We start from the raw sequence: 57,671 nt of genomic DNA, 5'->3' as shown, positions 1-57,671 counted from the left end.
TTATGGCCAAACTATTCCAGTGGGCAGTTTTCCGGCAAATGCCTTCGGATTATACGATATGCATGGGCTAGTTTGGGAATGGTGCGCTGATCATTGGCATGAAAATTATAAAGGCGCACCTTGTGATAGTAGTGTGTGGTTGTCTAAAGATGACAGTCAGTCGCGTCTGATTCGAGGGGGTTCTTGGAAAAGTTCTGCAAGGTTGTGTCGGTCTTCATATCGCAGTTGGAACCCCCAGGATGGTCGAGGTAATATCCTCGGTTTTCGGGTTGCAGTTTCTTTTTAACCTAAAAATTTAGTTATTCTGGTAATCCCTTAACTTGTATCAAATCCAATCCCCGTTCAAAAATTTCATCAATTGGCAACATTTCACCATCAGTAGTCATAAATTTATGGTCTTTTGTTGCCCGAATTATTGAACCATCATCTAAACAATATTCAAAAACTTCTTGTTGACCACGATTATGCCACTGTGCGACAGGTTGCGTATAAACATTGCCATTACTATCAACACTGTACACCGTGCATTCAATATTTTTTTCTACAATTTTCCCAATAGGCATTAAGCCATATTCTACTGTCAATACTTCCGTGTCATAACTTAAGCAATATTCAGCAAATTTCAACATTTGCTCGAATAATTCATCAGCTACTTGTTTCTTAACCCCATTTTTGGCTGCTCCATCAACAAATTTTTCTCGCTGTTTTTGCATCTCCGAAACTTTCTTTTTACCCATTGCACGGCGTAGCAAATCAGCTTGCCCTAGAGTATATCCAGCCATATCTTGAGCAATTTTCATAATTTGCTCTTGATAGACCATAATTCCGTAGGTTTCATTCAATACTGGTTCGAGAATAGGGTTTTGATAATCAATTGCCTCCCGCCCATGCTTACGGTTAATAAATTTAGGAATTAAACCCGCATCTAATGGGCCTGGTCGGTAAAGTGCCAAAATCGAAGAAATATCTTCTATATTAGAAGGCTTCAAATCTCGTACTATTTGACGCATTCCAGAAGACTCTAATTGAAATATTCCTTCCAATTCACCTGCTTCTAAAAGTTCATAAGATTTTTGTACATCTTTTGGTAAAGTGCTATGTTCACCTTTCGCTAATATCTTCTGAGCTTTCCTTTCTTGACCTGTAATTTCATCAGGGTCAATACGATAGCCATTGGTTTCTTCAATTAAATCAATAGTTTTTTGAATCAATGTCAAGTTACGCAAGCCCAGAAAATCCATTTTCAACAAGCCCATCGATTCCAGATCTTCCATGAAATACTGGGTAATCACAGAACCATCATTATTTCTTTGTAGTGGCACAATTTCATCGAGTGGGTCAGCAGAAATTACGACACCTGCGGCATGAACACCAAAAGTTTTGTTAGTTCCTTCAATTCGCATTGCCATATCGAGCCAATGGCGAACATGAGGGTTATTGTCATATCTTTCTTTAAACTCTGGTTCAGGAGTTTCATTAGAAATCATCACCTTGAGTTTAGTAGGTTTACCCCGCACTACAGGAATTAATTTTGCCATTTTATCGGCTTCGCCATAAGGAATATTCAACACTCTGGCGACATCTTTTAAAACAGCTTTAGATGTTAAACGGTTAAAAGTAATAATTTGAGCAACTCTATCTTTACCGTATTTTTCAGTTACATATTCAATAACTTTATCTCTTTTTTCAATGCAGAAATCTGTATCAATATCAGGCATAGATTTTCGTTCTGGGTTCAAAAATCGCTCAAATAATAATCCATGATGTACTGGATCAATATTGGTAATTCGCATTGCATAAGCGACCAAAGACCCAGCCGCCGAACCACGGCCTGGCCCTACTGGTATATTATTATCTCTGGCAAATTTGATATAGTCCCACACAACTAAGAAATATGTGGAAAAACCCATCTGCTGAAGCATTTTAAGTTCGTATTCCAATCTTTCCTTGTAGACTGGATCAACTTCATTGCGGGATTTGCGATTTAATCGTTCTAAAAGTCCTTGCCAAGCTACTTCTTCGGCGTAAGTATCTGGAGTGTGGCCAGAGGGAATAGGAGGAGTAGGAATTTGAGGCTCACCCATAATATGGTAAGGCTCGACTTTATTGGCAACTTCTTCAGTAGTAGCTATAGCCTCAGTAATTACATCATCTGGCAAATGATCGCGGAATAACATCTGCATCTCTTCAGCAGATTTGAGATATTCGGTGCCGCTGTAACGCATCCGATTATCTTCAGCAATTAACTTACCAGTTTGAATACATAACAAAGCATCATGTGCTTCAACGTCAAAACAAGAGATAAAATGAGAATCGTTTGTAGCAACAAATTTAATTTCTAGTTCTCGCGCAATTTTAACAATTTCTACATTGACAATTCGGTCTTCTTGAGAGCCGTGGTCTTGAATCTCTAGATAAAAATCATCACCAAATATGTCTTTGTACCACTTAGCAACTTTACGCGCTGCATCTGGCCTACCGCTAAGAATTGCTTGGGGAATTTCACCACCTAAACAAGCACTAGTGACAATCAAACCTTCATGATATTGTTTGAGCAAATCTTTATTGATACAAGGGCGAGAAAAAATTCCTTTACCTTGCACACCCTGGAGATGAGAAATAGTAGTTAATTTAACTAAATTTTTGTAACCTTTAGTATTTTTAGCTAAAACGACTTGATGATATTTAGGACGGCGTTCTTGTTTTTCAATATCGCCGTTAATAATATACATTTCGTTGCCAATGATTGGCTTAATATTCTTACTACGACAAATCTTGATTAACTCAACAGCACCATACATGACACCATGATCCGTAAGGGCGATCGCTTTTATGCCTAGTGCGATCGCTCGATCTACCAACTCTGGCAGTTGACTTGCTCCATCGAGCAAACTGTAGTCACTGTGAATATGTAATGGCACAAAGGACATATACGTCTCCAAGCACAAGCCAAATATATCTCTGGGGGTATCCCTGGTGAGTACCCCTTTGAGTAGGATTTTGTAAAGCAACGGGATCTTAGATTAACTTGTTTGCGAAAATTTCACTTCCGAAATAGATGTTTTAATAGCTACAACAGTTAAATTACTTAGAATCTAGGAATAATCATGATACTGCCCCTTATAAAACAATGTCTGCGTTGTTTATTTCCCAAGTTCTGGGGATACATCTCAATCTGAGACAACAGTTAATTGTTATTCTTACATCCATTTTGACATCGGTAGGTGCAACAAGTATTCCAATTTTGCTTTTGTAGGCTTGGCCACGCAATTAGGAACTGTAGATTGGCTTTTGGATAGCTGCCGCAATGCAATTAAGTCGGTCGGCGTAAATAATTATTGCTGGGATAAAGCAGGGCAGGGAGCAGGGGGAGAAAGAGTTTGAGCCTTATTTACTTTTATTCACACAGTTTGGTTTTATTGCACTGACTTACTTAGTTTTATTGACAAAATGACCGTCAATATATTAATAGACGGCAAAAAGCCACGTTCTTGACGAGGCTTAGTTTAATGGCTGAAATTCAGTGCAGCTGGGTTTGTAAATCTAATGCTGTTGAGGCCCCTTCGCATCACATTCCCTAGTCCAACAACGTTTGAGAAGCTTAATTCGCCAGCCGTGGGCAAAGCGGCGGGGATTCAATTCTAATTGAGAATCGCCACTAAACAAGGGTTGATTAAGATACTGCCAAATAGGAAATTTAATTTTCTTGTGTTGTGCGGTCATAGGAAGAACAATTTAATATGAAAGCGTGGCAGCAGTAGTTGGCATTTTGTGTAAGAATTGCCAATTACTGATTTTCTAGTTCAAGATGACATGTTACTGATTCAGTTGTCTTGGTGGCAATTGCGGAATCTTACTTAAATATTTCTGCCACATTCGCTAGACTAACCGTTAAGTGGAAAGTTCCCAATCAAATTTTTGCTATCGAAAGTACGTAGATATACGGTAAATGGCATCAGGTTGATTTTATTCATCAGTTGATGGTCAAAACGGGAGTAGGAAGGGGCAAGCTAATGAGGATTAAAATTGCCTATAACTAGGCCTATAGCCGTTTACTAAAAGTGAATCATCCTGAAAAAAGGCATGATTATTTTAACGTGAGTTCGATGAGTATTGTTCTGACCTCTCCCCCAGCCCCTCTCCTCGTAGGAGCTACGGTGTACACACAAGTCTGATAACCTTATCCCGTATCGTTCCGATCCCCCCTAGCTTAAAAAAGGGGGAACTAGAATCAAAGTCCCTCTTTTGAAGGGGAGCTACTGCGCTCTTGCGGTTCCCCGACTTGTAGCAAGTGGCGTGGATTTAGGGGGAGCAAACCACATTTTGTACTCAGCATAGAGATGTGTGTACACCGTAGCCTCGTAGGAGAGGGAAGTAAAACCATGATTTTTTCGTTGCTCCTGCTTCTCCTGACGGAGACGCTACGCGTAGCTTGCTTCTCCAAAAGAGTACGCCTTTTAGGAGAGGGAGGCCGGGAGGGAGAGGTCTGTCGAACTCACGTTATTTTAGCAGGGGTGAGGTATGTAGATAAAATCGAACCCCCTTACCGATGTGGGAAGGGGGAAATTTTAAAACTGTAACTTACTTAACTGAGAACCGCTACAAGTTTCTAGTAATGAGTACCTGTTTTGCGGTGGTTAATGGCAGTAACTGCATCAGGTTGAATTAATTTACCGTTGTCAACTGTTGCATATACTACCCAGTGATCGCCACATTCCATGCGTTGGCTGACTGAACATTCCACATAAGCTAGAGCGTCAGTGATTACAGTACAGCCATTATCTGCAACTGTAGTACTAAAGTTAGCAAACCGATCTTCTCCTGGGGCAAAATTTTTGCGAAAATGCTTCATGTAATCTAAATGATTTCCATCAGCTAGGATGTTCAGGGTAAATTTACCTCCTGGATACATGAGAGATTCAACTGCCCTTTCTTTGGCGATCGCGACAGTAATACCAGGTGGGTTGAAGGTTGCTTGTGATACCCAAGCGCCTAGCATCCCGGTAGAAACATCTCCCTGTTTAGCTGTAATCACGCACACTGAGCCAACAATTCTACCCACGGCTTGTTCTAAAGGTGTAGCAGATTGTTGTGGTACGCGTACTTTTTTAGCTTTTTTCAGTGTTTGGGCAAAGTCTGTACCGACTTCTTCACAGAATTTGAGAGTAACATCGTCAGGCTTAAACTTCACCTTCAAAGTCTCAAATCCAAAGCGATATCCTGCATCCCGCAGTTTACCTTCAATCATGTCTAATGCTTCGCCACTCCAGCCGTAGGAACCAAACACCCCAGCTAGTTGGTTGTTGTCACCAATGGTTAACACGATACCCAAAGCAGTATGAATAGGAGTAGGTGCATGACCGCCTATGGTTGGAGAACCAATAACAAAGCCATCCGACTGTTCCACAGCAGTGCGAATTTCATCAGGTGAGGCAAATTCGCAGTTAATTGAATGTACTGCAACTCCGCCCTTGGTTAGCCCCAAAGCCATCGCCTGTGCCAGAGTTGCTGTATTGCCATAAGCTGAGGCATAAAGTAGAGCCACAGAAATTTCTCGATTTCTTTGAGAACGGCTCCATTCTCCATAAGCTTTAGTAAGTTCAATTAAGCCGGTGCGTACCAAAGGCCCGTGACCAACAGCGTACATTCTCACATGTAAATCTGATATTTTCTCCAAGACTGCTTCCACATGGGTCGCTTGGGGAGCCATCAGACAATTGTAGTAGTAGCGTTGGTCTTCTTTAAAGGATTCCCAGTTATCATCAAATACTTCATCACCACAGATATGAGTGCCGAAGAGTTTATCTGTGTAGAGAATTTGGGTTTGCTGATCATAAGTACAAAGTCCTTCTGGCCAACGAGGACTAGGAATAGGCAAGAATTTTAAAACATGACCCTTGCCTAAATCTAAAGTTTCTTTCCCACGCATCACTAAAATGTTTAGTGTGTTATCTGGGAAAGCATTATTTAAATATGCAGCGCTAGGTAAAGAACAGACAAAGGTTATTTGCGGTGCTAGTTCTAGAAGTAGCTTGAGGGTTGGTATGCGGTTGGGACTGAAATGACCAAGGATGACATAATCCAACTTTTTCAAGTTTAAGGTCTGCTGCAATGCTTCTAAATAAATTTCAGTGAAGGTTTCAGCAGGTGGGTCAATAATTGCGGTTTTATCACCTTCAATTAAATAGCAATTGGAGGTAGTACCTCTTTCTAGTGCATATTCAATTTCAAACCGCAGACGTGACCAACTACGCGCTCTGAGAATTTTGGTATTTGTAGCAATGGGGAGAACTTGTACGTCACGGGGTTTGGAATCGGTCATAGATTTTCGGTGAAGGGTAGAAAAAAAATGGAAAAACCGGGTAGACTTTGCCCAGTTTTTAGCCGATTGCATGAAGCCAGTCAGAGAATTTAAGAAGCTCATGGGAGTTGTGAAATGCTGGCGTGGAGTTGGAGGCAGCACTTCGGCTACGCTCAGTGACCGGGAAGCAGGGGAAGCAGGGGAAGCAGGGGCAGATGAAGAAGTAATTTTTCTATTCCCTATTCCCTCTTCCCTATTTCCTCTTTTTAGTAGTAGTTACCTACTTTGCGATGGCGAACTGCTGTCAGTGCATCGGGTTTAGAAACACGACCTTCTTGAACGGTGCAGTATACAATCCAGTGATCGCTGCACTCCATGCTGCTTTGCACTTCACATTCCATGTATGCTAAAGCATCTGTCAAAATTGGGGAACCATTTTTTGCGGTTCGGGTTTTGACACCAGCAAATCGGTCAGCACCAGGATGCAAGCGCTTGAGGAAATGCTTTTTCAGTTCTTGATAATTTCCTTCTTCCAAGACGTTGAGGACGAAGCGATCGCCTTCTTGCATCAAGGAATCGATGGCGCGGTCTTTGGCGACAGCAATTGTAAATCCTAAAGGTTGCAAACTTGCTTGCGATACCCAAGAGGCTAACATGGCACTTGACACATCACCTTTTTTGGTGGTGACAATGTACAGTCCGCTGCTAATCCGTCCCAACGCTTTTTCCATGTTCACATCAAGAGACTTGATCTGCTTGATGTTGCGTTCGCGCACTAGCAATTGTCCTAAGTCTGTACCCGCTTCTTGGCACAACTGAAATGTACTGGCGGTAGGAGCTTCTTTAATCCGAATCGCTGGAAAGGCTTCTTTGACACCCAAATCGATGAATTTTCTGCGAATTGTATCGACGGGTTCATCATCTCCGCCGTAACATTCAAATAGCCCCACCAGTTGCTTGTCTTTGGCAACTGATAACAGGGAACTGATACCAGCTTGAGCAGCTACGGCAGTACTGGGAGGCATCCCAATAATCAGGCCAGCTGCTCTACCTGCGAGTTCTTGAATTTCTTGCAGTCCAGCGGTGCTGAGATCGATAACTTCTATCGCAACTCCAGTTTTCTGGATGCCTTCTGCGATCGCCATACCCAGTTGATCGCTATGCCCATATTCGGAAACATAGAACAAGCCGACGGTGGTTTCTGCTTTAGCTTGTCTTTGACTCCAACTTTCGTAACACCCGGTCAGCACATCTAGATGATGATGCAACAAAGGCCCGTGACCATTGGCGATAATGTTAATCTTGCCAAGTTCACTCATTCTCTTCATGGCATTCAATAGAGAACGAGCATTAGGCCCCATCAGACAGTCATAGTAAAATCTAAAGTCAGCTTCGATCGCCTCTAAGTCTTCATCAAAGGTGCGATCATCACAGAAGTGCATCCCAAAAGCATCGCAGGTGAAGAGAGTTTGGGTTTTGCGGTCGTAGCTGAAGATGGTGTCAGGCCAGTGCAGGTTAGGCGCACTCACGAATTCAATTTCGTGTCCTTTGCCAATATCGATGCGATCGCCACTTTTTACAATCCGCTTAGAAAAGGGATCGTGTACCAAACCTTCCAAAAACTGGAGCGCAATTTTGGAAGCCAATACAGTCGCTCTAGGAGCTAACTGAAGGACATCTTCCACTAAGCCGCTATGGTCTGGCTCTGTGTGGCTGACAATAATGTAATCAATAGTCTTGGGGTTGACAATGCTTTTAAGTGTATCTAAATACAGCTGACGAAACTTCTGGTGGGAAGTATCAATCAAAACTGTTTGTTCACCCCTAATTAGATATGAATTGTAAGTCGTACCGTTTTGCAGTCCGAATTCGATATCGAAGCGATCGCGATCCCAATCAAGAGAGCGAATCGCCGTTGTGTTAGGGGCAATTTCTACAGTCTGTATAGTTAGCCGATGCTGAACATTTTCTGCGATCGCTACCATTATTCGTCTCCGAGCGCAAATAAACAGTATTGTTTCTCTGCCCCCATTGTGCCTATAAATAATTTTTAAAGTTGTAATGAAGATGATATTTCGGAAAAATCAAGTTGTATCAATTATTGCCATTTATTAGCATTATTTTTAACTCCAAAAATCTACTAAAAATTCATTTCGTTAAAAGTATTACGTTGAAAAAATTGATATTTATTAGCATAATTTAAAATCCTCAATTCATCATACACATCTTGTTTCTCTGACAAGATTTTCGTAATAAAAAATATAACTTCTCTATAAAAATTCGATTTTATTTCTGAATTTATTGGCGTGGTGCGCGAAGCACGATAGACAGGGAACACGGGTAATCGATGCATACCGAGTCTTGTTCAACAATCAAAAACTGCGATTATTCTTAACTAATTGATCTGTAATTTTAAGTATATTCACCCCTGCAAAATATTAGGGTGCATCGTTATGGTTGCCATACAGGTTAAACTCTTCATATAAAATTATGACTTCACTGAGATCTACCACAACTTATACCTACGATGCCAATGGTAAACTCATATCTGAGAACATTGACAATGATAGTAATGGCATAGCAGATTCAGTCATAACCTACCGTTATAACCGCATATCCGAAAGCTTTGACGACGATGGTGATGGCATTGCTGACCGTAGCACAATCTATAGCTATGATACCAATGGCAATGTAGCATCCGAAAGCTATGATACCAACGGCGATGGGGTAGCTGATAGTATCAATACTTATATTTATAATGCCAGCAGCAATCTCACATTCATAGCTTATGACAACAATGGTGATGGCAAAGCTGAGTCTATCAGCACTTTAAGTTACGATGTCAACGGTAACAAGTTATCCGAAAGTGTTGACAATAATAACGACGGCACGCCTGATTTTGTTTATAGCTATAGTTATGATGTCAAAGGCAACCTGATATCTGAAAAATACGACAATCATGGCGACGATATAACAGATTCAGTTACTACCTATACTTACGATGCCAATAGCAACCGGACATCTGAAAAATACGACAATAATGGTGACGCTATAATAGATTCAGTTAATACTTATACTTACGATCTTAATAATAATCGGATATCCGAAAGCTTTGATGACGATCGCAACGGCAGTATTGATCGCATCAACGCTTACACTTATGATACCAAGAGTAACAAAACTTCTGAAAGTTTTGATGACAATGGTGATGGCATTATTGATCGCATTAATGCTTACACTTACGATGCTAACGGTTACAAAACATCAGAAAGTTATGACTATGACGGTGATGGTATAGCTAATAATATCAACACTTATACCTATAATGCCAATGGCAATCTCATATCCGAAAGCTATGACAACAATGGGGATGGTATAGCCAATAATATCAACACTTATACCTATAATGCCAATGGCGATCGCATATCCGAAAGCTATGATTACAACGGCGATGGTACAGTTGATACAATCTATACCTACAATTACAACACTGATCGTAATTTAACTTATGTAGGTATTGACTATAATGCTGATGGTAAGGCTGATTATAGCAGCACTTATACATACAATACACAAGAAAAATTAACATCTATAACCATTGATAGCAATGGTGATGGCAAGATTGATAGTGTCACTAACTATATTTATGATGTCAAAGGTAACAAGACATCCGAAAGTTATGACAACAACGGCGATGATAAAGTTGATAGCGTCACTAGCTACACTTATGATGCCAGTGGCAACTTAACATCTGTAACCAATGACAATAATGGTGATGGTCAGGTTGATAAAGTCGTTACCTATACCTACGATGCCAAAGGTAACAAGATATCTGAAAGCTATGATAACAATGGTGATGGTCAAGCTGAGAGAATCACTAATTATACTTTTGATGCCTATAGTAATCTGACATCCATCAGCTATGATTACGACGGCAATGGCGAGGCTGAAAATATTACCAAATATAGCTACGGACGTATTAGCGCCAGCTATAGTGATGCTGGGGTTACAACTTACATTTACAATGGCAGTGGTCAGTTGATATCTGAGCGAATTGATCAAAATAATGATGGCAGCATAGATGCGATCGCAGATTACAGCTACAATCCTGATGGTCAGTTAACAACCAAAAATTTTGATAAGAATAATGACAGTATTGTTGATGAAGTTACCATCTACAGCTACAACACTAACGGTAAGCTGACATCCGAACAAATTGACCAAAATAATGACGGCATTATAGATGCGATCGCAAATTATAGCTATGATTCTGATGGAAAGTTAACAACCAAAAACTTTGACAAAAATAACGACAGTATCGTTGATGAAATCACCACATACATTTACGATGCTAGCGATCGCCTCATATCTGAATACATCGACAATAATAATGATGGAGTCAATGATACTCTCGTCAGCTACATCTATGGTGACAAAGGTCAACTCATATCTAAATCTATAAATGATGATTTATTACAAGGCTTAACTCTCTACGGTGGAGAAGGAAACGACAAACTCATTGGTGGTGCTGGTAATGACAAACTCTATGGTCATAATGGTAATGACACTCTAATTGGTGGTGCTGGCGCTGATATCTTGGTCGGTGGTCGTGGCGGTGGTCATGATAAATTTGTTTTTCAACATCTCACGGATTCCTTACTGTCCAATTTTGATGTGATTAGTGATTTCAATATTTGTTTAGATAAGATTGATGGGCCAAAAGCAGTTTCAGCTACTAAAGTTGCTAATCTCGGCAAAATCCACGCCTTAACTGAGTCTGAAATTCAAAACTTATTAAATAAATCTACTTTTGCTGCGAATAGGGCGGCGACGTTCAGCTTAGGTACGGGTAATGAGCAACGCACATTCTTGGCTTTAAATGATGCTGCCAAAGGATTTTCAGCCACCACAGATGCCATGATTGAAATTACTGGATTTAGTGGAAACTTAACTTCGCTGTCAATCTTTTAACATAAAACACAATACAGTACAGTTTAGTTAAGCTTAAAAACTAAAACTGGTGTAGGTTGGAGAACCACTTCGCTTTCTTCTGTTGAGCGAAGTGGCGGTTACTGATGGAGACAACAATATTGTTAGCTCGCAACTTAAAAATAATATCTGGTGGTCAGACAGGAGCAGACCGCGCAGCTCTTGATTGGGCTATGGCTCATCAAGTTGACCACGGAGGTTGGTGTCCCAAAGGACGTAAAGCAGAAGATGGTATTCTTAATGTACGTTATGACCTAACTGAAACACCATCTTCTGAATATTCTCAGCGGACTGAATGGAATGTCCGTGACTCTGATGGAACTGTTATATTTTCGATTTCTCCAACAATTTTTGCAGGCACTTTATTGACTGTTGAATTAGCTAAAAAATATGAAAAACCATATATACATATATGTAAAAAGTTAACTGATATAAATTCTGTCAGTCAATTTCAATTATTTATTTCAAACTTTGGAATAGTAAACCTTAATGTTGCTGGGCCAAGAGCTTCAAATGAGCCAGAAGTTTATCAGTTTGTGAGAGAAGTTCTTGACCGTGCTTTTTTACCTTAGATAATATAGTTATAAATTTTGGCATGGCGATTGTCATTGGTTTTAGGCAACAGCTGCGAGACTAAAATCTGGCTTTCTTAATTAACGTGAGTTCGACGGTTAGAAAAAGCCAAAAAAGCTTGCTCTGTATGTATTTGGGCAACTGGGCATCACAAAGGCGCTCGCTACCATTGATGGAGAATCGGTAAAAAAGTCACAAAAAAAGCTGAGACTAAGAATATCTAACAAAAATAAGTGTCTCAGCTGTCTTGGAAAGTTCTGATCGGAGGAAGCCTCCGCTCAGACTTTCCGCTATGTCTACCATTGTATCTCGGCTCGATATCACACAAATTTTCTGCGACGTAGATGATTTCTGTAAGCAATGGCATCATCTCTGGCAACAAGTACCACAATTACCATCGACAACAGGAGAACGGCGCAGCAAGTCAAGAATGCATTTATCAGAAATCATGACAATAGTCATTGCATTTCATGGCAGTGGATATGAGACTTTCAAGGAATTCTATACCCTGCACGTGCTGACAGGTTGGCATGAAGCATTCCCCAACTTGGTTAGTTACACTCGGTTTGTAGAACTGATGCCCTGGTGCTGAATGTTGTTATGTTGCTTTTTACATACACGTACAGGAGAAATTACTGGGATTAGCTTTATCGATTCTACACCGATAAATGTTTGTCACAACTGTCGGGCACATTCTCACAGGGTATTTAAAGGATTAGTGAAATGGGGCAAAAATTCTGTGGGCTGGCACTTTGGATTCAAACTTCATTTAATTATTAATGATTCTGGAGAATTACTAGCATTTTCACTAACTCCAGCCAACGTAGATGACCGAAAACCAGTCCCAGATATGACTAAGGACTTAATTGGCAAATTGTTTGGTGATAGAGGCTATATCTCTCAAAAATTATTTGAACAGTTATATGAGCGAGGGTTAGAAAATGAAAAATCGTTTGGTAAAACTGATTGATAAGATACTGTTACGTAAACGTGCTGTGATTGAGTCAGTCAATGACCATCTAAAAAATATATGTCAAATCGAACACTCTCGTCATCGCAGTCCGTTTAACTTTTTAGTTAATTTGATGGCTGGTTTAGCTGCTTATACTTATTTGCCTAAAAAACCTTCGATTGATATTTATCCAAAAGATTTACCTGCGCTACCTCCTACCATTTTTTAGCTCTGCCGAACTCACGTTTAATTACGAATTACGAATTACTATAAAACAAAGTCCACTTACATCTAAAAATGTCAAGTGGACTTGTTAACTATCTTTTAGTGGATCCGAGCAGAGTCGAACTGCTGTCCAAATTGGGTATTGACCCCCCGCTCATTCACAGGTTTAGCCTATCTGACCCTCAAGGCGGGAATCGTTCATTATCCCGAACGTAGGATGCTCTGATTTAATCTTAGCTAACAAGCCAACCAGAGAACGCTTGTTAGAGCATCCGTTGGGGGTTGGTCTCTAATCCTTAACGGAGTCAAACTAGAGACGCTCGAACCTGTAAGAGGTGTTTTAGGCAGCTACTAGAGCTTCCCGACGAGCAAATTTAACGATGTTATTCGCATTTACTTTTTTTTTGAGCCTTTGATTTGCGAGAGGAGACTCACTCTCGACCTGAATCACAGAGTAGCGTTCGCCAACCTGTCGAAACCGTTACGGACCCATGTACTTCAATACTTCAATTATAATACGTCGTTTTTCAAATGTGTTATTAAAATAGAAAATTTGAGACTTATAATTTTATATTGGCGTTTTCTGCTTTATGCCAGTACTGCTGAGAAACACAAGGTATCTTTGTAGGAAGTTGGCTGTAACCCATCGGTATAGTTGGCGCAGAGAGTGATGTCTTTATAGCCATTTTCCTGCAAACACATTATAAATTCATCGCGCCCAAACCAATGAAGGGGCAAATCTTGTAACTCTGTGGCGACGAGTTTACTGTGCTTCCATTTCTCGTAGCGAATCACTGTTGTATTGAGTTGATTGAGCCAGTCTATACGAGATGTAGATTGCAAAAGGATGATTGAACCATCGGGACAAGTAATCGGTGAGCGCAACCAAATTCTGATTCAACCAGAAGAAATTATCCATTTATCAGGTATTAGTTGGCATACCTATGAGAGTTTACTAAATGAACTAAGTATTAATCGTCGTCTTTGCTTAACTTATTATCGGGGTAATTTAGAAATTATGGTTCCTTCACTGGAACACGAACGTTATAAAGAAATTACTGGCAGATTTGTCGAAACTTTAGCTGAAGAACTAGAATTAGAAATCGAGCCGCTTGGTTCTACTACTTTCAAACAATTAGAACTAACTGGCGTAGAACCAGATAAATGTTTTTACATCCAAAATGTTAATTCTATTCAAGGTAAAACTAGAATTGATTTACAAGAAGACCCTCCACCCGATTTAATTGTAGAGATTGATATTACTAGCAGTTCAAAGGATCGTTTTGCGATTTATGCAGAAATGGGTGTCCCAGAAATTTGGCGATATGATGGTAAATTATTTACTATAAATATTTTAGAACATAGTAAATATATAGTCGTTAACGAAAGTTTAGCTTTTCCAAATCTGCCTTTAACAGAAATTTCAAATTTCTTGAAAAACGCTGGTAGTAAAAAATATTTTGAATTAGTTAGAGAATTTAGAGACTGGGTAAGAAATAAAATTGTTAGTAATGGATAATTGGTAATCATAACTTATTGATGAAAAGTAACCGAATACATCGTATACCTATTAAAAATCATTGTGTGCGCTAATCACCAATTACCCATTACCAATTTAAGTCAACGCTTCAGCACCACCTACAACCTCAAGAAGTTCTTGGGTAATTGCAGCTTGGCGAGCTTTATTGTAAGAAAGAGTGAGGGTGTTAATCAGTTCCCCAGCATTATCACTAGCATTGCTCATGGCTGTCATCCGCGCCGCTAGTTCACTCGCAGCTGATTCTTGTAATGCCCGTAGGAGTTGGTTACTCAAATATAGGGGTAACAGAGAATCGAGAATCTGCACTGGATCTTGCTCGAAAATCATGTCGCGGGGTAAAGGCCGGACTTGGTTAGTTACTTTCTGCCGTTCCACCTCAAATTGACCACCACGGGTTGTGAGGCGGAAGATTTCGTCATCTGCGGCTTCTAATCCTTGAGGATCGAGGGGAAGCAGAGTTTGTACCACAGGACGGGAGCTAACCAAGGAAACGAATCTGGTATAAACTAACTCGATGCGGTCTACTTTTTCCGATAGGAATAAAGAAAGTAGTTGGTCAGCAATCTGAGTAGCTTCGGCTGCGGTGGGAATTTGCTCTAAGCCGCTGTAGGTGGCATCAATAGGCTGATCGCGGCGTTGAAAGTATTGTGTAGCTTTCCGCCCGACAATCACAAACGTATAATCTACACCTTCTGCCTGGAGTTCTTTGGCGCGGTTTTCGGCACGACGGATAACGTTATTGTTGTAACCGCCACATAAGCCCCGATCGCCAGAAACAACCAACAGCCCTACGGATTTAACTTGGCGTTTTTTTAACAGTGGTAGGTTGGCTTCTTCAAACCGCAGACGAGTTTGCAAACCATATAATACTTGTGCCAAGCGATCGGCAAAGGGGCGGGTTGATAGAACTTGTTCTTGGGCCCGACGCACTCTAGCCGCAGCTACTAAGCGCATCGCTTCTGTGATTTTTTTAGTGTTTTTGACCGACTGAATGCGATCGCGTATTGCTTTAAGATTGGGCATATTCTTTATGGATTGTCAGTTGTGAGCCAGTGCGCCCTTGCGGTTCCCCGACTTAAAGCAACTGGCGTTAGCGTAGCGGTAGCGACGTTAGGAGCGTCACCCGTAGGGTCAGTTGTCAGTTGTCTATTACTACTGACCACTGACCACTGAACTAATGACTAAATTACGCTGTTGCTTTGAAGGTCTTCTTGTATTCGGTGAGCGCTTCTTTCAAGGCTGTTTCTTCTTCGTCACCTAGTACTTTCTTAGTTTGTACTGATTCGGTGTACTGAGGTTTGCCAGTCTTTAAGTACTCCCGCAGACCTTTGGTGAAATTGGTTACTTGGTTTACAGGGATATCATCCAAATAACCGTTAATACCAGCGTAGAGAATTGCCACTTGCTCATATACCGAGAGTGGAGCATTTTGTGGTTGTTTGAGCAGTTCCCGTAACCGTTGTCCCCGTGCCAACTGGTCTTGGGTAGCTTTATCCAAGTCAGAGGCAAATTGAGCGAAGGCTTGGAGGTCGTCAAATTGTGCTAGTTCCAACTTAATCTTACCGGCAACTTTCTTCATTGCCTTGGTTTGAGCCGCAGAACCTACGCGGGATACAGAAATACCGGGGTTCACTGCGGGACGGATACCAGCGTTAAATAAGTCAGAAGATAGGAAAATTTGACCGTCGGTGATCGAAATTACGTTTGTGGGGATGTAGGCGGAAACGTCACCTGCTTGGGTTTCGATGATTGGCAGGGCAGTCATGCTACCTTTACCCAATTCGTCGCTTAATTTAGCTGCTCTTTCTAACAAGCGAGAGTGGATGTAGAATACGTCTCCGGGGTAAGCTTCCCGTCCTGGTGGACGACGCAGCAGCAAGGACATTTGGCGATAAGCTTGGGCTTGCTTGGAAAGGTCATCGTAAATCACCAAGGTTGCTTTGCCTTTGTACATGAAGTACTCGGCAAGAGTTGCCCCAGTGTAAGGAGCGAGGTATTGTAGGGTTGCTGGTTCACTGGCACTGGCAGCGACAACAATGGTGTAGTCCATTGCGCCTTTTTCTTGTAGGGTTTGCACTACGTTAGCAACGGTGGAAGCCTTTTGACCAACGGCAACGTAGACACAGACTACATCTTCTGATTTTTGGTTGATGATTGTGTCAATAGCGATCGCGGTTTTTCCGGTTTGGCGATCGCCAATAATCAACTCCCGTTGACCACGACCGATGGGAATCATGGAGTCAATAGCTGTGATACCCGTTTGCATGGGTTCGTGTACAGACCGACGAGCGATGATACCTGGTGCTGGAGATTCAATCAAACGGCTTTCAGTAGTTTTGATGTCTCCCTTACCATCGATGGGACGACCCAAAGCATCGACAACCCGTCCAATCAAGGCTTCCCCTACTGGTACTTGGGCAATTCTACCAGTGGCGGTTACGGAGCTACCTTCTTGAATTTCTAGACCTTCACCCATTAACACTGCGCCCACGTTGTCTTCTTCTAAGTTCTGGGCGATGCCTACTGTGCCGTCTTCAAACTCTAACAGTTCCCCAGCCATAGCCTTTTCTAGACCATAAATCCGGGCAATACCGTCACCGACTTGCAGAACGGTGCCAACGTTAGCAACTTTGACTTCTTGGTCGTATTGCTCGATTTGCTGTTGAATGATGTTACTGATTTCGTCAGGTCTAATTGAAATGCTCATGTGTCTATTTTTTTGCTTTCGAGACGGAAGGGTGCAAGAGTTAATAGTTAAGAGTTAATAGTTAAGAGTTAAAAAAGCAAAAATTAAAAGTTCAAGTAAATTACTTTATTTCTAACTCCTAACTTCTAACCCCTAACTTCTTCTCGATTTTCTAGCTGCTTAAACGCAAAGAAAGGCGGCGTAATTGACCCCGCAAACTGGCATCAATTACCTGCGAACCTACTTTGATGATCACGCCACCAATCAACTCGCGGTCTACCTTGGTTTCTAGTTCTACCTGGCGAGCATTGGTGATCGCAATTACTTTCTGTTGAATTGCCTGTTGCTGCTCTTGTGACAAAGGAACAGCAGATGTAACTTCCGCTAACACGGTTTTATTTAACTGCCGCAATAACGCTAGATATTGCTGTAAAATCGGTTCTAAGAACGAAATGCGTCGTTTGTCTACCAACAGCAGCAAAAAATTACGTAAGTAGGCGTTAGCGCTTTCACCCATTATTTGGCTGATAACTCCTTTTTTGTTCTCAGGCTGAACAAAAGGGTTATCAATGAAGTTTTGCAGCTGTTCAGAATTTTGTAATAAATTCAGTAAAGAGCGTGCATCTTCGCCAAACTCTTCTGTCAGGTTTTTTGATTGCGCTATTGACATCAACGCCTGTGCATAAGGTTGGGCAACTTCAACGGTTTCTACATTACTTTTCATCAGCTTACTTCCACCTGCGCGATACTGCGGTCAATTATTGATTGTTGAACATCATCAGCAATCCCAGCCCGCAATTGTGATTCGACTTTTTGCAGTGCCATCGCCGCTACCCGCTGCCGCAACTCCGCAAATGCTCGGTCTCTTTCGGTGTTTAAGTCAGCTGCTGCTGTTTGTTTCAAACGTTCTACATCTTGGGCTGCCCGCGCCAACATAGCTTCTTTAGAAGCTTGGGCGTTTTCTTGTGCAGCTTTACGGATGCGTTGCGCCTCAGCCTGAGACTGGGTTAATTGCTCTTGTGCTTGGGAAAGGGCAGCTTGCGCCTCTTTTAAGCGCCCTTCCGCTTCTTGAATTGCAGTTGCAATATTGGAACGTCGCTCGTTCAAGATATTGCTTAAAACTTTACGTCCGAAGTAGAATAGTATGCCAACCAGAATCGCCAGGTTAACGAGATTGGTTTCAAACAAGTCTAAATTAAGACCGAAACCACCTTCTGCTGCGCCTTCTGCCAGTTCAGAGTGAACAGCGTTCGCTTCTGCGGCAAGTAATAAGAATGTGCCCATGATACTCATCTACAAGTGCGCTGCTCGCTTGCTAATACATTGTATTTTCCCAAGGGGAAATTATGGTGTCTTTTCCCGAAGGGAAAAAAGTGCCTTTTTTTGACACTTAATTAAGCGCTCTGGGACTAATGCCCAGTTGCGCGTATGCTTTCAAAGAACCAGTCTTGTTAGCTGAATCTAAACTAGACTTGGCCCCAATAATTTTTCTAGAATTTGCCGACTTAGAGCATCAACTCGTTGCTCTAAAGAGCGCATAGCTTCCTGCTTTTGTTGCTCTATTTCAACAGCAGCCTGTTCTCGTTGAGCTTGAGCTTCTTTTTGCGCCTCAGCGATTTTCTGGGCAGTAATTTCCTTAGCTTCGGTCTGAGCTGCTTCTATAGTAGCTTGCGACTGTCTACGAGCTTCTGCTAGTTGCTGCTCATATTCTTGAGCTAAACGCTCAGCCTTCGCCAAACGTTCTCGTGCCTCAAGGGTATTTGTTCGGATATAATTATCGCGATCGTCAAGTACCTTGGTCAGTGGCTTATAGAAAATTACATTCAACAAAGCTGCCAACAGCAGGAACTGCAATGCCATGAAGGGCAAGGTAGCATCGAAATCAAACATTTCTCTCCTCTTTGGCTGGAGTAGCAGTTTTCATGGCTAGCAACATCATCCAACCTTTCGTATTTTAGAGACCCATAGCCAACAAGGGTCAAGCAACATTACAAGAATAAATACCCAAAATATTTTGATTGTAGAGGCGTGATGATTCACGTCTCTACGTTAACAAAAACTTTCAGGTATTACGCGAAGGGGTTAGCAAACAGTAACACCAGGGCAATCACTAGACCATAGATAGTCAGGGATTCCATGAAAGCCAAGGTTAAGAGCAAAGTACCCCGAATTTTACCTTCTGCTTCGGGTTGACGAGCAATACCTTCTACTGCTTGACCTGCGGCATTTCCTTGACCAATACCAGGGCCAATTGCAGCTAGACCAATTGCTAGAGCAGCAGCCAGAACTGAAGCAGCAGAAACTAATGGATCCATGTTGATTTTCCTTGCTTTGATTACAGAACTTACAAAAGTACGTTAACTAGTAAAGACGTGTTTTTCACGCTGCACCGAGTTCTTTGTTTTGAGCCAAGATGCTCGTTGGAACTGTGCTATCTACTGAGGAACTCTAATGCTCCTCATGCTCTTCTCCACCGTGTCCCTCCATTGCCTCATGAATATAAGCTCCGGCTAGGGTTGCAAAAACCAAGGCTTGAATGGCACTGGTAAACAAACCCAAAGCCATTACAGGCAGAGGTATAAATAGAGGAACAAGTAGAACCAGCACCGCTACTACCAATTCATCCGCTAATATATTGCCAAATAAACGAAAGCTTAGGGAGAGGGGCTTGGTAAAATCTTCTAGAATAGCGATCGGCAAGAGAACGGGTGTTGGCTCTATATATTTCTTGAAGTAGCCTAAACCACGTTTGCTAAAACCTGCGTAAAAGTACGCTAAAGAGGTTAGCAATGCCAATGCTACGGTCGTATTGATGTCATTAGTGGGAGCCGCTAATTCACCCGATGGCAGCTTTATCAGCTTCCAGGGAATGAGCGCACCCGACCAATTCGATACGAAAATAAACAAGAACAGTGTGCCAATAAATGGCACCCAGGGACGGTATTCTTTCTCACCCAGTTGGTTTTTTGCCAAATCCCGAATAAATTCTAGGGCATATTCCATTAAATTTTGGATGCCGCTGGGAATTCTTTGTATGTTGCGAGTTGCAGCTAGTGAAGCTACTACTAGAATGCTAATCACAAACCACGAGGTGAGAAAAACCTGCCCATGAATTTTAAGATTGCCCAACTGCCAGTAGAAATGTTGACCTACTTCTAATTCGGCGAGGGGAAAAGAATTAAAGGCGTTTAAGACACTAAGCATTTGCATTCTTCAAGCATTTTCCCCAACTAGCGAGGATGGGAGTATTGTCTTTAGTGAGCCTGACTTGTTACGAATCAGGAATGAACGCAATTTGCAACATGTAGACGAGGAGTGTGGCTTTGTAAGTTAGAAATCCCAAGAATATGGGCAAAATCTGTAACTCATGCCATCGAGATGCTAATATAATCAACCCAATAAGCAGAGCAAAACGATTTTTGCTCAGACGGTTTTTCTCATTACTGAGTCGCTCAACGTCTTTAGCCAGCATTCTTAAGTAAACCACACCTGCACACGCCCCAATCAAATAATTCAGGGCAATGTTTAGAGAGTAATAAATCCACACAGAGATAAAAATAATCCCCGTTAAGACAAGTGTGATTTTCAGCAACTTTTGGTAGAGTTGATAAAACTCTTCCATAGAGTTTGCTGGTTCTGTATTTTCAGAGCCAGATTGATCATCTTGTCTTGTTGTCGGCGTGGAAGCAGAAATTGATTCGTCTGACAAGCTCACGGGACTTGAAACCAGTACAGCTAACTATAATGACTGCACATTCAGTCAGCTGAATCATATCACGATCCGGTAACAATACTTTAGAAAAAAACAATTAACTTCTTGCCAATGTTGAGACACCAAAGAAAGCTGGCGCTCTCAGAAGTGAGAGAGCGATTGAGGGGATGAATTAGATAAAAATAAATAATTTTCAGTAAATCAATACCCTCTAAGGTTGTTGTATAATCAGCCTCTTGGTGTTTTGGTAAAGTCGGCGCTAAAAAGATTAGCTGGTGCTTGAGGAGTATTTACACCATGACTGAATTCTCTAATACTCCAACTTGTAGTGTATGTAATACCAAAGTTCAAGAGCGATCGCTGATTACTCTCTTAATCTACATTAGATTTCTCTCAAGTTGCTATAGGCGATCGCCAATGATAATAAATCAGCAATTCAAAACTGTAAAAAATTAAACGTGTAATGGTTGAAAAATTACATTAATTAAAGTAGTAGGAAGACACCAATCCCGCAAGTCAATAAAAGTGTGTCAATAGCACCAACAGAAATAATTTTAAAGCCAGCGATCGCAACACTTCAATTAAGCGGGTGTCAACATTAACAGCTGTTGCTTGCACAGTGATCGCACTTCATTTAATCCCAATTGGACATCTGCCAATATTTCTGCCACTGTTAATTTACCATTACACGTTTGCAGAAACTCAAACTCCTCTGGCGATAATTTGACAATTTGGTAATCGTGGTTAAAAATGCATTGGCTGGGCCATCCATCCATACAAGGATTCAGTTCGGGAATTGCCATTAGTAAAACCTGATCGGCTGACCAGTCGGTTTGTAGTAGGGGAGGACGACCTAAGAAAAATTCGTAATGGGTGACTTCTGGATCTAGTAATTCTATCAAGCGATAACGTTGGCGATCGCTCAAATTTTGTGCCCGTTCTACTAATTCTGGTGCTTTGCTTAACAGTCTTTCCAAATCCCAAAAACCAGGATTGGAAAAGCCAATAAATTCCAAACCTGAAGCATCAATTAATTCAAACAATGTCTCAACGTTATAGTCAATTTCCTGAGGATGAACATACATATCCGCAAAGCATTCATCCCGTTGGTTTTCTAATGACCAACGTTGTTTTTCGTACTTGACAATACGATTGTTTTCTGGTAAGGATGCAAAAATTTGCCGACCAACTTGCACACCATCGCGGTAGTCGCCTTTTTTGTCACCTTGGAGAAGGGCGATCGCTTTTTGCATGAGTTGAATTTCCCAGCGCCCCAACTCTCCATAGACGAAAATATGCATCAAGCCACCTGGGGCTAACTTCTTCGCCAAGGCTTGAATACCACGAACTGGATCGGGGGTATGGTGCAAAACACCAACACAGTTAATTAAATCAAACTCACCCGGTAGCTGTTCTACGTCAAACAAACTGAGGTGATGAAACTCAACGCGATCGGCTCCAGAACGCTGACAACGCTCTTTTGCTACTGCTAAAGCACCAGCGCTGAGGTCAATCCCCACAACAGTAGCTTGAGGATTGAGGTGTACCAAATATTCTGTACCCACCCCGGTACCACAGCCAGCATCTAAAATGCGGATGTCTTGCTTTTGGGGTTTTTGACCAGTGCAAAAACTATGGGCGGCTAGCCAATTCCAGCGCCAATTGTAGCCTGGAGGTGGTTCATCTAGTAGGGGGTCTGGCGGAAAGGGATAGGTGTTGTAGAGTTTGGCAACAGCAGCACTAACAGTTTGGGAATCGGACATGATGAGGAAGAACGCAGCATTTCTGAGTTTAGCGGATAGTGGATGATTAGGGCAAAGATTACTATTGCTTATTTCCTACTATTTATCCAACAGCAAAGTCAGTAAATTGGCGTTTATAAGGAGCGTAAAATCCTAATACAATATCTTCTTTAGGTACTCCAGCAGCAATTAATTCATTAGCGATACCGACTTCTGTGCCATCTCTCTGTATCCAAATTTTTTCGTCTTTGATATCAACATGAATGATGATTCCATAAATTCTCCGTTGTTCTTTCCAGCCAATATTTAAGACTTGATAATGATGGCGTTCTGCATCAAATAACAATTGAACTTCTGTGCCATTCGCCACATCATTAACTGAATGATTAATTAAAATTTCTTGAATAACTTTAGAGTAATTTATTCCTTCCATAAAACAATGTCCTGACTTAAGGAATTAAATATTAAAAGTTTAATTTGATACTCTTTTAAAGAATCTTAAATAAATTGACGCGAGAAAAAGTCTTGGTATGTATCTTGGCTAATAGCTAGATATAAAATGCGTTCTGGTTCTTCTTTTTTTAATGCTAGCCGATAATTCAAGGTTTGACCTAAAGCGAGATGAAATTCCGTTACTTCCGATGCACCTACAAAGGATTTTATTTCTACGGCTATCTTTTGACCTTGTTTTTGCGCTGCTAATAGTCTTTCTGCTCCTAAATCTACAAAAAATTCAATGTCATCAATTTTCAGATGTAGTGGATCATGGGTAATCATCCAACCATCTTTTTCTAAAGCAGTACGGGTCGCTTGATGGAATATATCTTTAGATGGCATAGGTGTCGTAGAGTTTAGCAATAGCTGCACTAACAGTTTTGAGAACTGACATTTCAGGAGCAATATTGCAGCAATTCTGAGTTTAGCGAATGCTGAACACTTCAGGAAGATAATTGCGATCGCCATCAGCCCATATATTTTAAGCAGAAAAGTTGTTTCAGTAAAAACACTACTGTTTAAGTATTTATTAGCTAATAAGATTTAATTATATTTTTGTATAAAAATTTACTTGTCTAGGAGCATTAAATGGCTGTAGGAATGCCTGAATTCGTTGAAAATCCAGAAAATCGTTGCCCTGTAATTCTGTTGCTTGATACTTCTGGCTCTATGTCAGGTCAACCTATCCATGAGTTAAATCGAGGACTTGCTGCTTTCAAAGAAGATGTACTAAAAGATTCCCAAGCATCGCTGAGTGTGGAAGTGGCCATGATCACATTTGGCCCCATAGTTAAATTGATGCAAGACTTTGTGACGATTGACCAATTTACACCGCCTTTATTGGAAGTAGGTGGTGTTACTCCAATGGGTGTGGCGATTGAGTATGCTTTGGATTTTCTAGAACACCGCAAACAGACTTATAAAGACAACGGTGTTCTCTATTATCGCCCTTGGGTATTTTTGATTACAGACGGAGCGCCATCAGATTCTTGGGAGTCAGCCGCGCAAAGATTGAGAGAAGCAGAAGCACAACGCCGACTGTTATTTTTTGCGGTTGGTGTACAGGGTGCTGATACGAATATCCTCAGACAAATTTCTCCGCCTGAACGTCCACCAGTTACGCTAAATGGCTTAGATTTTCGTGAGTTGTTTGCCTGGCTTTCTACTTCGATGAAACGGGTTTCTAACAGTCAAGCCAACTCAATCCCAATTTCGGCAATCAAAAACTTTTAAAGTTATATCTTTTTTGATGGCCGTATTGTACTGTGTCATACCCGCCGGTGTTGTTCCATTATGTCTTGCTGCTCTTGTTTTTGGTAGGTTTGATTTGTTTTTGGCAGGGATTATGGGGATTGGCTATTGTTGTTTTTACCTATGGTTTTACTTCAAATGGCTCTAAAATCAAGCCCCGTTCAACAATATATGCACTGACCAATATGATTGCTGGATGGGAATCGTAATTGGGATTATTATCTTTAATCTGATACGAACCTTTGAGGACTTTACCATCTAAGCTAATGGTTTCTCCACTAGCTAGTTGTACGTCAAAGAACTTGGCAAGACATTCGGAATATTGCTGGTAGTCAATGTGTAATAACCTTCACAGTTTGGTAAACCTAGCAATGTAGCTTTAACTGTGCCATCTGATTGATTTTCAATCAGCACGTCATAAGTTGATTTAGGTGCTGTTTTACAAGGATAAGTTTTCACGGTTAAATTCATGATATTTTTATCCTTCAGTTTTAATTTTTATTATTGATTATAACTTTGCAGCAAAATAATTAATCAAAAGTCGCATTCATGAATTTGGCAATATTTTGCATTATTGATAAATTCTTGCAAATTCTTCAAGGGAATTATTTGTAATGCTGACCCACCTTGTACCTCAGCAGTAATGTAAGCAAACTTTTGCCCGCGATAAAACTGGTCGCGACCAACTTTGCTGATATAGCGAGACTTTTGGAAGTCATTGGCAATATTAGAATTATAAATATTTTGTAATAATTTGACTGCTTTGGCATTTTTTGTGGTGAATTTCATGCTTGAGTCACCACTAACCGTTATTCCTTCTTTAGTCACTGTCCCATTTTGAGAAGTGACATCAGCATAAAAATATAATTTTCCCTTTGTACCCTCATAGCCGTGGGCTTCGCTGTTATATCTCAGAGTTGGTAGTAGAGGTCTGGTCTTTGCCCACTTAACAACGGTGCTAATGTTTTGCCCTGGAAGCGCATTTGCAGGAGTGGCAGCTAGAATAACTGCGATCGCAGATAAAGTGGTATTGAATAAATAGTTAAATTTATAACTTTTATGCATCGTATTTTCCGGTTAGAGAATGCTGAAAGTTAATGCTTAAACCACCGCTGATTGAGAAGTATTCCCAGGTGTCGTTACCTAGAATTATTTTATTGTCAGTAGCATAAACAACTTAACCTTGACTAATGACTACTGTCCACTAAACATTGCTGAAGGCAATTTTGTTTCAACTAAGATTTTGTAACTATTGTAACTATTGTAATAATCGTAGGGTGGACACTGTTACAAACATGAAAATGGAAGTTTTCGGCATCAGTAGACCATGCTTACCCTGTTACTTAGTTACAAAACTTAGATTTTGTCTCAGCCAAACAAGAGTATGTACTCTTAAGACTAGATGCATCTAAGCTACAGGTTCTACACACTTCTTAATAAACCAGCCTTGAGAACGCAAAACGTTCTAATCTAAAAGCTAACTGGGTTAATTTACTGGCAGTTTTGCAGGCAGTACTCTCAAGCTCATAAAGCATAGACACACCAATGTGTCAAGCCTCAAAGCAACCCAGACTTAACACATAAATAATTATGATGGGAGTTTTACAAATCCGATGAGTGTTAAGGCGAGTGGAGGAAGCTCTGTTGCGCGTCCGCAACTATATCAAACCCTAGCTGTGGCAACGATTTCCCAAGCGGAGCAACAAGACCGTTTTTTGGGGAACGGTGAACTAAATGAATTGGCAAGCTATTTTGCCTCTGGTGCAAAGCGTCTAGAAATTGCCCAGACCCTCACAGAAAATTCCGAGATTATCGTGTCGAGGGCTGCTAACCGGATATTTGTCGGTGGTTCGCCAATGGCTTTTTTAGAAAAGCCTCAAGAAGCAGAATTGGCCATGGCCAGTGCTGGTGGCGGCGGGATGAATGTTCAAGAAGGAATGAAACTGGGAACCGTAACCTACGTTGAAAGCCGTGGTGGGTTCTTAGAAAATTTACGTTCAATCTTTAACTCATCTCCTAGCGGCCCGACACCTCCAGGCTTTAGACCAATTAATGTTGCCCGCTATGGCCCAAGTAACATGGCCAAGAGCTTACGGGATTTATCCTGGTTCTTGCGCTATGCAACTTATGCGATCGTTGCTGGGGACTCCAACATCATCGCAGTGAATACAAGAGGTCTGCGGGAAATCATTGAAAATGCTTGCTCTGGCGAAGCAACATTAGTCGCTTTGCAAGAAATTAAAGCAGCTTCACTTTCCTATTTCCGTAAGGATGCTGAGGCTACAGAGATTGTGTCTCAGTACATGGATGTGTTGCTGACCGAATTTCAAGCAGCTACACCTTCAAACAAACTACGCCAACGTCCTTCTAGTGACCAGCAAGGGTTACAACTGCCGCAGATTTACTTTAATGCGTCAGAACGGCGGCAGAAGTTTGTCATGAAGACTGGATTATCAACCAGCGAAAAAAATGAGGTCATCAAAGCAGCATATCGGCAAATATTTGAGCGCGATATTACCCGTGCTTATAGCTTATCGATATCTGACCTAGAATCCAAAGTGAAAAACGGCGACATCTCAATGAAAGAGTTTGTCCGTCGTCTAGCAAAATCTCCTCTTTACCAAAAACAGTTTTACCAGCCTTTTATTAACAGCCGAGTTATCGAATTAGCTTTCCGTCACATTTTGGGACGGGGGCCAAGTAGCCGAGAAGAAGTGCAAAAATACTTCTCGATTATTTCCAATGGTGGTCTGGCAGCCTTAGTCGATGCTTTGGTAAATTCTGACGAATACGCCGATTACTTTGGTGAAGAGACAGTCCCGTATCTCCGGGGTTTGGGTCAAGAAGCCCAAGAATGTCGCAATTGGGGCCCGCAGCAAGACCTGTTTAACTACAGTGCGCCTTTCCGTAAAATACCTCAGTTTATCACCACCTTTGCTGCTTACGAACAGCCACTCCCAGACCAACATCCCTATGGTTCTGGTAATGACCCCTTGGAAATTCAGTTTGGGGCAATTTTCCCGAAAGAAACCCGCAACCCCAGCAGCAATCCAGCTCCTTTTGGCAAGGATACCAAGCGTATCTTGATTCACCAAGGGCCGGGAATTAATAACCAAAATAGCAATCCCAAAGCACGGGGAGAGTTTCCTGGTTCTCTGGGACCAAAGGTGTTCCGGCTAGATCAACTTCCTGGCACTAGAGGTAAGAAGTCCCAAGCAGGAACCAATATTAAATTCTCGGAAAGCTCAACACAGGCTGTAATCCGGGCGACTTATTTGCAAGTTTTTGGTCGCGATCTTTACGAAGGTCAGCGCCTGAAAGTGCAAGAAATTAAGCTAGAAAACGGCGAAATTTCTGTGCGGGAGTTTGTTCGGGCTTTAGCTAAATCGGATGTATTCCGTCAGATGTACTGGACATCGCTGTACGTTTGTAAAGCGATCGAGTATATTCACCGCCGCTTGTTAGGTCGTCCCACTTACGGTCGTCAAGAAAGCAACAAGTATTTTGACATTGCCTCCAAGAAGGGCTTCTACGCGGTGGTTGATGCCATCATGGATAGTCTGGAGTACAGTGAGGCATTTGGTGAAGATACAGTTCCTTACGAACGGTATTTAACTCCTGCTGGTGTAGCGATGCGACAGTTGCGGGTTGGTAGTATTCGTGAAGACGTTGCAAATGTTGACAAACAAGAAGCACTACGGTTTGTGGAACTGGGTACAGTTACCCAAACACGAACAGAACCGGATATTCAGTTCCGTATTAACCAAGGTGTTAGTAAGCAGCGGGAACAAACCAAAGTCTTCAAGTTGGTAGCCAATACTAGCGATAAAGTTGCAGTCAAAACTTTGATTAACGCTGCCTATCGCCAAATTTTCGAGCGCGATGTTGCACCTTACATCATCAAAAACGAATTCACGGTACTAGAAAGTAAACTGGGTAACGGTGAAATTACCGTTAAGGAATTTATTGAAGGTTTGGGTAACTCAAATCTCTACCTAAAAGAATTCTACACACCTTATCCCAACACTAAAGTCATTGAGTTGGGAACCAAACACTTTCTAGGACGCGCACCAATTGACCAAGCAGAAATCCGTAAATATAACCAGATTTTGGCAACTCAAGGTATTCGTGCCTTTATTGGTGCCCTGCTGAATAGTGCAGAGTATAGCCAAGTATTTGGTGAAGATACGGTGCCTTATCGACGCTTCCCGACTTTACCTGCGGCTAACTTCCCGAATACAGAAAAGCTGTACAACCAACTGACCAAACAAAATGATGATGTGGTTGTGCCTAGCTTTGAGCCGACGAAGTCCGGCATTAATGGTGCAAATGCACTGACCGCAGATTTGGCAGCAGATGACAATGGGAAATCCTTGTCTCTGGAATTAGGTCGTTCTTACAACAACGATCTCGGACAATCCATGGAAGTGGGTGTAGATACGAGCCGTCGCCAAGCAGCACGCATTTACCGCCTGAGTGTAGGCACTAACGAGTCAGAAATTCAACAGGTACTCAATGCTGCTTACTCTCAGGTGTTGGATGTATTTGGCGGTCAGGCTCCCGATGATTACCGCTGTACTGAACTAGATAAAAAACTGGGCAATGGAGAAATTTCTGTACGGGAGTTTATCCGTGAACTAGCTAGTTCGGAAATATATCGCCAACGCTTCTATACGCCTTATCCCCAAGCCAAAGTGATTGAGTTCCTATTCCGTCACTTGTTAGGACGTACACCAGCCACTCAAGGCGAAATTAGCCAGTACAGTGAAATGTTGTCCGATCGCGGTTTACGAGATGTTGTAGAAGCAATCGTCAACAGTTCAGAGTATACCCACTACTTTGGTGCAGATGTGGTGCCTTATCAACGTGTGTCATCTGTTCCTACTGGTAACTACCTTGGTAGTGTACAGGCTGCTGCTGACTAGACTTTCAGTTTAGTTTGATTGTCTGTGTCGTTAACTCGACAGCCAAGCGATCGCTAAATATTACTTAGTCAATAGTCAATAGTTTTTAGGCTATTGACTATTGGCTTTTGACAACCTTCAGATTGCAGTTGTGGTTGTAAATCTGAAAGAGAATATTACAAAGTGTTAAGAGCAGTCATAAATGCTCAACAGAATGCCGGAAAATGTTTTGCGGAAGGTAGCTGAATTTGAAAGCTTGTTTACTTGGATTGACTGAAGCAGGCTGTTAACAAAATAGCCATAGCAGTCATTCAACTGTTATCTCTCAAAAAAGAGAACACAGAGCTACTCTTAGCCAAATTACAGTCGCACCTGTTTAATCAAAAATCTGGTTTCATTAGTTTTGGAGGAATCCATTAATGAGTATCGTCACGAAGTCTATCGTGAATGCTGATGCAGAAGCCCGCTATCTTAGCCCTGGCGAACTGGATCGGATTAAAAGCTTTGTTGCAGGTGGTGAGCGTCGCCTCCGCATCGCTCAAATTTTGACCGAAAATCGCGAACGGATTGTTAAGCAAGCTGGCGACCAACTGTTCCAAAAACGCCCTGATGTTGTCTCTCCTGGTGGCAATGCTTACGGTCAAGAAATGACAGCTACTTGTCTACGTGACCTAGATTATTACCTCCGCTTGATCACCTACGGAATCGTTTCTGGTGATGTTACCCCCATCGAAGAAATTGGTGTTGTGGGTGTTCGCGAAATGTACAAGTCCCTCGGCACTCCCATTGATGCTGTTGCCGGTGGTGTCACCGCTATGAAGAATGTTGCTGCCTCTCTGCTATCTGCTGAAGATGCAGGTGAAGCTGGCACTTACTTCGACTACTTAGTCGGTGCGATGCAGTAGGCTCAAGTTGTTTCCCTGCTGAAACAGAAGTATTGCAATAAGGTTGGAAATAAGGAAATAACAACAATGCAAGACGCAATTACCGCTGTCATTAACTCTTCAGACGTTCAAGGTAAGTATTTAGATTCATCTGCTCTGACAAAGCTGAAAGGCTACTTCGCAACTGGCGAACTGCGCGTGCGTGCTGCTAGCACAATCAGCGCTAACGCAGCTGCGATCGTCAAAGAAGCTGTAGCTAAGTCCCTGTTGTACTCTGATATCACCCGTCCCGGTGGTAACATGTACACCACTCGCCGTTATGCTGCTTGCATCCGCGATTTGGACTACTACTTACGTTATGCTACCTACGCTATGTTAGCTGGTGATCCTTCCATCTTGGATGAGCGCGTGCTAAATGGCTTGAAGGAAACCTACAACTCCTTAGGTGTACCTGTTGGTGCTACCGTACAAGCTATCCAATCAATCAAAGAAGTAACAGCCAGCTTGGTAGGCCCTGATGCCGGTAAAGAAATGGGTGTTTACTTAGACTATATCTCCTCTGGCTTGAGCTAAGAGCTAGTTTGCACTTAAGATATTAGGTGTGAATTTATTAAGGCCTGGAAATCAACTGTGAGTGCTAGACAGTTTTGTCGCTTATCTTATTGAATATTTCAGTGATGAGTGTTAGCGGTCTAGTATTGATACTTGATTTCCAGCCTTGGAGTGGTTAATTCAAAAATTTGCATAAAATATACACTCCCATTTTTTGTTTAGAAATAAAAAAGTTTTCACAATAACCACAGGAGATTTAAGATATGGCGCGGTTGTTTAAAATTACTGCTTGCGTTCCTAGCCAAAGCCGGATTCGCACTCAACGCGAACTGCAAAATACCTACTTCACCAAGCTTGTTCCTTACGATAGCTGGTTCAGTGAACAGCAACGGATTCAAAAAATGGGTGGCAAAATCGTTAAAGTAGAACTAGCAACTGGTAGACAAGGTACTAATGCAGGGTTGCTGTAATTGTTATATATAGACCGAAAATTATTTTAGGGAGTTACAAAGAGGTCAAGACAGGCCTCTTTTTTGTTGTTTACATGTTTCACAGGATACGAATTATATTCTGAGCTTCTGGGAAAATTTGTAATATTTTATTATATAAATTTCGTGTGATAGAGATGACATTTTTAATTGCTGATTAGCTTTCTTGTTATGGTTTTACATGTGCCTTTGGGAGGATTTCAAGGTATTTTGGCTAATAAATAGCTAAAAAAAGCATTTGCTATTTAAAAATGAAGGCTGGCTAAACCTAAAGCGTTGTAACTCCAATTTTTTGGGGATAACATGGAAATAACTTCCTTACCAGCTTCGCGCACCATATTTGGTGTCACTTTTATATGGAAATACAGTTAATTAACATCGGTTTCGGTAACATCGTGTCCGCTAACCGAGTGGTTGCCATCGTTAGTCCAGAGTCTGCCCCGATTAAACGGATTATTACCGAGGCGCGGGATAAAAATCAGCTAGTTGATGCAACTTATGGTCGTCGGACTAGGGCTGTAATTATTACGGATTCCAGCCACGTCATTCTGTCGGCGATTCAACCCGAAACGGTAGCGAATCGCTTTGTGATTTCCCGCGAGCATCATGTTGTAGATAATTGATTAGGGATAAGTCAACAACCCTAGTTTTATTTGCACCACATCCGCAGTACTATGTGAATTAGACTAGTTTTCTGTCACTCGCGCTACAAATTCGTTAGTCAAAATTTAACTCTGGCAACGAATCTACAGGCTAATGAATAATATTTATTGATTAATTCACAGGTTGAACGGATGATGCAAGTTTTACCCATCCAGAGTTGTGCTAATACCAAAAAAGACCAGTCTCCAGGCAGGTTGATTGTTTTAACTGGGCCTAGTGGGGTCGGTAAAGGCACTTTAATGCGATCGCTGTTGCAGCGTCATCCCCAATTGTATTATTCGGTATCCGTAACGACTCGTTCTCCCCGTCCAGGAGAAATCAACGGCAAAAGTTATTACTTTATCAGTCGCAGCAAGTTTGAGCAATTAATTGCTGAAGGGGAATTCTTAGAATGGGCGGAATTTGCTGGTAACTATTACGGTACTCCCCGTGAAACTTTACTTAACCAAGTTCAATCTGGCAAATTAGTAGTGCTAGAAATTGAACTAGAAGGGGCAAGACAAATTCGTACTTCTTTCCCCAACGCCCTCAGCATTTTTATTCTGCCACCTTCCTTTGATGAGTTAGAAAAACGGATACGCGGTCGTGCCCAAGACTCTGAAGAAGCGATAGCACGTCGCTTGTGCCGTGCCCAAGAAGAACTGAAAGCAGCAGACGAGTTTGATATTAAAATCGTCAATGACAATTTTGAAACAGCTCTTAATGAAATCGAAGCAGCTTTATTTAAATAATTTCAAATTCCTGAAAACCACAACCAAGCATTATGATCATCAAGTTACCAAAAAAATAGCTAAAGAGTGATAATTTTGGTAAATTTAATTTTTCCTTAATTGTGAAAATTTCAAGTGTTTACTAGGCAATTGGGCATGAGATATAAGTAATAGTAAATATAACTAACAATTACCAATACCCTATGCCCAATTAACAGAACCTTAATTAGCCTAATATTCCTTGAATTACTCCCAAATTGTTAGTCAACAAATACGCGACTACTGCTCCACCGATACCACCAATTAAGAAAGAGCTAGCAAAGTGATTCCAGCTTTCTTTGGAGTTAAAAGCATCTGCTGGGGGATTCGGTACGGTGACACTAGCAAGTGCTTTAGGAGGGTTGCTATTAGCATACAAGGATAGACAAGCGGTAAGAACCACAACCAAACCGACTGCTGATAATACACCAGCTAAGTTGGCATTGGCTGTATTCCGCAGAGGCCCTAATTTAGCAAAAGGGCCGAACAGCAAATAACCATGAGCCATACCAACTTCTAGCCCACGTCTAGAAGGATTAAGACCTGGGCGATAGGCGGGTAAGTTATTAATGAACCACTTGACTAATGGAGAAGAATTAACCGGGGTTTCTAAGTTGCCTCGCTGCGGATCGCGTCCCGCTGGAGCAACAACCTCCCGATTTCTGGGATCACTGGGGAGATTTTTGGATGCATCTACTGCTTGCGCCATATTTTTATGTTTGCCTCTAAATTTAGAATGGTGGCATTTTTATATTAATAATAATTGTAGATAAAGATACCTTTTAGCTCATAAGTTTAGAAAAATTAATTTAGCATATTTTCAAAAACTTAAACTTGTAATGCTTAAAGCAACTAGCGAGTTCAAAAAATTGTTTTTACCACCTAATTAAGTGATATTTTCACTTAATTAGGCTGAGTAAACTAACCAATCAATTTTAGGCAAAAGACAACTAATTCAACTGTCTTAAAATCCTATTTTTCACTTATGGAAGTGGGTGGAAAAGTAGGTCGGGGAAAAAGCGGTTGAATTCAATCAAAATACCTGCTGTAATCGTCAGCCATAGAGTAGCTGCTACCGGGGCTGTGGAAATAAATTTAACCAAATAGGATGATTGGTCGTCTTTGTCTGCCATGAATTTAGTCTCCAAAACAAATGAATGAGTTAAACCGAATTAACGTGGAGAAACTGGGATTTCTGAATCCTTGGCTGTTAATTTGCCAGAGAGCAATTCTTGGATTGCTGCCACTGGCCAAGTAAAGCCTGATGCCATAATAGGCAATGCCAAACCAAGATCGATTTGGATTTCTTTTTGCTCAGTGTCAGATTCCTTTTTAATTGCTTGCAAATAGGAGCGGCCTACCCAACCAATCCAACCTGCAATATACAAAAAGAGAATACTGGGGATCAGGAAGTCACCAGCGCGGTCAAGACGACCATCAACAATCAAGTGAGGATAACCTTCAGGGCCGCATAGCGCCTGAGAATAACGCTCAAACCGCTTTCTCCCGGATTCGGGATCAGCGGTTGTATTACGGGCATTTCTTGCTAGCTCTTGAAAAGCGGGAGAGTCTTGACAGGGTACAAGGTTAGCTCCTAGCGCTTGGGCTGGGGGAGCAAAATTGCACCAGAGACAAATCCCTAAAATCAAAGCAAACAATCGTCGCATGGAGTTGTTTCCTTTTATTACAAAACAAAAAGTTTCTTGTACAAAACGAAGCGGCTTGTACAATCTTTATTTACATGACTAGCAAGTCATCATACTCTTGCGTGGGAATCGAGTAAAGTTTAAGTAAATAAAAGTTAAAGCTTCTCAAACAAGTCCTTAGTTGGCATAACCCTGGAATGGCAATCGTTTTAGCAATAGAAACCAGCTGTGATGAAACTGCCGTCGCAATTGTTAACAATCGTCAAATTTGCAGTAGTATTGTTGCTTCACAAATTCCAGTCCATCAGCAATATGGTGGGGTAGTGCCAGAAGTGGCATCCCGCCAGCACTTGGAAACGATAAATTGGGCGATCGCTCAATCAATGGAGCAGGCCCAACTGAACTGGGAACAAATTGATGGAATAGCTGCCACTTGTGCCCCTGGACTCGTGGGAGCGCTTTTAGTAGGCTTAACAGCAGCAAAAACCCTAGCAATTTTACACAACAAACCATTTTTGGGAGTTCATCACCTAGAAGGTCATATTTACGCGACTTACTTGAGTGAGCCAACTTTAGATCCCCCTTTCCTTAGCTTACTGGTTTCAGGCGGACATACAAGCTTAATTTACGTCAAAAACTGTGGTGACTATAAAACTCTAGGCGAAACCCGTGATGACGCGGCAGGTGAAGCCTTTGATAAAGTAGCCCGGTTGTTAAAGCTGGGTTATCCTGGCGGGCCAGTAATTGATCGCTTAGCACAACAAGGAAATCCCCAAGCCTTTGCCTTGCCAGAAGGAAAAGTTTCGCTACCTGCTGGAGGATATCATCCCTACGATGGAAGTTTTAGTGGTTTAAAGACAGCGGTACTGCGTTTAGTGCAGCAGTTAGAAAAAAATGGTGGGCAAGTGCCAGTGGCAGATGTAGCGGCTAGTTTCCAGGAAACAGTGGCGCGATCGCTGACCAAAAGAGCGATCGCCTGTGCCCTAGACTATGGTCTTAACACAATTGCCGTGGGTGGAGGAGTAGCGGCTAATAGCGGTCTTAGAAAAAACTTACAAGCAGCCGCAGCTAAGCATAACTTACGTGTCCTGTTTCCTCACCTGGAATTCTGTACCGATAACGCCGCCATGATTGCCTGTGCTGCCGCAGAACATTTATCCCTTGGTCATACATCCCCCATCACCTTAGGTGTTGAGTCTCGATTAGCTCTCACACAGGTGATGAAGTTATACCAATCTGATTGATAGTCATTTATTTTTTTCAAAGCCAACAACCACTGACTACTGACTACTGACTACTGACCACTGACTACTGACTCTTGAACATTAACTATCGACCGTATATGACTAGCAACTGCATTTGGCTGCTCTAACATTGCCAAATGTCCACAATCAGGAATTTCAATTACATTATTTCCAGAGTATTCAAACAGCCGATGAAAGCTAGCTAAATGGCGGACATACTTGGGTTCCATAACTCTATCGTTAGCACCAGCCAAAAAATAAACCGGCTGTTTGAGTTGAGATACAAGTTGGGGTAAACGGTTAACTTCTTCCTCGGTTGTAGAGTTTAGCAATGTTCCCAGAGAAGCTTCCGGGTCAGCCACAACAAAATCAATTACTCGCTGGCGTGCCCAATAACGCTCCAAAGGACGAGCTACACTGGCTCTGGTAAATAACAAATCAATCAGAGGCATCTGAGACAACCAGCGGGGACGGACTTGCAAAAATCGCTGTCCCGTGGCACGAAATTGCTCAAAGGCTTCTTTGAGATAAATACCGCCGCCTGCGTTAATACAAATCACCCCTTTTATACACTCTGGCATCTGAGTTGCTGTCCACAAAGCGATCGTTCCTCCTAATGAGTGCCCAATCAGCCAAGCATTATGAATATTTAGCTGTTGCAGAAGGGCTACTAAATCTTGAGCATAAGCAGCCGGAGTATAAAGAGAATCAAAGGATGAGTTAAGCGCACTACTAGAGTTGGCAGTCAGGTCAAAGGAAGTTTGTGCCTGACTAAAATCAGTTTCTGGCAGGGACTGAGATTCACCAAAACCGCGCAAATCATACGATAGGCACTGCAAATCATCTGACAGGCGAGAAATCACAGGTTGCCAGTATCCACGGCTATTTAGCCAGCCGTGGATAAATACTAAAGCATGGGGGCAGGATGTGGGAGCCGTTAGCTCGTATGCGTGTGGAACGCCCAAGATTTCAATGGTTGCCATACTTAATATCGTACCCTTAAGGAGGGGTAAGACTAAATACGGAGTGCAGAAAGGATAAAGGCTGAAAAGTTTTATTTATACTTCATCCTTTAGATAGATTGTTTACCTAACAGCCTCTGACGCACTCCTTCAGCAATTTTGTGTCCCAAATATTCAGGAATTAGGCTTTCATTCGGCCCCAACAAATAGAGAATTAGGCGTGTACGTCCGCGCCAAACCAACAAATTGGCATTGACTACTAGTAGGTCTTCCTGCCAGATAGCGTACATTACTTTATAAAATAACCCTGGTTGATTATCCGCTTCAATCACCAGAGCCGGGAGGTGGAATACTGGGTCAACATAGAACTCGGTCTGTACTTGTTCTAAACCAGTATCGAGGTTAAATTCTACTGCCAGCATCTCTTCTACCTCAAACCGTCCTCCTAAAGCCTCGCGAATAGCGCGGCAGACATTTTCTGCGGTTTTTTCGGTCAAAGCTTTACTGCCACGAGATACCAACAGTTTGATAAAAACTAACATTGGCGGTCGGATCTGACCATATAAGCTTAGACCGTGAATAGTCAGCCCGTAAGCCGCCAGCACACCAAAAATATCACTGAGGAGAAACGACTGATTGCGGTAAGCAAAGTGTAAGGCACTTTTGCTTCCTTCCGGCTTTAGCTCTATAACAGCGCGTCTGGTTTTATAGAGACGGTAGGCTAGCCGTAAATTTTGCAGTTGAATCTCACTGCTCACAAATTGCTCATAAAACTGGGGAAACGCTCGGTTAAAGCGCTTTAGAAGTTCCAGTGTCGAAGATTTTAAACCAGAAGCCATCGTTGGGGGTAAGACTCGCTTGCTTTCGTCACCAGAAGACTGGGGACTGGGGACTGAGAACTAAGGACTAGGGATTAGGGATTAGGGATTAGGGATTAGGAACTAAATTTTTTCCCATACCAATTCCCAATACCCTATATACAATTGACTCTCATATTCTGGTCTTTTGGTGAATTTCTCCTAGGCTTTACAACAAAATGCTAAAGTTGAAAATGATTGGTGTGAAACACGCTGTGAGTTGCTGTTGCTATCGAAAATCCCAAAACACCTGAAAAAATTTAAGTGTAAGGGTCGTTTAGATGGTAGTAGCTTCTGTAAAACGTGAATCAACACTCAAAGAGAGTGGCAACCAATTCAGTTATACTACCCGAACCACGTTGGCATGGGTTTTTGGAAAACTTGGTTTAGTACTTCTGAATCTGTAACGACAAGTAAGACCACTTCCTTTGAAGAGCAGACAGCAGCATCTGTGGGGGATAGCCCCAACAGCGTTAGCGAGGCTTCTTCAAAGGAGGCTCGTATCGTTTTTAGTACCGAGCGAGATCTGGATCTGTATGAACTAGAAGAACTCTGTGATGCAGTCGGCTGGTCGCGTCGTCCTTTGAGAAAAGTTAAAAAAGCTATAGAGCATAGTTTTTTGGTCGCCTCCATGTGGCAAGTGCGAGGAAACCAAAGACGACTCATAGGTTTTGCCCGTGCTACTTCAGATCATGCATTTAATGCCACTATTTGGGATGTGGTAGTTCATCCAGACTTTCAAAGTAAAGGATTGGGCAAGGCGTTGATGAAATATGTACTTAAAAAACTCAGAAGTGAAGAAATTAGCAACGTCACTCTTTTTGCTGACCCCCATGTTGTAGATTTCTACAGAAGTATGGGCTTCATGTCAGACCCAGAAGGTATCAAAGGTATGTTCTGGTATCCACACTAAATTTTTAGTACAAATTAAAAGCAGGTCGCTGTCAACAAAATTTAGCTAAGACTAGCAAGGTTTATCTATCTGATGCAGTTGGAAGCATATTCGGTGATAGCGGATATGTGGTCTTATATAGCCAAAATATTAGCAAAAATTAGTATAGTGATAGGAAAGTAGTAAAATTTTGTATTAGAAAACTTAGTAAATATCTGTAAAAGGTGATATGATGGTGTTGCTGTCGTGAGGAATCACAATAAAGTTTTATTGTTTGCTATTTAGCAGTGAATATTATACCACTGTAAAGCAATCCTAAAGCTAAAAGCAGCAAAGTTAAATTGATTTATCCGGGATGTAGCGCAGCTTGGTAGCGCGCCTGCTTTGGGAGCAGGATGCCGCAGGTTCAAATCCTGTCATCCCGATTTATAAATTACGACCCCATATTTTGTTTGTCGGGTTTTGCTGTATCTACAAATTAATTAGAAAATAAAAGTTTGCTCTTGGCATGAGTTCGATAAACTTCTCCCCAACTCTTCTCCACATCGGAGAGGAGCATAAGTTTTCCTAGTTTTGGACGAAAAAATCAAGGTTTCAAAGTCTCTCCCACCGTGGAGGAGAGGATGAAAGCGGGGTTTTTTAGAGCCGTAGAACTCACGTTCTTGAGTAAATCGGTTATTTATTGAAAATTTTTTGGTACAATCTACATCTAAATTGTAAATTTACCCAAAAGTGCCATTTTGGCTGCTCTGAACATTGGACTGTGCTTTGAAGATGAACAAATAAATTCCACATATCAAAGAAACTTCTGTAATTAAGCTCCTATGTGGCAGTTTTTAAATTAGTCTCAGGTGGAACGATTAATTATGTAGTAGCGTCACTCTGTTTGAGAAAAACAATAAAATGGCATGGATCGCTTCAACAGTTGGAGAAAAATTTTTCCCCTTGAGAGCAAAATATAATAGGCATCTACAATATTACGCAGTGAACAGCAAGGCTAACTTGAAAAAACGCAATTTAGCACTGCAATTGGTGACAAAGATAACATAGCAATTCTCTCAGATTGAGAAATAACAGGTTTTGAGAATCAACTGTTAGCATTTGAACAACAAACACGACTTTTTCACATATCAGACAGATTGCTATATAACTAAAACTAGCTAGTTGGGGCTGTGCAAATCCAACGATTTATCTGACTTAATTGAACTATATGATGCGAGGATCTGTCATGAAAGCATTGGTTCGCTGGGGAGCAACATTGGGCTTAGTCGGGAGTACTTTACTGGGGACAGTTTTTGTAGGAAATGCCCCAGTATTGGCATTATCAGAACAACAAATAAAAGAGAAATTAGACTCTGTACCTGTATATGTGATTACCAATGAGAAAGGTTTACCATTGAGCCGCCCCTTACCAGAGGCTCAAAACGGTCAAAAACCTGGTGGTTCTGTAACAGGTGTTTATCTCAGTAGACAGGAAGCTCAGGCTTTTATTAATGAGCTGAGAAATGCCAAAGGCAAAGATCCGAAGATGGAACAAATGGTGAAAAGTTTACAGGTGACAGCATTGCCTCTAGGGGTAATTTATGAGCAGCTGCAACAAAGCAAAAACCAGCCAAACCGTCTTGTATTTGCCTTTAAACCTGTAGAACAAGAAATTAAAGGGGCAATGGATTTGCTTCGCCAAAGCGGTCAAAAGGTAGAACAATTTAAGAGTGTGCCTATTTTCGCTGTCAGATTTGCACCAGATCAGGGATACGTGCCAATTAAGTTGAATTCTGACAAAGAACAACTAATTCCTTTGTTTTTAAGTAAGCAAGACGCACAAGGCTTATTAAATCAGGTGAAACCAAAGTTTCCCAAGGCTGATATTCAAGTAATAGACGTAGACGGAGTTATTAAAACATTGCAGGACAAAAACGACGATTGGTTAAAACAAGTAGTTTTAGTGCCGTCCCAAGAGTCTAGAGAGTACATTAAGACATTGCCTGGAAATAACGCGCCTAAAACCCCTGCTGCCAATGGAAACAACTCCCGTCCAGCTGCACCCAAAAAATAAGTTTCCTTTGGGTTAACACATGAAAAATACACAGCCAAAGGTAGTTTCCGGTTTACAACTTTGGCAGTGGTCTAAAAAAGCAATCAATGCGGCAGTTGCCACTGATGTTCCACTAAATGAGGTCGATTGGCTCCTGCAAGAGGTTGCGGGGTTAGACCGTTTAGCACTGCGTTTGGAGTCTTTCAAAGACTGGCCTCGGATTCAAATAAAGTTATCGCTAGAAGAGTTAGATCATCTGTGGCAGCGTCGGTTACATGAGCGCTTACCAGTGCAGTACATTGCTGGAGTTACCCCTTGGCGACACTTTAAAATCGCGGTATCGAGTGCGGTTTTGATCCCCAGACCAGAAACAGAGTGCTTGATTGATTTAGCAGTGGCAGCTGCACCTTCACAGCCTGGACACTGGGCAGACTTGGGGACTGGAAGTGGAGTAATTGCCTTAGGGCTGGCAGGTGCCTTATTAGAGTCTACAATTCATGCGGTTGATTGCAGTCTAGAAGCTTTGGAAATTGCCCAGGCAAACGCCCAGAATACAGGACTTGCTGACCGGGTTAGATTTTATCAAGGTTACTGGTGGGAGCCACTGGCATCCCTCAAAGGCGAATTTAGTGGCATGGTATCCAACCCGCCTTATATTCCCACAAGTGCGATCGCTACCCTGCAACCGGAAGTGGTGAAACATGAACCACATTTAGCGCTGGACGGTGGTGTTGATGGCTTATATTGCATCCGCCATCTCATAGAAATCTCACCTAATTATTTACGATCTGGCGGCGTGTGGCTGATTGAAATGATGGCGGGACAAGCGGATATAGTGCAAGAAATGTTGCAAAATCAAGGCAGCTATTGCAATATTCAAATTCATGCTGATTTGGCAGGAATTGAACGCTTTGCCCTTGCTTATAGAATTTAGAACTGATGAGTTAGGAGTTAGGAACCAGTAATTTCCTAACTCCTAACTTTTAACTGCTAATTGTGTAAACATGACCCAAGTTTTTTTAAGAGATTTGATAGCTAGCGCACGCGCTGGCTTTTTAGTTAGCTTTCCCACAGATACCGTTCCCGCGTTGGCAGTTCTACCAGAAAAAGCAGGATTAATTTTTGCCGCTAAACAGCGCAGTCAGGATAAACCTTTGATTTTAATGGCAGCTTGTGCAGAAGACTTGTGGTCTTATGTTCAAGGTGGCGAGAACGATTACCAAATCTGGCAGGAAGTAGCCAGGAAATATTGGCCAGGAGCATTGACATTGGTATTGCCAGCAAGCGATCGCATACCACAAGAAATGAATCCTACTGACCCAACTACAATTGGTATACGAGTTCCTGATAGTGCGATCGCCCAAACTATTTTGGCGCAAACAGGCCCTCTGGCCACGACTAGTGCCAATTTTTCAGGACAGCCCCCTTTACAAAGCTTGACAGAAATTGAGGCTCAATTCCCTGAAGTTATGACTCTGGCAGCTACAGAATGTCAGGGTGAAATCCGAGGAATCGGCGTACCTTCTACTGTTGCTAAATGGACAGGAATGAATTGGCAAATCTTGCGGCAGGGTGCGGTCAAATTAGACTTTTAGACTGGTAAATCAAAATAGGTAGCTATAATATTGTTGTTTTCTTGGTGTTGACTTACTTGTTAACATCTCAATTTTGTCAGTATAGAGTTTAATCTCTCAGCTTTGTTCCTAAGCTTATAAGTGCATACTAAGTTAAGAATCCGAAACTAGAGATAGAAACGGATGAATTGGGAAATCCGGAACTTTGTTTTGTACCTTTGTGGTCAACTAACAAGTTAATAATGGCCAAACTATGAATTGGAGCAACTGGGTCTATCTAGGAGTGGGACTAATAGTAGGAACGATTTTGGGTCGGTTATTTGCAAAGTCTGCAAACACGGCCTCTAAATTATCCCCAATAGTGCCAGAAGATCAACACCATACGTCAAAACTCTTGCAACAGATCAAGCAAACGCAGTTAGCCTACCAAATGGCACAGGAAATGGGTCAGTTTAAAGCAGGTTTTTTGGCACGGACTACCCATGAATTGCGATCGCCCCTCAATGGTTTGATTGGTTTACATCAGTTAATTTTGTCAGATCTTTGTGAAAATCCGGCAGAAGAGCGAGAGTTTATTGCCCAAGCCCACGAACGAGCCTTGAAGTTGCTACATTTAATCGATGAAATTCTTAGTGTTGCTAGAACAGAACACGGTACTAATAAATTAGATATTCAGCCACATTCCCTAGCCACGATTTTACAGGAAGTTAATCAATTAACTTATATGCTGGCGGCGAACCGCAATTTCCCTTTGCGCGTGTTCCTTCCTGATCCAGAAATTTATGTTTTGGTAGACCGGCGCTGGCTACGCCAAATATTAGTAAGTTTAATAGATACTGCCATTGCTCAAATGGAAGAAGGCAGTATCCATATTTCTAGTAACCCTTCACCTGAAAATCAGACTATTCACATTTGTCTGGATGTGCCTACTCATGCTCTAACTGGAAGTGAATCGATTGATTTGCTCAAATCTGGAGATAAGCCTCCTCATCCTGATCAGGATTATCCTGGTCTTTCAGCAGGAATGCAGCTATTACTTAATCAAAAGTTGCTAGAAGTGATGGGGGGAAAACTGGAATTCATGCCATCTGTTGAACAATCAGAGCAATTTACTAGACTGCAAGTGTCTATCCCCCTAGTGGCTGAATAATTATTAATTCGTAATGACGCTCGCGGACTCGCTAACGCTGCGCTAACGTAATTCGTAATTACACAGATGCTTATAAAGCATCAATGTTTTGCTATCGAGCGTCATTATCAACTATGAATTATTATACTGATTCCTGAAGCTGAATTTCTCCAGTAGCTAAAGAATCGAGTTGAGAATTTTGGTGTAATACCATAGTGGTACTGTTATTGGGCTGGAAACCAATTTTTTCGTAAAATCCCTGTTGGCAAGTGGTCATAACATACACACGCTCAACGCACCTGAGACGGGGATGGTTCAAAACGGTTTCTATTAACTTGCTGCCCAGCCCAGTACCGCGATATTTTGGGTGAATAACAACATCCCAAATTGTGGCGCGATAAATGCAGTCAGAAGTTGCTCTAGCAAAGCCAATAAGTTGCTCCCCATCCCAAACAGAAATCACTGGGTTGCTATTGGCAATAGCTATACCCAAATCTTCAACACTACGTCCTTTTGCCCAGAAGGCTGAAATGTTGAATAATTCTTGGAGTTGATAAAGATCTATTTGAGAGTGGCGATCGCCTTTAGCGCAGTAAACCTGTTCACAAAACTGAATCTGAAGAGAATTCATGTCTTACACCCCAATTTGGCAGCGTCATCTCTATTGTTAAGTTATATTGTGGTACAAATTTTTAGATGCTTATATTAACATGCAACTATTTAAGTATTTACTGACAAATCCATTTCCACAAAGGATGAGTGACTCCCTGCTGGCGTATCCGACAAACTTGTTTTTCTAAGCGTTCCTTTTCCGGCTGTGGTAAGCCTACGAGAATATTGCGACTTTGCCATACCAGAACAGCAACAGTCATACCAATACAAAAAGCTAAACCGAGGGTAGACAATGGGTGGTAGAAGAGTCCATGGCGCAACGCTACCCAGGTAAAATATTGCTGCCAAAGAGCAATTTCTGCACGTAGATTCCATAAACAAAGAGGTGCAACAGTCAGCCATAAACAGCCCACAAATAACCAGCGACCGTAAACAGTCAATTGGTGTAATTTTTGTACTTGTTGAGCGAAAGATGGGTCAGTTTTCTCGGTATTGTTGCTAAAAATTGACGGTTGTTCCGGTTGATCCATAGGTCAGTAAAATTGCAGGACGTGGGTGAGCAATTAACACAATGCTTCACCCGATTGTCAAATGCGAAGATAGCTTAACTATCCTGGGAGCTAGCAGATGTATCAATTGCCTCGGTACTCGCCACCAGTGTAGATTGACCTTTGTGTTCTCGCCACCAAGTTAAAAGAGTACTAGCGATGAAAATACTCGAATAAGCCCCTGCCGTAAAGCCAATAATTAGAGCTAAGGCAAAGTTTTTGAGGGTTTCGCCGCCAAATAGAAAAATGGCAACCAATGAAAGCATCGTGGTCAAGGTCGTATTAATAGACCGTCCCAAAGTTTGATTGACTGCATCATCCACAATTTCAGCAATTGGGCGGCTGGGGTTAGTTTTGATGGTTTCTCGAATGCGATCGTAAATTACTACTGTGTCGTTGACTGAGAAACCTGTAATAGTCAATAAAGCCACGATGAAGAGGCTATCTACTTCAATACCAAGTACCAAACCCAAGATAGAAAAAATACCTGCCGTGATCAAAACATCGTGAAATAGAGCAATGATGGCGAATACAGCATAGTCCAGTTGAAAGCGGAAGGTCAAGTATAGAATGATGCCTGCAAAGGAAACAATTAGAGCAATAACACCAGATGTAAATAACTCTCGCCCCAAGGTAGGGCCAACAGTGTCAATTTGGTTTTTTTGTTGATCAAAAACACCGATTTTTTCACTGAGAGCATTTTGCAACTTGGTACGTTGCTCGCCCTCCAAAGTTTTTGTCCTGATTAAGATCCCATTTTGTAAACCTGTATCTTTGTCGGCCACAATTTGGATGCTACTATCACCCAGACCTTGTTCTTTAGCTACTTCCCTGACGACATTGATATCAATTGGCTGGTCACAGTTATCCGGTTGAGTACAATCTCGTTCTAACTGTAATCGTGTACCACCGACAAAATCCAAACTAGGACGTAAAGGGGCACGAATTGCTGGGTTTTGCCAAGAAATCACCATTGAGGTGATACCAATAAGAATGATGGCAATAGAAATAGTCCACCATAGCGATCGCGATTTATTAATACTCAGTTTCATCGAGCCACCTCTGCCTTATTATTCGACACTGGCAGTTTAGGACAGTAAAGTTCTAACTTCTTGAATGAGGGAATGGAAATTGCCAAAAACAATAATGTACGACTACAGGTAATTGCAGTAAACATGCTTACTGCTACCCCCAAAGCCAAGGTTAAGGCAAAGCCTTTCACCAAACCAGCCCCCAGCCAGAATAGAGCCGCACAAGCAATGACTGTAGTCACGTTGCCATCTAAAATACTAGAAAATGCTCGGTAAAAACCAGATTCTACAGAACGGTATAGGGATTTGCCTGCCTGTAATTCTTCCCGTGTCCGTTCAAAAATTAGCACATTTGCATCAACCGCCATCCCAATACTGAGAATAAAACCAGCAATTCCTGGCAGTGTTAGGGTTACACCCAACAAAGCAAAGGTAGCCCAAGTCAATAAGGCGTAGACCAAAAGTGCTACATCAGCAATGAGTCCCGGTAGTCTATAATACACCACCATAAATATAAGGACTAAAGCTAAGCCACCAGCACCAGCATAAATACTGCTAGTAATACTGTCTTTACCTAAAGTTGCCCCCACAGTGCGAATTTCGGCAATTTCTACTGGTACGGGTAACGCGCCACCACGTAACTGTACACCTAAGTCGTTAGCTTCTTGGGGGGTAAATCGACCTGTAATTACAGCAGCGCCTCCAGTAATACCTGTAGCGGCAAATTCTGGGCCGACTACGGGAGCGCTAATCAATTCATTGTCAAGAAAAATACCAATACTACGCCCAGTACCTGCAAGGTTTTTTGTCAACTGAGCAAACAGTTCACCACCTTTTTGATCGAAGCGGATAGCAACATTCCAATTATTGCCTTGAGTGGGTTCACCATAGGCATCTTTTAGATATTGCCCATTGAGTGGTGGGTCGGTACTTTCAAATAATTCTGCGATCGCTTGATTATTTTTTTGTAATTCTTCTTGATTTTTAGTAATTGCTGCTTGATCGTTGCTGTTTTTCAGCTCTTCTTGCTTTGCCCTCAGTTCGGCTCGTGATGATTGAAAAGCAAATAGTTGAGTTTCTGTACCAGGCTTTTGGGTGCGGAATTCTAATTGTGCTGTACCACCCAGTACCCGTTCGGCTTGCTCTGGATCGTTGACTCCTGGCAATTGTACTAAGATTTTGTCTGTGCCCACAGTTTGGATCACTGGTTCAGAAACGCCGAGGCCGTTGATTCGTCCTTCGACAACTTTCTGAACGCCTTCTAAGTCTCTTTCAGTGATTTCCTTCATTCCTGGTGCTGGTTTCACCTGAATTGTAAGCTGTGAGCCTCCGCGCAAGTCCAGTCCCAGAGGTACAGGAATTTTCACAATCACCACAATAGCGGCGATGAGCAGGACTAAAATCAAGGCTAATAGCGATCGCTGTCTTTGCATACCATAACTCGCAACTGACAAAGGCTATAATAGCGCTCTTTTAAAGAGTTATGAGTTATTAGTTAAGAGTTATAAATTAAGAATTAGGAGTGACGATTTTTCCTCCTAACTCTTAACTTCTGAGTTTTAGAGGATGTTTGAAAAGTTTTAGACGAATACAATTCGCTACTACACAAACAAAGTCCGCCTGCGCGGACTAACACGAAATCAAGGTTTTCAACCCAGGTCGGTGGCCTTCCCGGAGGGAAGCCACTACGCGTCCTGTCTGTGTAGGCAAGCCACTGCGCCCTTGCGGTTCCCCGACTTGTTCGCGCAGTGTCTCCCCTTGGGAGAAGCAAGTGGCGTGCGACTTTCAGTCGCCTGAGCTGGTATTAAATTAGACTTTTCAAACACGCTCTTAGACTCGCAAAGCTGCCATTTTTTCTACAGCTTCCACTATTTGCTCTGGTTGGACAATTGTTAGTCTTTCTAGATTGCCGTTGTAAGGTGTGGGGATATCTTGAGAAGAAAGCCGCAGCACTGGAGCATCGAGTTCATCAAACAAGCGATCGTTAATTGAGGCGATTAATTCTGCACCAATACCACCGGTTCTCATACACTCTTCCACAATAATCACTTTATGGGTTTTTCGTATGGATGCACCGATGGTATCAAAATCTAAGGGTTTGAGTGATATTAAATCAATTACTTCTGGGTCATAACCTTGTTTTTCTAAAGTTTTGACGGCTTGTAACACATGATGGCGCATCCGTGAGTATGTCAGAATTGTGACATCTTTTCCTTGACGCACAACTTCTGCTTTATTTAAGGGCAGCAAATATTCTTCTTCTGGCAGGTCTTCTTTTAAGTTGTAAAGTAGAACGTGTTCAAAGAACAATACTGGGTTATCGTCGCGGATAGCGGCTTTCAGCAGTCCTTTAGCGTTGTAGGGTGTAGAACAAGCTACAATTTTTAACCCAGGAACAGCTTGAAAGTATGCCTCTAACCTTTGAGAATGTTCTGCTCCTAGCTGTCTTCCCACGCCTCCAGGGCCACGAATTACCATTGGAATTTTAAAGTTACCGCCGGAAGTATAACGTAACATGCCGGCATTATTGGATATTTGGTTAAAGGCAAGAAGTAAAAAGCCCATGTTCATGCCTTCAATTATCGGTCGCAACCCAGTCATGGCTGCTCCCACTGCTATGCCAGTAAAGCTGTTTTCAGCGATGGGGGTGTCTAGAACTCGGAGTTCGCCATACTTTTGGTATAGGTCTTTGGTAACTTTATAGGAACCGCCATAGTGTCCTACGTCTTCACCAAGAACGAATACACTGGAATCACGGGCCATTTCTTCATCAATGGCTTCCCGCAGAGCGTTAAAAAATAATGTTTCTGCCATTTAGACCTTTAGTACGACTATTTGAGTACGACTATTGTTTTAGAATCTTATCGCGCCGCAGTGGCAAATACCGTGAGCGATCGCACTAGTTAGAGATTTACTACTTTAGTTACAGACTCAGAATAGCTGATAACTAAAAGTTCATCAGCTTTTTACTGTTTCTGGATGGTTTTTCTATCTTTGATATGCTATCTGGAGCCAAAACTTTTCTTAAATCGCCAATAACTGCACAACTACTTTATTCAATAGAGATAACTACCAATTTAAGAGCAGCTTAAGATCTAGCCAAGTCAACGCAAGATTGGTAAATCATAACAGTGATATCACAGAATAAATAACCAACACCCCATCCACAAAATCCCTATGCTTCAGCCTGGGGACGAGCTTAACTGAGTTACTTGGTCATCTGGAAAGCGTTTGGGTCTTCCAGGTTTGCGTTTATGGCGTTGATTAATTGATTTTTCGCTTGCGGCTGCCAGTTCTTCAGGTGTACATTTAAACAGACGCAAAGCATCTAAATATTTTTTTGGTGTCATTGTGGGTTCAGTACGTCCCGCTTCCCAGTTGCGAACACTGGTTTCACTGATTGCAAGTCTGAAGGCAACCTCTGCACGGCTAAGCCCAGCACGCTCTCTCAGGACTTGCATATCCATATTCCATGCTCCCCTTGAAAAGTATAAAATTAATTTATTAAATCAATTGATATTAATATCAATCGCAGAAAAATTTATTAACTATATTCTTTTATAAGCGATCGCCACCTTCTGTGGCAAACAAAGCTTGTATATTTCTGTAATATTGAGTACAAATTTTAGAAAAGCAAAGGTTTTTTATTCGGTGGATTAGGCAACATTCATAATCCACCAAATTATCAAAAATTAATTTTTAGAGAACAAACTATCTAGGCGAAGCTTTAGCAGATGATCAATTTTCATTAATGATTGTACTGCTTTTTGTATACTTTTGACGCAGTGAATAATGCTTAGTGGCTATTATTGCTTTGGTTTAAAAACTTGCGCCCCTACTCTTTCGTAACATCAATCATTTCATTGTTTGGTTCATCTAGCATTTCTGGTACTAAAGCCGGGTTATTTTTACGTTCTGCTGGCGATTGTTGCCGGATAACATCATCCGTTTTGGGAGGATGTTTGATTGTGTCAAGTACCTCTGGGCTTAATTGTGAAGCATCACTTTCTGGATTTGTTTTTTCTGCTTGATTAGGAACTGTTTCCTGATTCATCAAAGACTTTCTCCAATTCATAACTCAAGCTTAAAGGATTATCTAAAAAGATTAACACTATCTTACGACTTATATCACTATTACTCTCTCTTTTAAAATAGCACTCAACCATTGTTAGAGTTTATTAAATATCTCCGAGAAAATAATAACTTTTTTCATATTAGAAAACACACCACGAAGAACTTAAAGTGGATTATGCAAACTAGATGATTCAATTTTAGCAACACATATGTAAACATTGTTGCTTATTTATTTACAATAATTAGAGGTTTATAAAGTAAATCTTAAGTAGGGGAGCCAGTCCGTTGCGGGGGTTCCCCATGAGCGACTGGCGATCTTCGCAGCGGTAGCGAGTCATTGAGCGTCAAGGGTTTCCCGACTTGAGAAAACTGCCGTTGTGTTAAAGCTCTAGCCTAACGTATCTTAATTATGGGTCGGTGCTGTAGACGCTTAAATTCACCTTTTTGTGACCAATCATACCGAAATATGCGCCATAATACACTCTACAGAAATTTTATTTTTACTTTATAAATAACCTTTTATTTCTACATAGAATAACAATTTTAAAGTTATAAAAATATTTTTTGTAGATGATAAAATTTCAACTTTCATATTTAAATTAATATCTTTTTTTGATGTTTTTATTTAAATATTTTACTGTAAAGAAAATTATAATTATTAACTGTTTCTTCTCAAGATTTTCGGCAGTATGCCTAAGTTAACTAGCCAAGCAAAAAAAGACATTTATTATGTTAGAATTGTATCAAATTATAGCAATTATTCAAGGGGAATTTGGAATAATTTTGCGCTTTGCCAACTGTAAGGGCTACAATCTACGTTTTTTGGAGTTTTTTAGGTTATGACATTCTCACAGGAGAGGATTATCCCAACAGATCTGCGGAACGAAATGTCCCGATCTTATCTCGAATATGCCATGAGTGTGATAGTGGGTCGGGCGCTGCCAGATGCCAGGGATGGTCTAAAACCTGTGCATCGTCGCATCCTCTACGCCATGCACGAGTTGGGTTTAAGCGCAGATCGACCTTTTCGGAAATGCGCCCGTGTGGTCGGGGAAGTGCTGGGTAAATATCACCCCCACGGCGATACGGCAGTGTATGATGCCTTGGTGCGGATGGCGCAGGATTTTTCGATGCGATCGCCCCTAATTAATGGGCATGGTAACTTCGGTTCGGTAGACAACGATCCGCCAGCGGCAATGCGATACACAGAATGTCGGTTGCAAGCTTTAACCAGTGCCGCCTTACTACAAGACATTGAATCAGAAACCGTAGACTTTGCTGATAACTTCGACGGTTCGCAGCAAGAACCCACAGTCCTGCCCTCACGTATTCCCCAACTGCTGCTGAATGGATCTTCGGGGATTGCTGTGGGGATGGCAACTAATATCCCTCCCCATAACTTAGGTGAATTGATTGATGGCTTAGTAGCACTAATTCATAATCCAGAAATCACTGACTTGGATTTAATGGAGTATATCCAAGGGCCAGATTTCCCGACTGGGGCGCAGATTCTAGGGACAGCATCGATTAGAGAAGCTTATACTACCGGGCGCGGTTCGATTACCATGCGCGGTGTTGCTAATATTGAAACTATTGAACAGCGGGGACGGCCAGAAAGAGAAGCAATTATTATTACTGAATTGCCTTATCAAACCAACAAAGCAGCGCTAATTGAAAAAATCGCCGAGTTGGTAAATGACAAGCGAATTGATGGAATTGCAGATATTCGGGATGAAAGCGATCGCGACGGCATGAGAATCGTCATCGAACTCAAGCGCGATGCCTATCCCCGTGTAGTGCTAAACAACCTTTACAAACAAACACCACTGCAAGCCAATTTTGGGGCAAACATGCTGGCGTTGGTGAATGGTGAACCGCAAATCCTCACCCTCAAGCAATTCTTAGAAGTATTCCTCGACTTTCGCATCGAATCTATTGCCAGACGTACTCGCTACGAACTGCGAAAAGCTGAAGAACGCGACCATCTCCTGCAAGGGTTATTAATTGCTCTCTCCCATTTAGATACGATTATTAACTTAATTCGCCATGCACCTGATGCCCCGACAGCTAAAGGGGAGTTGATCACAAATTACGGGCTTTCGGAAGTGCAAGCCGATGCGATTTTGCAAATGCAACTACGGCGCTTAACTGCCCTAGAAGCAGACAAAATTCGCCAAGAACATGAGGATTTACAAACGCAAATCGCTGATTTGCGTGATATTTTGGCACGGCGAGAACGGGTGCTGGAAATTATCGAAACCGAAATCGCCCAAATCAAAACGAGCTTTGCTACACCCAGACGTACAATCATCACCCACGCCGAAGGAGAAATAGATGAGCGTGATTTGATTGCTAATGAAAAGGCAATCATTCTCCTGACAGAGCAAGGTTACATCAAACGGATGCCAGTTAATACCTTTGAGGCTCAAAGCCGTGCGACTAGAGGCAAAGCCGCAGCTAAGGTCAAAGACAATGACAACGTTGAACATTTCTTGACTTGCTGCGATCATGACAGCGTTTTATTCTTTAGCGATCGCGGTGTAGTCTACTGCCTCAAAGCCTATCAAATTCCCCTGGGTTCCCGTACCAGTCGTGGTACACCCATTGTGCAAATGCTACCCATTCCTAGAGAAGAAAAAATCACCTCAATTGTCCCAGTTGCCGAGTTTACCAACGATGAATATTTGGTCATGCTCACCAAAGGCGGCAATATTAAAAAAACCGCTATAGCAGCCTTTAGTCATATTAGAGCGAATGGTTTGATTGCGATCTCCTTAGAAGAAGGCGACCAACTACGCTGGGTACGACGTGCCAAAGTCGAGGACAGCGTGATTGTTGGTTCCCGTCTAGGTATGGCTATCCACTTTAGATGTACCCATGAACAACTACGTCCTTTAGGTAGAGCTACTCGTGGGGTGAAATCCATGAAACTCAAAAAGGGTGATGAATTAGTGGGGATGGATATTCTTCCAGCAGCCATTTTGGACACGCTGAATACAGATGAAGTTGAAATCGAAGAGATCGAAACTGAAGAGGTCGAAATTGTCGAAATTAATGAGGAAGTTACAGAATTACCAAGTAACGCTAGTGTAGGCCCTTGGGTGCTAGTAATCACAACGGGAGGATATGGCAAACGAGTCCCAGTTGCTCAGTTCCGATTGCAAAATCGTGCCGGTCAAGGCTTAATGGCCACCAAATTTAAAAACCGTAAAACCAAAGACAAATTAGCCACCCTAGGTATTGTCAACAGCGACGACGAGATCATGATGGTGACAAATCGCGGTATTATCATTCGTCAAGCAGTGAATGCAATTTCTATACAGTCGCGATCGGCAACTGGGGTAAGAGTGCAACGTCTCGACGAAGATGACGCAATTACAGGCGTGGCCATAGTTCCTCCTGATGCTGCTAGCGAAGCAGAAGCAGAAACAGAAGAAGCAGAATAAAAAACTTCACCCCACTTGGGGGATGTAGTTTTATTAGTAGTCAGTGGTCAGTAGTCAGTGGCAAAGCAAAAAGTACGGTCTTGGGTTTTACTCAAGAGAAGTAACTTTTCAATGAAGATTTGTGAAAACCACCCATAAAGGGATTGGGTATTAGACCAGATGACAAAAAATAACCTAACAACTGACAATTGACCACTGACACGCACAACGTTAATAAAAGGATCAAGGGTGAAGGATGAAATATGAAATATCCGGCAAAAAGCGGTTTTCAGCCTTTAGCCTTTACACTTTATCGTTCTTAAGTGGGGTTGTAATGGGGCTGACTGTCGCCCCAGTTGGCGCATGGTTTTTAGCTTGGATTGCCTTAGCCCCCCTTTGGATTCTCATAATTAAAAATGAAAAATTAAAGATTAAAAATTCTGGAGAAAAGTCTTCATTTTTAATTGCCTTAGCTTGGGGTATTGGCTATCACGGTGTCGCTCTATCCTGGATTACTGGCATTCATCCCATGAATTGGTTGGGCGTTCCTTGGTGGCCGAGTTTGGCAATTACTCTCTTTTGTTGGGCATTCGTTAGCCTGTGGGGAGGGATATTCGTTGCTGTTTGGGCGACTGTTATGGCTCGTGTTGCCCAGCAACAACCGTGGTTACGTGTTTTAATTGGTACAGCAGTTTGGTGCGGTTTAGAAAGTCTTTGGAGTGCTGGCCCTTTGTGGTGGAGTTCTTTGGCTTACACCCAGTCGCCGCATAATCTTGTAATTTTACACCTCGGTCAAATTTCTGGCCCTAATACTGTGACAGCCGCGATCGCAGCTATTAATGGCTTAATTGCCGAAGCCTGGATTAATCGTCAGTATAGAAATAAATACTTAGCGATCGCCAGTGGCATATTCATCACTTGCCATCTCATCGGCTTACTTTTATATAGTCGCCCCATTGCCCAACCACCAGCAGCCGCCTTAAAAGTAGGAATTATTCAAGGTAATATCCCTAATAAAATTAAACTCTTACCAGAAGGTTTGCGTCGTGCCCTTACAGGTTACACCAATGGCTATTTAACTTTAGTAGATCAAGGTGTAAATGCAGTTCTCACCCCAGAAGGAGCCTTACCTTTTTTCCAGCGCGACTTGATGAGAACTTCTTTAGCCTCAGCAGTGCAGCAAAAAGGTGTAGTCGTATGGATTGGGGCTTTTGGAGAACGGGGACGCAGCTATACCAATAGCTTATTTAACGTTACGGGTAACGGTGAAATTACCAGTCGTTATGATAAAGCCAAACTAGTACCTTTGGGTGAATATATTCCCTTTGAAAACATTTTGGGTGGTATAGTTCAGCGTTTATCACCTCTGGATGAACACCAAGTACCAGGTTTACCAAATCAGATTTTTGATACGCCATTTGGGCGGGCGATCGTTGGTATTTGTTATGAATCGGCATTTCCTGATGTATTTCGCCGTCAAGCAGCAAATGGCGGGCAATTTATCCTCAGTTCTTCTAATGATGCCCATTACAGTGCCGCCATGCCCTTGCAACACCACGCACAGGATATTATGCGGGCAATAGAAACCGATAGATGGACAGCGCGAGCAACTAACACAGGATATTCAGCTTTTGTAAATCCTCACGGCAAGACCTTGTGGATATCTGGATATAATACTTATGAAACTCACGCCGAAATTATTTACCGACGGCAAACGCAGACTTTGTATGTGCGGTGGGGTGATTGGTTGACACCTATATTATTAGGATTGAGTGCTTTAGGATGGGGTGTTAATATCTTCTGGCAGAATGATGGCAATACCGAGTTGAGATCATAGAATCTAAAGGCGATGATCACCGGATGCAATGCACAACGTCTTGATAAGGAGGGTATTGTGCTATGGAAAACTTTCCACAACGCAAGCTTTTATCTGCCCTATCTCACGGAGCAATATTTTTTAGCTCTACGATCATCTCTATTGGGATACCTATAGCAATTTTATTAATCAACAACGACCCCGTTGTTAAAGAAAATGCCAAAGAATCCCTCAATTTTCACATTAATCTCTACATTTATGGGATTATCTTTGGTTTACTGACTGTTGTCGGGATTGGAATTGTGTTATTGATTGGGTTGTGGGTAGTCAGTATTATCATGCCAATTGTTGCGATAATTAATGTTCTGAATCAACCTAATGTACCGTATCGCTATCCATTGATTTTTCGTTTTGTTTCGTAGTACTGAAAAACCCAATTCACTGTTTTATCAGTGGGTTTGCTTCACTAATATGTGCTTTAGGAGTTCGCTTATTTAATAGGCATAGAACCCACATTCTGCACCCAGAACTGGCACACAAAAAAAGAAGTAAGTAAACTAAGAAGCATGGTAAAAATTATGAACATAAGCTTAAATAAGTAAAGCTATAAGTTCAAATCAGGTTAGAAGCCAAAAAATTGACTATGAAAGTTTTGGGACAGCTAACTCTGGAATAAGTAAGGCTTTCTCTGGATGCGGTTTAATTACTTGTCCTAAGACGCGTGCCAAAATACTAGGTGCAAAAAACGCTGTGGGAGGTTTAATCATGTGTATCACTTCTATATATGTCTGGTACACATCGGTATGATTGACTGCTAGTAACGCTACTTGATCTCCATATCGCTGCATCAGCCGAGTCATGCTATCTGGTTGCGCTCCCTCAGTGGTTTTCCAGCGGAAGTCTTCACTAGTTGCCATCATCCAGGGAGTTTCTAAAATGTGAGCTAGTTGCTTCTGGAAGTTTCGAGTTAAGCCTGTGAGGTTGTTTGGAGAAGATCGAAATTGCTCTTTTAAGCATTGATCAAGAGTTGAAGCGCCGAGTGCAGCCGTAGTCATACCCTGACCATAAAAGGGATTGAAAGCACAAACTGCATCACCCATTGCCACTAAACCCTCTGGCATCCTCGATAGCTTCTCGTAATGATGCCAGCAATTTTCTGTACGGCGATAGGCGTAGACAGGAGATAGAGGTTTGGCATCTTTGATGGCTTCATAAACAATTGGAGTGCGTAAACTACGGGCAAATTCCAGAAAGTCAGCTTCATCAGTGGGTGGATAATCTCGACCGATACCCGATAAAGTTACCGCCCAGCGATCGCCTTCGACTGGATAAATGACTGCTCCACGTTTATCATGGGGTGGTTTGTATGCTACCAGTAGACCTTTCCAATCTGCCTGAAAATTTTCTGGACGTTCATACCAGCGGGTACTGTAGCCCAAAAAAGAATTAACGACTGTTTCAGAGGGGGATGGGTAGCCTAATGTCTCCAGCCACTTTGGTAATGAGGAGTTGCGCCCGCTAGCATCTATAACTAAGTCAGCATTTAATTCGTTTTCTTGAGAAACATCACCAGAGCGTAGCTTTACTGCCTTGACTTGAGAGTTACTATTGTCAGTCAACAGACCAATTGCCTGAGTTTCTGGTAAAAATTGTAAGTTGCTGTATGCGGTTAAACGACGACGCACCGCCCACTCTAGTAATAATCGACTACAAGCGCGGATAGATAAGTTTGAATGAAAACGAGGAAACCAACCCCACACACCAAGAAAAGCAAAGTCTGCGGCCATGTTGAGACTGGGCGCACCTGCTGTTGTTAATTCCGCCTCTAAACCTGGAAACATCTGCTCTAAAATTCGCTCACCCTGAGCAAGCAGTATATGAACGTGATTAGCTTGGGGAGTTCCGTGGCGTGACTCAGGCTGCTGTGGGAGGCGATCGCGCTCAACCACAGTTACATTGTCAAAATGATCTACTAAAATTCTGGCTGCTAACAACCCAGCCATACTGCTACCAATCACTAGGGCATGGCTGCCGTTAGCGATCGCTTGTTGTCGCTCTACAAGCTGAGACATGATTTTGCCCTAAAATTTTTTTAAATTTATGATTTTATTTTAAATAGGAATCAGCAATTGCAATTGAAAATAAAATATTTTTAGGGTTTGAAAAAAATATGATCGCATTACTCAACGTCAGGATCGATACCTAATTCCCGTAACTTTGCAGCCAGTATTGCTTGACGTTGACGTTCTATTTCTAGTTGGGCGATCGCATCATCAGCTCGTTGGCGTTCTTGTTCAGCTCGTTGGCGTTCTTGTTCAGCTCGTTGGTGTTCTTGTTCAGCTTGTTCGGAACTCCACAACAACAAATTACCTGCTTCATCCCACCAGCGCAACCAATAAATATTTAAACCTAAACGAGTTCCCTGCCAAATTCCCAAAAATAATTCCAACTCAGGAATCCAAAAGCGTCCTGATGCTGATGGTTCTTGCAAAAAATATTGACCATTTTCTAAACGACGTACTTCTAAAGTGACTTCATAAGGATTAAAAATCACATAGTTAGGAACTTGCAATATTCGTTCGTAAAAATAGAGTTTACCGTAAGGAAAGGTAGGACGAATCGAGTATTCTGAATTATCAGTGTCTGAAAGAAATTCCATCACTACAGCTACGTTTTCGCCTTCTGTATTAGGTGTATAGCTGCGACGAATTACCCTCCCACTTATAGGCAACACACTTGGTACATACAACCAATCTGGTGCTTTGACTACGATTTTTTGATTAATATTAGCGACAAGACCAAAATTAGATGCTATAAGCATCTGTGGTTGAATACGATTTGCTGTACCTAAAGCATCTGTTAAGGCTGCTGCAAGGGAAAGCTGTTGAATGTTTTCCACTGGGTCGTCAGGCAGAATAAAATCGTCTGGGAGTTTTTCCCAAGTGACGACAGGGGCTTGGTGCTGGGTTGCGGCTAGAACCATTATGTTTGTGGAACTAAGTTGCTAATATTTTACCGAAGAAAGGCAGAAGCAAGACATCTTTGAAAAAGAGACGCGATTAATCTGAAAAAGAGACGCGATTAATCTGAAAAAGAGACGCGATTAATCTGAAAAAGAGA

General features: G+C 41.9%; 52 protein-coding genes, 1 tRNA gene, 1 other RNA gene and 2 pseudogenes (1 of these 56 running past the window's edge). 23 read left to right on the top strand and 33 right to left on the bottom strand.

The window, feature by feature from the left end; all coding sequences use genetic code 11:
* Positions 1 to 286, top strand: the final stretch of a protein-coding gene (locus I8751_RS00825) for a bifunctional serine/threonine-protein kinase/formylglycine-generating enzyme family protein (RefSeq protein ID WP_214437268.1). 1,526 nt of this gene lie to the left of the window's left edge; 286 of the gene's 1,812 nt are visible here — the last part of the coding sequence; its start codon lies off the left edge, out of view; the stop codon is at positions 284 to 286.
* A gap of 13 nt (positions 287 to 299) precedes the next feature.
* Here the strand turns inward: I8751_RS00825 and I8751_RS00820 are convergent, their stop codons facing one another.
* Positions 300 to 2,930: a DNA polymerase III subunit alpha gene (locus tag I8751_RS00820; RefSeq protein WP_214437267.1), complete on the bottom strand. Its 2,631-nt coding sequence runs from the start codon at positions 2,928 to 2,930 to the stop codon at positions 300 to 302.
* Positions 2,931 to 3,130: 200 nt separating this feature from the next.
* Here I8751_RS00820 and I8751_RS30165 point away from each other — a divergent pair, with 200 nt between their 5' ends.
* Entirely contained in the window at positions 3,131 to 3,256 is a 126-nt protein-coding gene (locus I8751_RS30165; protein ID WP_318780273.1) for a cation:dicarboxylate symporter family transporter, read from the top strand.
* A 287-nt stretch (positions 3,257 to 3,543) separates the two neighbouring features.
* Here I8751_RS30165 and I8751_RS00810 read toward each other — a convergent pair whose 3' ends face one another.
* From I8751_RS00810 to I8751_RS00800, 3 genes are all read right to left on the bottom strand, one after another.
* Positions 3,544 to 3,723, bottom strand: coding sequence for a hypothetical protein (locus I8751_RS00810; RefSeq protein ID WP_214437266.1), 180 nt, complete (start codon positions 3,721 to 3,723; stop codon positions 3,544 to 3,546).
* A gap of 886 nt (positions 3,724 to 4,609) precedes the next feature.
* Positions 4,610 to 6,322, bottom strand: coding sequence for a diflavin flavoprotein (locus tag I8751_RS00805; protein WP_214437265.1), 1,713 nt, complete (start codon positions 6,320 to 6,322; stop codon positions 4,610 to 4,612).
* A gap of 245 nt (positions 6,323 to 6,567) precedes the next feature.
* On the bottom strand, positions 6,568 to 8,286 hold the full coding sequence (locus tag I8751_RS00800) for a diflavin flavoprotein (RefSeq protein WP_214437264.1): 1,719 nt from the start codon (positions 8,284 to 8,286) through the stop codon (positions 6,568 to 6,570).
* Positions 8,287 to 8,791: 505 nt separating this feature from the next.
* On the opposite strand from I8751_RS00800, the gene I8751_RS30160 reads away from it, so the two are divergent.
* The 3 genes and pseudogenes from I8751_RS30160 to I8751_RS00785 all read left to right on the top strand — a co-directional run bounded on the left by I8751_RS30160 (position 8,792) and on the right by I8751_RS00785 (position 13,044).
* Positions 8,792 to 11,272, top strand: a complete 2,481-nt coding sequence (locus tag I8751_RS30160; protein ID WP_214437263.1) for a bluetail domain-containing putative surface protein — start codon at positions 8,792 to 8,794, stop codon at positions 11,270 to 11,272.
* Positions 11,273 to 11,376: 104 nt separating this feature from the next.
* Positions 11,377 to 11,862, top strand: coding sequence for a putative molybdenum carrier protein (locus I8751_RS00790; protein ID WP_214437262.1), 486 nt, complete (start codon positions 11,377 to 11,379; stop codon positions 11,860 to 11,862).
* A 293-nt stretch (positions 11,863 to 12,155) separates the two neighbouring features.
* A pseudogene (locus I8751_RS00785) lies at positions 12,156 to 13,044 on the top strand (IS982 family transposase).
* Positions 13,045 to 13,140: 96 nt separating this feature from the next.
* Here the strand turns inward: I8751_RS00785 and ssrA are convergent.
* Positions 13,141 to 13,531: a transfer-messenger RNA gene (gene ssrA, locus I8751_RS00780) on the bottom strand.
* Positions 13,532 to 13,628: 97 nt separating this feature from the next.
* A complete protein-coding gene (locus I8751_RS00775; RefSeq protein ID WP_214437261.1) occupies positions 13,629 to 13,883 on the bottom strand; it encodes a hypothetical protein in 255 nt (84 codons plus the stop codon).
* Positions 13,884 to 13,887: 4 nt separating this feature from the next.
* On the opposite strand from I8751_RS00775, the gene I8751_RS00770 reads away from it, so the two are divergent.
* Positions 13,888 to 14,559 carry a Uma2 family endonuclease gene (locus tag I8751_RS00770; protein ID WP_214437260.1) on the top strand — a complete coding sequence of 224 codons (672 nt, stop codon included), beginning with the start codon at positions 13,888 to 13,890 and terminating at the stop codon, positions 14,557 to 14,559.
* 96 nt (positions 14,560 to 14,655) lie between these two features.
* Here the strand turns inward: I8751_RS00770 and I8751_RS00765 are convergent, their stop codons facing one another.
* The 11 genes and pseudogenes from I8751_RS00765 to I8751_RS00715 all read right to left on the bottom strand — a co-directional run bounded on the left by I8751_RS00765 (position 14,656) and on the right by I8751_RS00715 (position 23,557).
* Positions 14,656 to 15,603, bottom strand: a complete 948-nt coding sequence (locus tag I8751_RS00765) for a F0F1 ATP synthase subunit gamma (protein ID WP_214437259.1) — start codon at positions 15,601 to 15,603, stop codon at positions 14,656 to 14,658.
* Positions 15,604 to 15,766: 163 nt separating this feature from the next.
* Positions 15,767 to 17,287 (bottom strand): F0F1 ATP synthase subunit alpha, encoded by a 1,521-nt coding sequence (atpA, locus tag I8751_RS00760; RefSeq protein WP_214437258.1) that lies wholly within the window; start codon positions 17,285 to 17,287, stop codon positions 15,767 to 15,769.
* 151 nt (positions 17,288 to 17,438) lie between these two features.
* Positions 17,439 to 17,990 (bottom strand): ATP synthase F1 subunit delta, encoded by a 552-nt coding sequence (gene atpH / locus I8751_RS00755; RefSeq protein WP_214437257.1) that lies wholly within the window; start codon positions 17,988 to 17,990, stop codon positions 17,439 to 17,441.
* Positions 17,990 to 18,559 (bottom strand): F0F1 ATP synthase subunit B, encoded by a 570-nt coding sequence (locus I8751_RS00750; protein WP_214437256.1) that lies wholly within the window; start codon positions 18,557 to 18,559, stop codon positions 17,990 to 17,992. The genes atpH and I8751_RS00750 overlap by 1 nt, the downstream gene beginning before the upstream one ends.
* A 168-nt stretch (positions 18,560 to 18,727) precedes the next feature.
* Positions 18,728 to 19,156, bottom strand: coding sequence for a F0F1 ATP synthase subunit B' (locus tag I8751_RS00745; protein ID WP_214437255.1), 429 nt, complete (start codon positions 19,154 to 19,156; stop codon positions 18,728 to 18,730).
* Positions 19,157 to 19,335: 179 nt separating this feature from the next.
* Positions 19,336 to 19,581: an ATP synthase F0 subunit C gene (gene atpE, locus I8751_RS00740; RefSeq protein WP_015112744.1), complete on the bottom strand. Its 246-nt coding sequence runs from the start codon at positions 19,579 to 19,581 to the stop codon at positions 19,336 to 19,338.
* A gap of 133 nt (positions 19,582 to 19,714) precedes the next feature.
* Positions 19,715 to 20,476, bottom strand: a complete 762-nt coding sequence (atpB, locus tag I8751_RS00735) for a F0F1 ATP synthase subunit A (RefSeq protein WP_214437254.1) — start codon at positions 20,474 to 20,476, stop codon at positions 19,715 to 19,717.
* A gap of 61 nt (positions 20,477 to 20,537) precedes the next feature.
* Positions 20,538 to 20,981, bottom strand: coding sequence for an ATP synthase subunit I (locus I8751_RS00730; RefSeq protein WP_214437253.1), 444 nt, complete (start codon positions 20,979 to 20,981; stop codon positions 20,538 to 20,540).
* Between the two features lie 578 nt (positions 20,982 to 21,559).
* The gene (locus I8751_RS00725) at positions 21,560 to 22,741 is read right to left on the bottom strand and encodes a class I SAM-dependent methyltransferase (protein ID WP_214437252.1); all 1,182 of its coding nucleotides are present in this window, start codon (positions 22,739 to 22,741) and stop codon (positions 21,560 to 21,562) included.
* Positions 22,742 to 22,823: 82 nt separating this feature from the next.
* Entirely contained in the window at positions 22,824 to 23,153 is a 330-nt protein-coding gene (locus I8751_RS00720; RefSeq protein ID WP_214437251.1) for a XisI protein, read from the bottom strand.
* A pseudogene (locus I8751_RS00715) lies at positions 23,141 to 23,557 on the bottom strand (XisH family protein). Before I8751_RS00715 ends, I8751_RS00720 begins: the two are co-directional and overlap by 13 nt.
* A 246-nt stretch (positions 23,558 to 23,803) precedes the next feature.
* Here I8751_RS00715 and I8751_RS00710 point away from each other — a divergent pair.
* On the top strand, positions 23,804 to 24,448 hold the full coding sequence (locus tag I8751_RS00710) for a vWA domain-containing protein (protein ID WP_214437250.1): 645 nt from the start codon (positions 23,804 to 23,806) through the stop codon (positions 24,446 to 24,448).
* Positions 24,449 to 24,748: 300 nt separating this feature from the next.
* Here the strand turns inward: I8751_RS00710 and I8751_RS00705 are convergent, their stop codons facing one another.
* Both I8751_RS00705 and I8751_RS00700 read right to left on the bottom strand, forming a co-directional pair.
* Entirely contained in the window at positions 24,749 to 24,937 is a 189-nt protein-coding gene (locus I8751_RS00705) for a hypothetical protein (RefSeq protein WP_214437362.1), read from the bottom strand.
* A gap of 63 nt (positions 24,938 to 25,000) precedes the next feature.
* Entirely contained in the window at positions 25,001 to 25,531 is a 531-nt protein-coding gene (locus I8751_RS00700) for a hypothetical protein (RefSeq protein WP_214437249.1), read from the bottom strand.
* A 548-nt stretch (positions 25,532 to 26,079) separates the two neighbouring features.
* Here I8751_RS00700 and I8751_RS00695 point away from each other — a divergent pair.
* The 6 genes from I8751_RS00695 to gmk all read left to right on the top strand — a co-directional run bounded on the left by I8751_RS00695 (position 26,080) and on the right by gmk (position 32,688).
* On the top strand, positions 26,080 to 29,391 hold the full coding sequence (locus tag I8751_RS00695; protein ID WP_214437248.1) for a phycobilisome rod-core linker polypeptide: 3,312 nt from the start codon (positions 26,080 to 26,082) through the stop codon (positions 29,389 to 29,391).
* 398 nt (positions 29,392 to 29,789) lie between these two features.
* Positions 29,790 to 30,275 carry a globin family protein gene (apcA, locus tag I8751_RS00690; RefSeq protein WP_214437247.1) on the top strand — a complete coding sequence of 162 codons (486 nt, stop codon included), beginning with the start codon at positions 29,790 to 29,792 and terminating at the stop codon, positions 30,273 to 30,275.
* A 66-nt stretch (positions 30,276 to 30,341) separates the two neighbouring features.
* Complete coding sequence (apcB, locus tag I8751_RS00685; RefSeq protein ID WP_214437246.1) at positions 30,342 to 30,827, top strand: allophycocyanin subunit beta; 486 nt, start codon at positions 30,342 to 30,344, stop codon at positions 30,825 to 30,827.
* Between the two features lie 242 nt (positions 30,828 to 31,069).
* The gene (locus I8751_RS00680; RefSeq protein WP_214437245.1) at positions 31,070 to 31,276 is read left to right on the top strand and encodes a phycobilisome linker polypeptide; all 207 of its coding nucleotides are present in this window, start codon (positions 31,070 to 31,072) and stop codon (positions 31,274 to 31,276) included.
* A 374-nt stretch (positions 31,277 to 31,650) separates the two neighbouring features.
* Positions 31,651 to 31,917 carry an extracellular matrix/biofilm regulator RemA gene (gene remA, locus I8751_RS00675; RefSeq protein WP_214437244.1) on the top strand — a complete coding sequence of 89 codons (267 nt, stop codon included), beginning with the start codon at positions 31,651 to 31,653 and terminating at the stop codon, positions 31,915 to 31,917.
* Between the two features lie 171 nt (positions 31,918 to 32,088).
* Positions 32,089 to 32,688, top strand: coding sequence for a guanylate kinase (gene gmk, locus I8751_RS00670; protein ID WP_214437356.1), 600 nt, complete (start codon positions 32,089 to 32,091; stop codon positions 32,686 to 32,688).
* Positions 32,689 to 32,893: 205 nt separating this feature from the next.
* Here the strand turns inward: gmk and I8751_RS00665 are convergent, their stop codons facing one another.
* The 3 genes from I8751_RS00665 to I8751_RS00655 all read right to left on the bottom strand — a co-directional run bounded on the left by I8751_RS00665 (position 32,894) and on the right by I8751_RS00655 (position 34,373).
* The gene (locus I8751_RS00665; protein ID WP_214437243.1) at positions 32,894 to 33,415 is read right to left on the bottom strand and encodes a photosystem I reaction center protein subunit XI; all 522 of its coding nucleotides are present in this window, start codon (positions 33,413 to 33,415) and stop codon (positions 32,894 to 32,896) included.
* A gap of 274 nt (positions 33,416 to 33,689) precedes the next feature.
* Positions 33,690 to 33,839 (bottom strand): photosystem I reaction center subunit IX, encoded by a 150-nt coding sequence (psaJ, locus tag I8751_RS00660; protein WP_214437242.1) that lies wholly within the window; start codon positions 33,837 to 33,839, stop codon positions 33,690 to 33,692.
* Between the two features lie 39 nt (positions 33,840 to 33,878).
* The gene (locus I8751_RS00655; protein ID WP_214437241.1) at positions 33,879 to 34,373 is read right to left on the bottom strand and encodes a Photosystem I reaction center subunit III; all 495 of its coding nucleotides are present in this window, start codon (positions 34,371 to 34,373) and stop codon (positions 33,879 to 33,881) included.
* Between the two features lie 176 nt (positions 34,374 to 34,549).
* Between I8751_RS00655 and tsaD the strand changes: the two genes are divergently transcribed.
* Positions 34,550 to 35,596, top strand: coding sequence for a tRNA (adenosine(37)-N6)-threonylcarbamoyltransferase complex transferase subunit TsaD (tsaD, locus tag I8751_RS00650; protein WP_214437240.1), 1,047 nt, complete (start codon positions 34,550 to 34,552; stop codon positions 35,594 to 35,596).
* Positions 35,597 to 35,646: 50 nt separating this feature from the next.
* On the opposite strand, the gene I8751_RS00645 is transcribed toward tsaD, so the two are convergent.
* Both I8751_RS00645 and I8751_RS00640 read right to left on the bottom strand, forming a co-directional pair.
* Complete coding sequence (locus tag I8751_RS00645) at positions 35,647 to 36,579, bottom strand: alpha/beta fold hydrolase (RefSeq protein WP_214437239.1); 933 nt, start codon at positions 36,577 to 36,579, stop codon at positions 35,647 to 35,649.
* 89 nt (positions 36,580 to 36,668) lie between these two features.
* Positions 36,669 to 37,397 carry a hypothetical protein gene (locus tag I8751_RS00640; protein WP_214437238.1) on the bottom strand — a complete coding sequence of 243 codons (729 nt, stop codon included), beginning with the start codon at positions 37,395 to 37,397 and terminating at the stop codon, positions 36,669 to 36,671.
* Positions 37,398 to 37,779: 382 nt separating this feature from the next.
* Between I8751_RS00640 and I8751_RS00635 the strand changes: the two genes are divergently transcribed.
* From I8751_RS00635 to I8751_RS00610, 6 genes are all read left to right on the top strand, one after another.
* Entirely contained in the window at positions 37,780 to 38,328 is a 549-nt protein-coding gene (locus tag I8751_RS00635) for a GNAT family N-acetyltransferase (protein ID WP_214437237.1), read from the top strand.
* A 330-nt stretch (positions 38,329 to 38,658) separates the two neighbouring features.
* Positions 38,659 to 38,732 (top strand) — tRNA-Pro (locus I8751_RS00630).
* A gap of 803 nt (positions 38,733 to 39,535) precedes the next feature.
* Complete coding sequence (locus tag I8751_RS00625) at positions 39,536 to 40,363, top strand: Tic22 family protein (protein ID WP_214437236.1); 828 nt, start codon at positions 39,536 to 39,538, stop codon at positions 40,361 to 40,363.
* A 19-nt stretch (positions 40,364 to 40,382) separates the two neighbouring features.
* On the top strand, positions 40,383 to 41,276 hold the full coding sequence (gene prmC, locus I8751_RS00620) for a peptide chain release factor N(5)-glutamine methyltransferase (RefSeq protein ID WP_214437235.1): 894 nt from the start codon (positions 40,383 to 40,385) through the stop codon (positions 41,274 to 41,276).
* A 70-nt stretch (positions 41,277 to 41,346) separates the two neighbouring features.
* Positions 41,347 to 41,937, top strand: coding sequence for an L-threonylcarbamoyladenylate synthase (locus tag I8751_RS00615; RefSeq protein ID WP_214437234.1), 591 nt, complete (start codon positions 41,347 to 41,349; stop codon positions 41,935 to 41,937).
* Between the two features lie 232 nt (positions 41,938 to 42,169).
* On the top strand, positions 42,170 to 43,066 hold the full coding sequence (locus I8751_RS00610; protein WP_214437233.1) for a sensor histidine kinase: 897 nt from the start codon (positions 42,170 to 42,172) through the stop codon (positions 43,064 to 43,066).
* A gap of 121 nt (positions 43,067 to 43,187) precedes the next feature.
* On the opposite strand, the gene I8751_RS00605 is transcribed toward I8751_RS00610, so the two are convergent.
* From I8751_RS00605 to I8751_RS00575, 7 genes are all read right to left on the bottom strand, one after another.
* The gene (locus tag I8751_RS00605; RefSeq protein ID WP_214437232.1) at positions 43,188 to 43,676 is read right to left on the bottom strand and encodes a GNAT family N-acetyltransferase; all 489 of its coding nucleotides are present in this window, start codon (positions 43,674 to 43,676) and stop codon (positions 43,188 to 43,190) included.
* A 97-nt stretch (positions 43,677 to 43,773) separates the two neighbouring features.
* Complete coding sequence (locus I8751_RS00600) at positions 43,774 to 44,187, bottom strand: hypothetical protein (protein ID WP_214437231.1); 414 nt, start codon at positions 44,185 to 44,187, stop codon at positions 43,774 to 43,776.
* A 74-nt stretch (positions 44,188 to 44,261) separates the two neighbouring features.
* A complete protein-coding gene (gene secF, locus I8751_RS00595) occupies positions 44,262 to 45,257 on the bottom strand; it encodes a protein translocase subunit SecF (protein ID WP_214437230.1) in 996 nt (331 codons plus the stop codon).
* Positions 45,254 to 46,669: a protein translocase subunit SecD gene (gene secD, locus I8751_RS00590; protein WP_214437355.1), complete on the bottom strand. Its 1,416-nt coding sequence runs from the start codon at positions 46,667 to 46,669 to the stop codon at positions 45,254 to 45,256. Before secD ends, secF begins: the two co-directional genes overlap by 4 nt.
* 397 nt (positions 46,670 to 47,066) lie before the next feature.
* Entirely contained in the window at positions 47,067 to 48,050 is a 984-nt protein-coding gene (locus I8751_RS00585) for an alpha-ketoacid dehydrogenase subunit beta (RefSeq protein WP_214437229.1), read from the bottom strand.
* 368 nt (positions 48,051 to 48,418) lie between these two features.
* Entirely contained in the window at positions 48,419 to 48,703 is a 285-nt protein-coding gene (locus I8751_RS00580; protein WP_214437228.1) for a helix-turn-helix domain-containing protein, read from the bottom strand.
* Between the two features lie 368 nt (positions 48,704 to 49,071).
* A complete protein-coding gene (locus I8751_RS00575) occupies positions 49,072 to 49,290 on the bottom strand; it encodes a hypothetical protein (RefSeq protein WP_214437227.1) in 219 nt (72 codons plus the stop codon).
* A gap of 859 nt (positions 49,291 to 50,149) precedes the next feature.
* On the opposite strand from I8751_RS00575, the gene gyrA reads away from it, so the two are divergent.
* From gyrA to I8751_RS00560, 3 genes are all read left to right on the top strand, one after another.
* Positions 50,150 to 52,756 carry a DNA topoisomerase (ATP-hydrolyzing) subunit A gene (gene gyrA / locus I8751_RS00570; protein ID WP_214437226.1) on the top strand — a complete coding sequence of 869 codons (2,607 nt, stop codon included), beginning with the start codon at positions 50,150 to 50,152 and terminating at the stop codon, positions 52,754 to 52,756.
* A gap of 235 nt (positions 52,757 to 52,991) precedes the next feature.
* Positions 52,992 to 54,572 carry an apolipoprotein N-acyltransferase gene (lnt, locus tag I8751_RS00565; RefSeq protein WP_214437225.1) on the top strand — a complete coding sequence of 527 codons (1,581 nt, stop codon included), beginning with the start codon at positions 52,992 to 52,994 and terminating at the stop codon, positions 54,570 to 54,572.
* Between the two features lie 62 nt (positions 54,573 to 54,634).
* Positions 54,635 to 54,973 (top strand): DUF4870 domain-containing protein, encoded by a 339-nt coding sequence (locus I8751_RS00560; protein WP_214437224.1) that lies wholly within the window; start codon positions 54,635 to 54,637, stop codon positions 54,971 to 54,973.
* 219 nt (positions 54,974 to 55,192) lie between these two features.
* Here the strand turns inward: I8751_RS00560 and I8751_RS00555 are convergent, their stop codons facing one another.
* Both I8751_RS00555 and I8751_RS00550 read right to left on the bottom strand, forming a co-directional pair.
* Positions 55,193 to 56,623, bottom strand: coding sequence for an FAD-dependent oxidoreductase (locus tag I8751_RS00555; RefSeq protein WP_214437223.1), 1,431 nt, complete (start codon positions 56,621 to 56,623; stop codon positions 55,193 to 55,195).
* A 107-nt stretch (positions 56,624 to 56,730) separates the two neighbouring features.
* Entirely contained in the window at positions 56,731 to 57,534 is an 804-nt protein-coding gene (locus I8751_RS00550) for a Uma2 family endonuclease (RefSeq protein WP_214437222.1), read from the bottom strand.
* Positions 57,535 to 57,671: the final 137 nt, after the last annotated feature.

This window comes from Atlanticothrix silvestris CENA357, assembly GCF_016056295.1.
GTDB lineage: Bacteria > Cyanobacteriota > Cyanobacteriia > Cyanobacteriales > Nostocaceae > Atlanticothrix > Atlanticothrix silvestris.
The sequence above is the reverse complement of the archived record's forward strand: the minus strand, read 5'-3'. Positions and strand labels throughout refer to the sequence as shown.

Excerpts from the sequence above, each read along its gene's own strand:
- I8751_RS00820 (WP_214437267.1), bottom strand. The coding sequence starts at position 2,930 with ATGTCCTTTGTGCCATTACATATTCACAGTGACTACAGTTTGCTCGAT.
- I8751_RS30165 (WP_318780273.1), top strand. The coding sequence starts at position 3,131 with ATGTCTGCGTTGTTTATTTCCCAAGTTCTGGGGATACATCTCAATCTG.
- I8751_RS00810 (WP_214437266.1), bottom strand. The coding sequence starts at position 3,723 with ATGACCGCACAACACAAGAAAATTAAATTTCCTATTTGGCAGTATCTT.
- I8751_RS00805 (WP_214437265.1), bottom strand. The coding sequence starts at position 6,322 with ATGACCGATTCCAAACCCCGTGACGTACAAGTTCTCCCCATTGCTACA.
- I8751_RS00800 (WP_214437264.1), bottom strand. The coding sequence starts at position 8,286 with ATGGTAGCGATCGCAGAAAATGTTCAGCATCGGCTAACTATACAGACT.
- I8751_RS30160 (WP_214437263.1), top strand. The coding sequence starts at position 8,792 with ATGACTTCACTGAGATCTACCACAACTTATACCTACGATGCCAATGGT.
- I8751_RS00790 (WP_214437262.1), top strand. The coding sequence starts at position 11,377 with ATGGAGACAACAATATTGTTAGCTCGCAACTTAAAAATAATATCTGGT.
- I8751_RS00770 (WP_214437260.1), top strand. The coding sequence starts at position 13,888 with ATGATTGAACCATCGGGACAAGTAATCGGTGAGCGCAACCAAATTCTG.
- I8751_RS00765 (WP_214437259.1), bottom strand. The coding sequence starts at position 15,603 with ATGCCCAATCTTAAAGCAATACGCGATCGCATTCAGTCGGTCAAAAAC.
- atpA (WP_214437258.1), bottom strand. The coding sequence starts at position 17,287 with ATGAGCATTTCAATTAGACCTGACGAAATCAGTAACATCATTCAACAG.
- atpH (WP_214437257.1), bottom strand. The coding sequence starts at position 17,990 with ATGAAAAGTAATGTAGAAACCGTTGAAGTTGCCCAACCTTATGCACAG.
- I8751_RS00750 (WP_214437256.1), bottom strand. The coding sequence starts at position 18,559 with ATGAGTATCATGGGCACATTCTTATTACTTGCCGCAGAAGCGAACGCT.
- I8751_RS00745 (WP_214437255.1), bottom strand. The coding sequence starts at position 19,156 with ATGTTTGATTTCGATGCTACCTTGCCCTTCATGGCATTGCAGTTCCTG.
- atpE (WP_015112744.1), bottom strand. The coding sequence starts at position 19,581 with ATGGATCCATTAGTTTCTGCTGCTTCAGTTCTGGCTGCTGCTCTAGCA.
- atpB (WP_214437254.1), bottom strand. The coding sequence starts at position 20,476 with ATGCAAATGCTTAGTGTCTTAAACGCCTTTAATTCTTTTCCCCTCGCC.
- I8751_RS00725 (WP_214437252.1), bottom strand. The coding sequence starts at position 22,741 with ATGTCCGATTCCCAAACTGTTAGTGCTGCTGTTGCCAAACTCTACAAC.
- I8751_RS00720 (WP_214437251.1), bottom strand. The coding sequence starts at position 23,153 with ATGGAAGGAATAAATTACTCTAAAGTTATTCAAGAAATTTTAATTAAT.
- I8751_RS00710 (WP_214437250.1), top strand. The coding sequence starts at position 23,804 with ATGGCTGTAGGAATGCCTGAATTCGTTGAAAATCCAGAAAATCGTTGC.
- I8751_RS00705 (WP_214437362.1), bottom strand. The coding sequence starts at position 24,937 with ATGAATTTAACCGTGAAAACTTATCCTTGTAAAACAGCACCTAAATCA.
- I8751_RS00700 (WP_214437249.1), bottom strand. The coding sequence starts at position 25,531 with ATGCATAAAAGTTATAAATTTAACTATTTATTCAATACCACTTTATCT.
- I8751_RS00695 (WP_214437248.1), top strand. The coding sequence starts at position 26,080 with ATGAGTGTTAAGGCGAGTGGAGGAAGCTCTGTTGCGCGTCCGCAACTA.
- apcA (WP_214437247.1), top strand. The coding sequence starts at position 29,790 with ATGAGTATCGTCACGAAGTCTATCGTGAATGCTGATGCAGAAGCCCGC.
- apcB (WP_214437246.1), top strand. The coding sequence starts at position 30,342 with ATGCAAGACGCAATTACCGCTGTCATTAACTCTTCAGACGTTCAAGGT.
- I8751_RS00680 (WP_214437245.1), top strand. The coding sequence starts at position 31,070 with ATGGCGCGGTTGTTTAAAATTACTGCTTGCGTTCCTAGCCAAAGCCGG.
- remA (WP_214437244.1), top strand. The coding sequence starts at position 31,651 with ATGGAAATACAGTTAATTAACATCGGTTTCGGTAACATCGTGTCCGCT.
- gmk (WP_214437356.1), top strand. The coding sequence starts at position 32,089 with ATGATGCAAGTTTTACCCATCCAGAGTTGTGCTAATACCAAAAAAGAC.
- I8751_RS00665 (WP_214437243.1), bottom strand. The coding sequence starts at position 33,415 with ATGGCGCAAGCAGTAGATGCATCCAAAAATCTCCCCAGTGATCCCAGA.
- psaJ (WP_214437242.1), bottom strand. The coding sequence starts at position 33,839 with ATGGCAGACAAAGACGACCAATCATCCTATTTGGTTAAATTTATTTCC.
- I8751_RS00655 (WP_214437241.1), bottom strand. The coding sequence starts at position 34,373 with ATGCGACGATTGTTTGCTTTGATTTTAGGGATTTGTCTCTGGTGCAAT.
- tsaD (WP_214437240.1), top strand. The coding sequence starts at position 34,550 with ATGGCAATCGTTTTAGCAATAGAAACCAGCTGTGATGAAACTGCCGTC.
- I8751_RS00645 (WP_214437239.1), bottom strand. The coding sequence starts at position 36,579 with ATGGCAACCATTGAAATCTTGGGCGTTCCACACGCATACGAGCTAACG.
- I8751_RS00640 (WP_214437238.1), bottom strand. The coding sequence starts at position 37,397 with ATGGCTTCTGGTTTAAAATCTTCGACACTGGAACTTCTAAAGCGCTTT.
- I8751_RS00635 (WP_214437237.1), top strand. The coding sequence starts at position 37,780 with ATGGGTTTTTGGAAAACTTGGTTTAGTACTTCTGAATCTGTAACGACA.
- I8751_RS00625 (WP_214437236.1), top strand. The coding sequence starts at position 39,536 with ATGAAAGCATTGGTTCGCTGGGGAGCAACATTGGGCTTAGTCGGGAGT.
- prmC (WP_214437235.1), top strand. The coding sequence starts at position 40,383 with ATGAAAAATACACAGCCAAAGGTAGTTTCCGGTTTACAACTTTGGCAG.
- I8751_RS00615 (WP_214437234.1), top strand. The coding sequence starts at position 41,347 with ATGACCCAAGTTTTTTTAAGAGATTTGATAGCTAGCGCACGCGCTGGC.
- I8751_RS00610 (WP_214437233.1), top strand. The coding sequence starts at position 42,170 with ATGAATTGGAGCAACTGGGTCTATCTAGGAGTGGGACTAATAGTAGGA.
- I8751_RS00605 (WP_214437232.1), bottom strand. The coding sequence starts at position 43,676 with ATGAATTCTCTTCAGATTCAGTTTTGTGAACAGGTTTACTGCGCTAAA.
- I8751_RS00600 (WP_214437231.1), bottom strand. The coding sequence starts at position 44,187 with ATGGATCAACCGGAACAACCGTCAATTTTTAGCAACAATACCGAGAAA.
- secF (WP_214437230.1), bottom strand. The coding sequence starts at position 45,257 with ATGAAACTGAGTATTAATAAATCGCGATCGCTATGGTGGACTATTTCT.
- secD (WP_214437355.1), bottom strand. The coding sequence starts at position 46,669 with ATGCAAAGACAGCGATCGCTATTAGCCTTGATTTTAGTCCTGCTCATC.
- I8751_RS00585 (WP_214437229.1), bottom strand. The coding sequence starts at position 48,050 with ATGGCAGAAACATTATTTTTTAACGCTCTGCGGGAAGCCATTGATGAA.
- I8751_RS00580 (WP_214437228.1), bottom strand. The coding sequence starts at position 48,703 with ATGGATATGCAAGTCCTGAGAGAGCGTGCTGGGCTTAGCCGTGCAGAG.
- I8751_RS00575 (WP_214437227.1), bottom strand. The coding sequence starts at position 49,290 with ATGAATCAGGAAACAGTTCCTAATCAAGCAGAAAAAACAAATCCAGAA.
- gyrA (WP_214437226.1), top strand. The coding sequence starts at position 50,150 with ATGACATTCTCACAGGAGAGGATTATCCCAACAGATCTGCGGAACGAA.
- lnt (WP_214437225.1), top strand. The coding sequence starts at position 52,992 with ATGAAATATGAAATATCCGGCAAAAAGCGGTTTTCAGCCTTTAGCCTT.
- I8751_RS00560 (WP_214437224.1), top strand. The coding sequence starts at position 54,635 with ATGGAAAACTTTCCACAACGCAAGCTTTTATCTGCCCTATCTCACGGA.
- I8751_RS00555 (WP_214437223.1), bottom strand. The coding sequence starts at position 56,623 with ATGTCTCAGCTTGTAGAGCGACAACAAGCGATCGCTAACGGCAGCCAT.
- I8751_RS00550 (WP_214437222.1), bottom strand. The coding sequence starts at position 57,534 with ATGGTTCTAGCCGCAACCCAGCACCAAGCCCCTGTCGTCACTTGGGAA.